Raw genomic sequence first — 56,915 nt, forward strand, 5'->3', positions numbered from 1 at the left:
CAGACCCCCCCGTACGCCGGCCCCCCCACCCCCGACGGGCCCTCACCGCCCGGTGAGGGCCCTTCGGTTGTGCGGGGACTCAGACCACCTGGTGGAGCCACCGCACGGGCGCGCCCTCGCCCGCGTACCGGAACGGCTCCAACTCGTCGTCCCACGGCTTGCCGAGCAGCTTGGCGATCTCGGCCTCCAGGTCGGTCTCGTCGCGCTGGGACCGGGTCAGGGCGGCGCGCAGCCGGTCCTCCGGGATCAGGATGTCGCCGTGGATGCCGGTGACAGCGTGGAAGATGCCCAGCTCTGGGGTGCAGCTGTAGCGCTCGCCCTCGGCGGTGGGGCAGGGCTCGGCCGTGACCTCGAAGCGCAGCAGATGCCAGCCGCGCAGCGCCGACGCCAGTTTGGAGGCGGTACCGACCTCGCCCTTCCAGGAGAACTCCGAGCGCCAGGTGCCCGGCGCGGCCGGCTGCCGGATCCAGTCGAGGTTGACGCGTGTGCCGAGCACCCCGGCCACGGCCCACTCGACGTGCGGGCACAGCGCGCGCGGCGCGGAGTGCACGTACAGAACTCCACGTGTCGTCACCGGGACCTCCGGGCAGAGCGGGACATCTTGCGAACTGGCGGACGGTTGTGGCCGGGGCCACGTTTGATGGCGAGGCTACCGTGCGGCGGCGCAAGGAGTGTGACGTACCGTCGGTCCCGATGCGCCGAAACGCCCGCCATTCACCCGGCAGGACGCTTGTACGGGTGCGAACCGTTGCACGCCGCGGGGTTCGGGAACTCCCGCGCGTTGTCATGAGGGGGAGCTCCCTGTACGTCGACCGAGGGGAACAGCAGCGGATGCGGAAGCCGAGCCACCGTTCACGGGCCGCGCTCGCCGTCACGGCGGCGGCCGTTCTGGGCGTCGCCGGCTGCGACGCCGTCGGTGGCGACACGACCGCACCCACGCACCGCCCGAGGCCGACGCCGTCCTGGGACGTCAGCCCCAGCTCCATCGCGGCCGTCGGCGACTCCATCACCCGTGGTTTCGACGCGTGCACGGTGCTGTCGGACTGCCCCGAGGTGTCCTGGGCGACCGGTACGAACACCGAGGTCGACAGTCTCGCCGTCCGGCTGCTGGGCAGGGCGCGGGCGGCCGAGCGGAGCTGGAACTACGCGGTGACCGGGGCCCGGATGGCGGACCTGCCCGGGCAGATCGCGCAGGCGGTGGTGAAGCGGCCGCAGTTGGTGACGGTGATGGTGGGCGCCAACGACGCCTGCCGCAGCTCGACGTCGGCGATGACCCCGGTGGCCGACTTCCGGGCCGGCTTTCAGGACGCGCTGACCTCGCTGCGCAGGCAACTGCCGAAGACCCAGGTGTACGTGGCGAGCGTGCCGAACCTGAAGCGGCTGTGGTCCGAGGGCCGCACCAACGCGCTGGGCAAGCAGATCTGGAAGCTCGGCATCTGCCCCTCGATGCTGGGTGACGCGGACGCGCTGGACTCGGCGGCGACCCTGCGCCGGGACACCGTGCAGAAGCGCGTGGAGGACTACAACAAGGTGCTGAAGGAGGTGTGCGCCAAGGACCGCCGCTGCCGCTTCGACCAGAACGCGGTGTACGACTACCGGTTCGGCACCGACCAACTGAGCCACTGGGACTGGTTCCACCCCAGTGTGAACGGACAGGCCCGACTGGCGGAGATCGCCTACCGCACGGTCACCGCGAAAGGACGCCTGACAGGCACGTGACTTAGGGTTTCGCTCATGAGCGAACACTTCGGCACACTTCCCGACGGCACCCCGGTCCACCGCTGGACCCTGGAGCGGGCCGGAGTGCGGGTGCGGATCCTGTCGTACGGCGGGATCGTGCAGTCGGTGGAGATCCCGGACCGCACCGGCCACCGGGCGAACGTGGTGCTGGGGTTCGCCGACCTGGACGGCTATCTCGGCTGCCCCGGACCGTACTTCGGCGCCCTGATCGGCCGGTACGCCAACCGGATCGCGGGCGCCCGCTTCCCGCTGGACGGGGTGACCTACGCCCTGGAGCCGAACAACGCGCCCAACTCCCTGCACGGCGGTGAGCACGGCTTCGACAAACGCGTGTGGGACGCCCTGCCGGTGGAGCACGGGGTGCGGCTCACCCGGGTCAGCCCGCACGGCGAGGAGGGCTTCCCGGGCCGGCTGGAGGTCTCAGCGACGTACACGCTGGAGGCGGACGGCTCGCTGCGGATCGGGTACGAGGCGGTGACGGACGCGCCGACCATCGTGAACCTGACGAACCACTCGTACTGGAACCTGGCCGGCTCCGGTAGCGCGTCCGGCCACGAACTGCGCGTCGACGCCTCCCGCTACACCCCGGTCGACGCCGACCTGATCCCGACCGGTGAGCTCGATGACGTCACCGGCACACGGTTCGACTTCCGCCGGCCACGCAAGACGGGCTCCGGCTACGACCACAACTTCGTGCTCGTCGGCGGGGTGACGCAGACTCCGCGCGAGGTCGCCGAGCTGCACGACCCGGCGTCCGGCCGCGTCCTGACCGTGACGACCACCGAACCCGGCCTCCAGCTCTACACCGCCGACCATCTGCCCGAGCCCTTCACCCCGGGTGACGGCATCGCCCTGGAGACCCAGCACTTCCCCGACTCGCCGAACCGCCCGGACTTCCCCAGCACGGTGCTGCGCCCGGGCGGGGTGTTCCGCTCGGAGACGGCGTACGGCTTCGGGGTGCGCTGACCGCACGTGTGAGCCCCGGCCCAGGGGTCAGGTCCCGGGCCGGGGCTGTCTGTGGGGAGACTTGTCCCGGATCAGACGTTAATCGTCGCGGTGAGGCGGCGGTCCGTGATCGAGCGGCTGACCTGGATCTCGTACGAACCCTTCACAAACGACCACGAGCCGCTCGCTTCGTCCCACACCTCGAAGGCGCGGCGAGGCAGCGTGACGACCGCTTCGGCGCTCTCGCCGGGTCCGGCCTCGACGCCCGCGAAGCCGGCCAGATACCGGTCCGGACGCTCGGGGCCGGGTTCGGCCGGCGCCAGGTAGACCTGGACGACCTCCCGTCCCGCACGCCCGCCGGTGTTCCTGATCCGGACCCGCACCACGCTGTCGCCCTCGACCTGCACCGACTCATAGCTCCACTCGGTGTAGCCGAGGCCGTGGCCGAAGGGGTACGAGGGGGTGCGGCCCTCCTTCTCCCAGGCGCGGTAGCCGATGAACACGTCCTCGGTGTACGGCAGTTCGCCGTTCTCGGGGACCACCCGGGTGACCGGGGCGTCGGCCAGGGAGCCCCAGGTGGTGGGCAGCCGGCCGCCGGGCTCGTGGACGCCGGTGAGAACGTCCGCGAGGGCCGCGCCGCCCTCCTGGCCCGGGAACCAGCTCAGCAGCACGGCGGCGACCTCCTCGCGCCAGGGCAGTTCGACCGGGGAGCCGGAGTTGACGACCACGACGGTGTTGGGATTGGCGGCGGCGACGGCGCGGACCAGATCGTCCTGGCGGCCGGGCAGCGCGAGGTCCTTGCGGTCGAAGCCCTCCGACTCCACCCGGTCGGTGGTGGCGACCACCACCACGGCCGTGTCGGCGGCGCGCGCGGCCTCGACGGCCTCGGCGATCAGCTCGTCCGCGTCGCGCTGCGGCTCCTGGTGGGCGAGCGCGAAGGCGACGACCTTGAAGGGGGTCCCCTCGGGGAGCGCGATCACGTGGTGGAGGGAGACCTCGACCGGTTCACCCGCGGTCAGTTCGACCTCGGCGCGGGGCACGGGCGCGCCGAAGAACGCCTCGAAGGGGTCGCTGTCGTCGGCGGGGCGCTGGACGTCGTCGTAGTACGTGGTGCCGGCGACGGTGAGGGTGAAGGCGCCGGTGCCCTTGATCCCGAGGGTCTGCGTCCCGGAGTCGCGGGGGGTGAAGGTGCCGGTCAGCTCCACGGTGTGGAGGTTGTCGTGGGTGACGCCCTCGGGGAGGTCGGTGCCCATCCACTGGATCTGGCCGCTGGGGGTGCCGCGGGTGCCGATGACCTCGCCGGCCGCGTCCCGGCACACCGCGCGCAGCTCGAAGCCCCGGTCGGCGACGGCCAGTTCGGTGTTGGGGTCGGCGCCGACGGCGTAGCTGAGGCTGCCCTCGGGGAGGGCGGCGGTGAGGCCGTCGAGCGGGGAGACGATCCGGTCCGGGAAGACGGTGGCCGAACCGCCGCCCAGGACGCGGGCGTCGCGGGCGGCGGCGCCGATGAGGGCGACGGTGCCGGGCCTGAGCGGAAGGGCGTCGTTCTCGTTGCGGACCAGGACGAAGGAGCGGCGGGCGATCTCGCGGGCCAGCGCCTCGCCGTCCACGGTCGCGGGCGGTTCGGTCACGGCGGGCTCGGCGGACTCCAGGGCACCGACGCGGGCGGCGAGCCGCAGGACGTTGCGGACGGCCGCGTCGACCGTGGCCTCCTCGACCTCGCCGTCCCGCACGGCCTGGGCGAGCGCGGGGCCGTAGACGGTCTGCGGGCCGGGCATGGCCACGTCCAGGCCGCCCTCGATGGCGGCGGCCGTCGAGCGGGCGGCCATCCAGTCGGAGACGTTGTAGCCGTCGAAGCCCCACTCGCCGCGCAGCACGCCGTTCACCAGACGGGCGTGCTCGGTCATCGTCGTGCCGTTGACCGTGTTGTAGGCGGTCATGACGCCCCAGGGGCGGGCCTCGGCGACGATGATCTCGAAGGGCGCCAGGTACAGCTCGCGCAGCGCCCGCTCGCTCACCAGGTTGTTCACGGTGAAGCGGTCGGTCTCGGCGTCGTTGGCGACGAAGTGCTTGACGGTGGTGCCGACGCCGCCGGACTGGACGCCGGCGACATAGCCGGCGCCGATGCGTCCCGTCAGGTACGGGTCCTCGCTGTAGGCCTCGAAGTGCCGTCCGCCGAGCGGGGACCGGTGGAGGTTGACGGTCGGCGCGAGCAGCACGTGCACGCCCTTGCGCCGGGCCTCCTGGGCGAGCAGCGTGCCGGCGCGGCGGGCGAGAGCCGGGTCCCAGGTGGCGGCGAGGGCGGTCGGGGAGGGCAGGGCGATGGAGGGGTCGTCGGCGGTCCAGCGCACGCCCCGCACGCCGATCGGGCCGTCGGACATGACGAGGGACTTCAGCCCGATCTCCGGCAGCGCGGGCAGTGACCACACGTCCTGCCCGGACAGCAGCCGGGCCTTCGCGTCCAGGTCCAGCTTGCCCAGCGCCGCCTCGACGGCGGCCTCGCGCGCCTGGCCGGCCGGAGAGGTGTCTGCGGTTCCCGCCATCGGGGTCTCCTCATCGAGTCAGGTCGTCGTCCTGTGGGCCATCGTGCACCCGTTACCTGTAACACGGTAGGTTTCGTTATGGTGCCGTAACATTGACTGTGGGGCAATGCCGTACGGTGACGCCATGAACGCCAGGGTCAGGAGCGAGGAACGGCGCGCGGAGATCGTGCGGGCGGCGCTGGAGGTGATCGCCGAGCGCGGGTACCGGGGCGCGAGCCTGGCCGCGGTGGCGGAGCGGGTCGGGCTCACCCAGCAGGGGCTGCTGCACTACTTCCCGACGAAGGAGGCGCTGCTGGTCGCCGTGCTGAAGGAACGCGACCAGTGGGACGCCGTACCGGCGACGCAGTGGCGGGTGGACCTGCTGGCCTCGCTGGTCGAGTACAACGCGATGCGGCCCGGCATCATCCAGACCTTCTCGGCGCTGCTGGGCGAGAGCGTGACGGAGGGGCATCCGGCGCGGGCGTACTTCACCGAGCGCTACCGGCAGGTGCGCGAGAGCATGGCGGGGGTCCTGCGCACCGCGTACGGCGACCGCCTCCCGAACGGCCTGACGCCGGAGCGCACGGCCCCGCTCCTGGTCGCGGTGATGGACGGCCTCCAGTACCAGTGGCTCCTGGACCCGGACTCGGTGGACATGCCGGCCGCGTTCCGCGACTTCCTGGCGCTGCTCGGCGAGGAGGTCTGAACTCCGGTGCTACTGCCGCCAGATGACGGCGAGCGCCTTGCTCACCGCGACGACCGCGGCGAAGGCGACCGCCCAGGCCACCGCCCCGGCGGCGAACAGCGCGGCCACACCCGCCCCGAACCAGACCGCCTCGAAACCGACGCGGACCGCGCCGCGCGTCTTGTACGACGCCTTCTGCGAGCCGAACAGGGCCCACAGGACGACGAGTACGGCCGGGCCGCCGAGACCCAGCACCCAGGTGAGCGGGGCCGCCACGTCACGGGTGAAGCCCCAGTACCCGACGGCCGCGAGGGCGCCGAGCTCGATCAGGAACAGCACACCCAGATTCACGGCCTTCACGGTCCTCATGCGCGGCAGTATCCCGGTTCACACGCCATGGCGTAGACCACTTCCGTCACGGGATACTGCGGACGTCCGCACCACGCTCCCCCACGACGGCGACGGAAGGACTGAACTCCCTTGGCTTCCCTACGTGTTCGGATCGGCATTCTCGGACTGGCCATGATGGCCTCAGTGGCCTCCCCGGTGACGGCGAGTGCCGCCGCGACCGCTCCCTCCCCCACCGTCGAGGAACAGCGCCTCGACAAGGCGGTGCCGCAGGAGATACTCCGGCGCTCCGGGTTCGACGACGTGGCACCGGAGTTGGCACGCGAGCTGGGCTCGACGCACTCCTACGCCCAGGCGCGGCGGATCGTCGTGCGCGAGGGATCGGCGCTGTGGCGGCGGGCCGTGGACCGGGTGCAGGGGCGCGGACCGGCCGGCGGGGACCTGAGCCGGGACGACGACCGGCCGCTGTACTGGGCCAGGTTGGGGCTGACCCGGGAACTACGGACCTGGGAGCCTGGGTTCGCGCTGAGCGACGCGCAACGGAACGCGCTGATCGAGCAGTTGGAGCGGACCTCTCGCGGACAGACCGACGTGCGCTATCCGCACGGCAAGGGGCTCAGGCGGATCCTCCTCACCGGCTTCGACCCATTCACCCTCGACCGGGACATCCGGATCTCCAACCCCTCCGGCGCCACCGCGCTCGCCCTCGACGGCACGGTGATCCGGACCGCGAAGGGTCCGGCGCGCATCGAGACGGTCGTCTTCCCGGTGCGCTGGCAGGACTTCGCGCAGGGGACGGTGGAGCGGACGCTGCGGCGGTATCTGCCGAAGGTCGACCTGTTCACCACGGTGAGCCAGGGGCGGGTCGGGCGGTTCGACGTGGAGCGGACCAACGGGGCCTGGCGGGGCGGCTTCCCGGACAACGACAACATCTCGCGCACCGAGACCGTCCCGGTGACCGACCCCGCATCGCAGCCGCAGTGGACGACGACCACGCTGCCGTACCGGCAGATCGTGGCCGCGGACACGGGACGCTTCCCGGTCTACGACCACACCGAGGTGACCGAGATCCCGGCGGGAGGGACGACGGAGGTCGTACGGCCGGACGGTCCCACCCCGGGCTCCACGGCGCGAGCCGGTGGCGGCGGGAACTACCTCTCCAACGAGATCGCCTACCGGGCGACCCTGCTGCGGGACCGGCTGGGGCTGCACGACACCCTGCCGGGCGGGCATGTGCACACGCCGGTGCTGCAGTTCGGGGCGGGCAACACGGATCCGGCGAGCGGGACGGTGACCGATCCGGAGTTCGTGCGCAACCGGCTGGACATCGTGGCGCAGGTGCGGGCGATCCTCACCGTGGCGGCCGACGCGGCCTTCGGGAAGTGAGTGGCTTCAGAGAGTGAGCGGCTTCAGGAAATAGCCGGCTCGTCCTCGGAGTCGCCCTCCCCGGACTCGCCCTCCCCGCTCTCCTCGCCCAGCAGCTCCCGCGCCATCAGCGTCGCGCCCGCGACCGCGCCCGGCATCAGGAACACCGCCACGAACGGCACCACGAAGGCGACGGCCAGCGGGGTGCCGAAGCCCCAGACGAGGGTTCTGCGGGAGCGCAGGAGGGCGAGGCGGGCGCGGAGTTCGACGCCGCGGCGCTGGAGGGCGACGGCGGTGAGCTCCTCGGTGAGGAAGAAACCGGTGACGAAGAAGCCGATCACCGGGACGACCGTCTGTCCGACGAAGGGGATGAAACCGAGGGCGAACAGCAGGACGCCCCAGAGCGCGGCACGGACGACGATCCGCAGACTGTCGCGGGCCGAGATCCACAGCTCGCGCCAGAGCGGCAGGCCGGACTCGGGTGCCGTGCCGTCCGGGGACACGTCCCGGTCGACCTTCTCGGAGAGGTTCTCGTAGAAGGGCTGGCCGATCAGGAGGGTGACGGCGGTGAAGGTGACGACGGCCAGCAGCAGGCCGAGGGCGAACAGCACGGCGGTGAGCAGGCCGCGGAAGGCGCCCCGCCAGGGGCTGGACCAGTCGTCGGCGAAGGGCGTCGACCAGCCCACGAAGTCCTGGCCCCACAGGGCGAGGGAGGTGAGGGCAGCGACGTACAGGACGAGGGTTATCAGGCCCGGGAGCAGGCCGAAGCCGTACTGTCTCCGGTGTCCGGCCACCCAGCGTTGGCCTTTCAGGAGATAGGTGAAGCCCGCCCCAAGATCGCGCATGGGGAAGACTTTACGTTGCCGGCACCGCCACGACGATCCCCCTCTCGGCCGCGGGCGACACGGCCGCCGACACCCGTGTCGCCACCGCCCGGGCCAGCCGCCCCGTCCGCGTGGCCGCCGCGAGGAGCAGGGGCTGGACCTGTTCCAGGGCCGAGACGAACAGGTCCTCGCCGGCGACCAGGACCGGCCCGGCGGCCTTCGTCGCCGTCGCGGCCGCCTCCGTGAGGTCGGCCAGCGGCGGGAGGGTGGCGCGGACGACGCCCGCTCCGGTGGCCGCCGCGCGTTCGGCGAGGGTGACCTGGAGGGGCATCAGGGGGGCCAGGGCGGCGGTCAGGGCGTCGGCGATGCGGCGCAGTTCCGGGGAGGAGTCGCGCAGGACGTCGGCGGCGGCGCGGAGGACCGGCGTGACGGCGAGCAGGGCGCCCGCGGCCACGCCGGCCGTCGCGGGAATCAGGGGTGACGTCGCCTCGAGAAGGTCGCCGAGGGCGTTCGCGAACTCCTCGACGGCCGGCTCCAGCGCGTCCAGCACGGGCAGCAGGCTGTCGCCGAGGGCGGTCAGCAGGGCCTGCGCCGGTTCGCTGACGGGGTGGACGGCGAGCGGTGCCCCGCTGGTGCCGAGGCGGGTGAGGGTGTCGACGATGCGGTAGAAGGCCTCCTGGGCCTGCGGCGAGGCGCTGGCCTCCGCCAGTTCCGCGGTGGTCTCGCGCAGCACCCGCAGCGCTTCGGCGCCCGAGCCGTCGCGCGGGTCGAAGGTGTTGAGGGCGATCCTGGTGATGTTCCCGGCCGTCTCCAGGAGTTGGCCGGTGATGTCGGTGGTGTTGCGTGCCATGCGCAGCACGTCCTGCCTGCTGGGGAGCGGAGGGATCGTTGCCATGGGCTCTCCTCGCCTCACGGACGTCACCGGTCGGTCGCCCCCTCAGCATGCCCCCTTCGCGTGCCGCGTGCTGGGCCATCCGGGGCATCGGTGACGCGAACTCTCGCCGCGTGCGGTTGAGTCGTACAGGTACATCGCGCCGTATCGATCTCGGGGAGCTCCCACAGAGGCGTGCAGCGGTTCAGGTGAGGAGAGCGGATGACGAAGGAGATCCACGGCGCCGTCGCCGATGGCTTCGAGGCGGTGCGTGAGGAGTTCGCCGCGTTCGTCGCGGGGGAACGGGACGACTACGAGGGGCAGTTGTGCGCCTATGTGCACGGCCGCAGGGTGGTCGACCTGTGGGCGGGGGACGGTGTCGCGGCCGACTCCCTCTACGCCGTGTACTCGTCGACCAAGGGAGCCGCGCATCTCGTGGTGGCCCTGCTGGTGCAGGACGGCACGCTGGAACTGGACCGCAAAGTCACCTACTACTGGCCGGAGTTCGCCGCGGAGGGCAAGGGGGCGCTGACGCTGCGCGAGCTGATCTCGCACCGGGCGGGCGTGGTCGGCACGGACACCGGCTTCACGGCCGAGGAGATGGCCGACGACCGGGCGATCGCGGAGCGGCTCGCCGACCAGAAGCCGTTCTGGCGTCCGGGTTCGGCGTTCGGCTACCACGCGCTGGTGATCGGCGCGCTGACCGGTGAGGTGGTGCGGCGGGCCACCGGCCACACGCTCCAGCAGGTGTACGAGGAGCGGATCCGGGCGCCGTACGGCCTCGACTTCCATCTGGGGCTGCCGGCCGCGCTGGAGTCCCGGTACCGGCCCGTGCAGCCGATGATGCCGACTCCGCAGCAGCAGGCGGCGCTGGACGCGGCCCAGACCGGCCCGCACACGCTGGCCTCGATCGCCTTCAACACGCATGTGCCGAACCCGGGGACGCTGGTCGACTACGCCAACTCCCGTACCGTGCGCGCCAAGGGTCCGGCGTCGGCGGGCGGGGTGGCGGCCGCGCGGGGGCTGGCCGGGATGTACGCGGCGACGATCAGCGAACTCGCCGACCGTCCGCCGCTGCTGAAGCCGGACACGATCGCCGAGGTGGGCCAGATCCACTCCATCGGCTACGACCTGGTGGCCCGCACCCACAAGTCGTACGGCCTCGGCTTCCAGGCCACCGCCGACACCTGGCATCCCTTCCTGGGCGCGGGCGCCTTCGGCCACAGCGGCGCCGGCGGCTCCCAGGCCTTCGCCGACCCCCGCACGGGCCTGTCCTACGGCTACACCCGCCGCCGCCTCGCCTTCCCGGGCGGAGCGGCCCCGGAAAACCAACGCCTGGTCAGAGCCGTACACACGGCGGCACTGACGGTCTGACGGCCCAGCGCCCCCAACCCCGTCCACAGTCCCGACCCCCGGCCCATCACAACCAACGGCACATGCCCACCAACCCCGGCCGTCCCCACGCCACCGACCGCGAAGAGAGCCGGAGGGGGCGCGCCGGTGTCGACAGGCCGAACGCGCGGAGGCGCGAAGCGCTGAGCACGATCGGTCTGTCGACACCGGCACAAAGCGCCCCCGGAGGCGAACGAAGCCAAAAGAGAGGCGGCGCGAAGCGCTGAGCACGATCGGCCTGTCGACACCGGCACAAAGCGCCCCCGGAGGCGAACGAAGCCAAAAGAGAGGCCGCACCCCACGTCCAAGGGTGCGGCCTTCGTCTGGGGAACGAGTGGGTCGGAGTGGCGTCACGGTGATGTCGCCATGACCGTGACGTCTTACAGCTTGACGATCATCTTGCCCGTGTTGTCGCCGCGCAGGACGCCGAGGAACGCCTCCAGGTTGTTCTCGATGCCCTCGACCACGGTCTCCCGGTACTTCAGCCGGCCCGAGGCGACCCACGGGGCCACCTCGCGGACGAACTCCGGCTGCAGGTCGTAGTGGTCGCCGACCAGGAAGCCCTCGATGCGGCCGCGGGTCTGGATCAGCCGGGCGAGGTTGCGCGGGCCCGGCGCGGGCTCGGTGTTGTTGTAGACGGAGATCATCCCGCACACGGCGATCCGGCCGCCCTGGTTGAGCTGCCCGATCGCGGCCTCCAGGTGGTCACCGCCGACGTTGTCGAAGTAGACGTCGATCCCGTCGGGCGCGGCCTCGCGCAGCTGCTCGCTCACCGAGCCGTTCTTGTAGTTGAACGCGGCGTCGAAGCCGTACTCCTCCACGAGCAGCTTGACCTTCTCGTCGGAGCCGGCCGAGCCGATGACCCGCGAGGCGCCCTTCAGCTTGGCGATCTGCCCCACCTGGCTGCCGACCGCGCCGGCCGCGCCGGAGACGAAGACGGAGTCGCCCTCCTTGAAGGAGGCGGTGCGCAGCAGACCGGCGTAGGCGGTGAGGCCGGTCATGCCGAGAACGCCGAGGTACGTCGACAGGGGCGCGGCGTCCGCGTCCACCTTGACGGCGTTCTTCGCGTCCACCACCGCGTACTCGCGCCAGCCGAAGAAGTGCAGCACGTGGTCGCCGACGGCGATGCCCTCGGCGTTGGAGGCGACGACCTCGCCGACCGCGCCGCCCTGCATGACCTTGCCCAGCTCGAAGGGGGCGACGTAGGACTTCGCGGCGCTCATCCGGCCACGCATGTACGGGTCGACGGAGAGGTACTCGTTGCGGACGAGGACCTGGCCCTCGCCCGGCGTCGGGGCCTCCGTCTCGACCAGGGCGAAGTCCTCGGGCTTCGGCCAGCCGACGGGACGGCTGAGCAGGTGCCATTCGCGGTTGATCATGACAGGGCCTTTCCTTGCGTATGAGGTGCCTTGCGGAGCGTGTGCATTGCCTGCGGAGACAGTGCCCGCGGAGGCAAATACTTCAGCATCTGAAACAACCATGCCGCTGAATATTTCAGGTTGTCAAGTAACCGGGTACCCTGGAACCATGTCCACCACACCGAAGACCCGTCGGCCCGACGCGCTGACCCTGGAGGTCGTCGAGCTCATCGGCGACGTCGTGGCCCGTTTCTACGCGGACTACGAGGACGCGGCGGGCGAGCACGCGCTCACCGGCACCCAGGCACGCCTGCTGAGCCTGCTGTCGCTGGAGCCACTGCCGATGCGGAAGCTGGCGCAGAAGCTGAAGTGCGAGCCGTCCAACGTCACCGGGATCGTGGACCGCCTGGAGTCGCGGGGACTGGTGGAGCGCCGCCCGGACCCGGCGGACCGCCGGGTGAAGCTGGCGGCGGCGACGGACGAGGGGCGCCGGGTCGCCCGGGAGCTGCGCGAGGGACTGCGCTTCGCGCGCGAGCCGCTCGCGGGCCTCTCCGAGGAGGAGCGGCTGTCTTTGCGGGATTTGCTACAGCGGATGCTGGCGGCCTGAGCCGAGGGTGGACCCCGGGTCGACGGCGGGCCCCGGGCCGAGGGCGGGCCCCGCGTCGAGGGCGGGCCCCGCGTCGAGGGCGGGCCCGAGCCTCAGCTGCACCACCACAGGAACCGTGTGCAGGTCTGCGACGGGGACGGGTCCGGGCTGGAGGCCGAGGTCGTCGGGGCCGACGCGGTGGGGGTCGCGGCCGGACCGGTCGCGGCAGGGGTGCTCGGACGGGTGGTGACCGTCGCGGACTGGGCACCCTGCGAGGGCTTGTCGTCCTTGGACTTGTCCTTGGGGGACTTCGAGGACGACGGGGAGGCCGAGGGATCGGCCGTGGATGCGGGAGCGCCCGTGCCCGTCCTGTCGGCCACCGGCTTCGCGGTGGTGCCCGCCTCCTTCGAGGCGTCGCCGTCCGCCGAGTCGCCCCCGGCCGCGGCCGGCTTCGGGGTGGAGAAGGGCGCGTCCATGCCCAGCTCCGCCAGGCTGAGCCCGCCGGCCGCCAGCACGACCGCCGTGACGATCAGCAGCGTCCGCCGGCGTCGGCGTCGATGCGCCGCGGCCTTGCGGTCCCGTCGGCTCGCGGCACCCCCGGGACCCGTGGAACCGGCGACCGCGTCGGCCCCCTCCGCGTCCCCGCCACGGCCGCGTCCACGCCCCCGGCTCTGCCCGCGCCGTGCCGCCCGGCCCTCCGCCGGGACACCCACCGGGCCGGCGCCCTCAGCGCCGTCGCCCTCACCACCGGGGCCCGCGGCGCCGACGAAGCTCTCGGCCTCCTCCGCGTCCCCGCCACGGCCGCGTCCACGCCCCCGGCTCTGCGCGCGCCGTGCCGCCCGGCCGCCGGTCGGGGCAGCCGCCTCCCGGTGGTCGTCCTCGGTGCCGCCTTCCTCCGGGCCGCCACCCTCGGTGCCGTCGTCCTCGTCGCCGTACGGGCCCTCATCGCCGTAGCCGTCGTAGGCGGGCACGCGCGCGCGTTCCGTCTGTGCGCGGAGCTCTTCGAGGGACGCGCCGCAGCCCGGGCAGGCGAGGGCGCCGTTGAGGTGCCGTCGGCACGGGTGGCAGTAGTCCATGACGCGGGAAGACTAAGTTCCTGACGGGTCACGTTCCTAGGCACGGCTGTGAAGGTTGTGTAATGAACGGCCCATCGCGGCGTGGCGAGTTGAGGCATCCTTCCCGATCGCACCGAAACCGCCGTCGAAAGCCGCACCGAAAGCAGTGTCGAAACCGTTATGCGTTCGACCCATTGACACTCCCCATACCCCGTCCTTACTGTCACGCCAGCATTTCGAACGTGTGACGAAATATCGAACAGCTGAGGGGCAATCTCCGTGCGCATCACCGGAATCAGCACACACGTGGTCGGGACGCCTTGGCGCAACCTGACCTACGTCCAGGTGCACACCGACGAAGGGATCACGGGAGTCGGCGAGACCCGGATGCTCGGTCACACCGACGCGCTGATCGGCTATCTGCGTGAGGCCGAGGCCAACCACATTCTGGGCTCCGACCCCTTCGCGGTGGAAGACCTCGTGCGCCGGATGAAGTACGGCGACTACGGCCGCGCGGGCGAGATCGTGATGTCCGGCATCGCGGTGATCGAGATGGCCTGCTGGGACATCAAGGGCAAGGCGCTCGGCGTGCCGGTCTGGCAGCTGCTGGGCGGCAAGGTCACCGACAAGGTCAAGGCGTACGCCAACGGCTGGTACACCACGGAGCGGACTCCGGAGGCCTATCACAAGGCCGCGCAGGGCGTCGTGGAACGCGGCTACAAGGCGCTGAAGATCGACCCCTTCGGCACCGGCCACTTCGAGCTGGACCACGAGCAGACCCTGTACGCGGTCTCCCTGATCGAGGCCGTGCGCGACGCGATCGGCCCCGACGCCGAGCTGATGCTGGAGATGCACGGCCGCTTCTCCCCCGCCACCGCCGTCCGTCTCGCGAACGAGCTGGCGCCCTTCAAGCCCGCGTGGCTGGAGGAACCCTGCCCGCCGGAGAACCTGAAGGCGCTGGAGAAGGTCGCCGCCAAGGTCGACATCCCGGTCGCCACCGGTGAGCGCATCCACGACCGGATCGAGTTCCGCGAGCTCTTCGAGAGCCAGGCCGTCGACATCATCCAGCCGGACGTCGGCCACATCGGCGGCATCTGGGAGACCCGCAAGCTCGCCGCCACCGCCGAGACCCACTACGTGCTCGTCGCCCCGCACAACGTGGGCGGCTCGGTGCTCACCGCCGCCTCTCTCCAGGTCGGCTTCACCTCCCCCAACTTCAAGATCCTGGAGCACTTCAACGACTTCGCGGACGCGGAGATCAAGAAGGTGGTCAAGGGGGCGCCGGAGGTCGTGGACGGCTACTTCCACCTCTCCGACAAGCCCGGCCTCGGGGTCGAGCTGGACGTCGACGCCGCCGCCGAGTTCCCGCAGCAGCAGGCCCGTTTCGACCTGTGGGCCGAGGGCTGGGAGCAGCGCAAGCCCAAGGGCAGCAAGTGAGCGGCGCCGTCGTCATCGAGGCGCCCGGCGAGCACCGGCTCACCGAGCACACGCCTCGGCCGCCGGAGGCCGGCGAGGCCCTGGTCCGCGTCCACGCGGTCGGCATCTGCGGCAGCGACCGCGAGGTGTACCAGGGCAACCGGCCCGAGGGGTACGTCCGCTATCCGGTCACCCCGGGCCACGAGTGGTCCGGGACGGTCGAGGCGGTCGGGGCCGGGGTGCCTTCGAGTCTTGTCGGCCGCAAGGTCGTCGGCGAGGGCTTCCGCAACTGCCAGGTCTGCGATCGTTGTCATGCGGGCGAGACCACGCTGTGCACGGCCGGGTACGAGGAGACCGGGTTCACCGAGCCGGGGGCCATGGCCACCACGCTCACCCTGCCGGCCCGGTTGCTGCACGTCCTGCCCGACGACGCCGATCTGACGGCCGCCGCGCTCCTGGAGCCGGCCGCCTGTATCGCGGCCGCCGCGCTCAAGGCGAACGCGCTGCCGGGTGAGCGGGTCGCGGTCGTGGGCACGGGCACGCTCGGGATGTTCGCCGTTCAGTTCCTGAAGGCGGGCTCCCCGGCGGAGCTGCTGGTGGTCGGGACGCGACCCGACCGGGCGGAGCTGTCGAAAGCTTTCGGTGCCACCGACTTCCGTACGAAGGACCAGGAGCTCCCCGACGACTTCGACGTGGTGATCGAAACCGCCGGGTCCGCGTCCGCCGCGCGCACCGCCGCCTCCCTGCTCAGGCGAGGCGGACGCCTGGTCCTGACGGGGATCCCGGCGCCGGGCGCCGAGGGTCTCGACCCGACCGATCTCGTCGTACGGCAGCTGGAGGTGCACACCGTCTTCGGTGCGCCGCCGGACGCCTGGGCGCACACGGTGCGGGTGTTCGGGGCCGGGCTGCTCGATCCCCTGCCCCTGGTCACGCACGAGCTGCCGCTGGAGGAGTTCCCGCAGGCGATCGAGCTGGTCGGGTCCGGCGATCCGAAGGTGGGCAAGGTGCTGCTCCGCCCCTAGACGTACGCCGGTACGGGGGCGACCTGACGGCCCCCGTACCGGCGTACACCAGCCCCCCATGACTTGAGCCGCGAACCTCGTCCGAAATATCGAACACGAAGGACAGCTTGTGACGACCGACGCTTCCGCCTCGGCGGCCCGCCGACCCGGTGAGCAGGCGCTCACCGCCCTCGGTCTGGGCGCGCCCGCCCCCGACCCCGCCGACGCCTCTCCGCACACCTTCCCCGGCGGCGGCAAGTGGCGCACCGAGATCCCCTCGTGCGAGGGGCCCGAAGCGCTGGCCGTCGTACTCAAGGAGTCCTCGCGCCTGGACGTGCCGATCCACCGGATCAGCCAGGGCAGCGGGGTGTGGATGCTGACCGACGCCGAGATCACCGAGATGGTCGAGGCGACGGCCGAACGCGACATCGAGCTCTGCCTGTTCACCGGCCCGCGCGGCACCTGGGACATCGGCGGCTCGGTACGGTCCGACTCACGGGGGGCCGGACTGCGCGCCCGGGGCCACGACGCCGTCGCCGGATGCGTCGAAGACGCCGTGCGGGCAACGGAGTTGGGCGTCAAGTGCCTGCTCGTCGCCGACGAGGGCGTGCTGTGGACGCTGCACCGGGCGCGCGAGGCGGGGATCATCCCGGCGGACACCACGCTGAAGGTCTCGGCGCTGATCGGCCCCGTCAACCCCGCCTCGTACGCGGTGTACGAGCGGCTCGGCGCCGACTCCCTCAACGTGCCCAGCGACCTGACGCTGGATCACCTCACCGAGATCCGGCGGGTGTCGGCCGCCCCCATGGACATGTACATCGAGGCCCCCGACGACCTCGGCGGCTACATCCGGATGTACGAGGTCGCCGAGCTCATCCGCCGCGGCGCGCCGCTGTACCTGAAGTTCGGCCTGTCCAAGAGCCCCGGCATCTACCCGTACGGGCACCATCTGCGGGACCTGACGCTGGCCACCGCGCGAGAGCGGGTGCGACGGGGGCGGCTCGCCCTGGATCTGCTCGCCCGGCACGGAGCCGAGGGCGAGATGGCGCCCCTCGGCTCCCGGCTGCCCGGAACGCTCAACCGGTTCGAAACCACCGCATAACGTTCCGGAAACTCCTCTTCACAAAAGAAGACGTAGTCCCACAGAATCCCACAAACCCTCGGTCTCCCGCACCGCCTCGGAGCGTCTACGCATCGCCAGGCCGAGCCCCGTCCCCACACACACATCAAGGATGATGATCATGCGTACTCGCAGAGCCGCATTCGCCGCCATAGCCGGCGCCGCCTCGCTCGCCCTCACCCTGTCCGCCTGCGGACAGAGCAGCTCGGGCGGCAGCAAGGAGAAGGCCGCCGACACCAAGGGCGGGACCATCGGCATCGCGATGCCGACCAAGTCCTCCGAGCGCTGGATCGCCGACGGCAACAACGTCGTCAAGGACCTGAAGGCCAAGGGCTACAAGACCAAGCTGGTCTACGGCGAGGACGACCCCGACACCCAGGTCTCGCAGATCGAGAACCTGATCACGCAGGGCGTCAAGGGCCTGATCGTCGCGGCCATCGACAACAAGTCCCTGAACAACGTGCTTCAGGAGGCCGCGTCGGCCAACATCCCGGTCATCGCCTACGACCGCCTCATCCTCGGCACCAAGAACGTCGACTACTACGCCTCGTTCGACAACGAGAAGGTCGGCGTGCTCCAGGGCACGTACATCATCCAGAAGCTCGGTCTGGACAAGGGCAAGAAGGGCCCCTTCAACATCGAGCTGTTCGCGGGCTCCAACGACGACAACAACACCAAGTACTTCTTCAACGGCGCGATGAGCGTGCTCCAGCCGTACATCGACAAGAAGCAGCTGGTGGTCAAGTCCAAGCAGACCGCCCTCAACCAGGTCACCACCCTGCGCTGGGACGGCGCCACCGCCCAGAAGCGCATGGAGGACATCCTGACCTCCACGTACTCCAGCGCCAAGGTCGACGCGGTCCTCTCGCCGTACGACGGCATCTCCATCGGCATCCTCGCCGCCCTGAAGTCGGACGGCTACGGCTCCGCCAGCAAGCCGCTGCCGGTCATCACCGGCCAGGACGCCGAACTCGCCTCGGTGAAGTCGATCATCGCGGGCCAGCAGACGCAGACCGTCTACAAGGACACCCGCAAGCTCGCCGACGTGGCCGCGGCCATGGTGGACGACGTCCTCAACAAGAAGACGCCCCAGACCAACGACACCAAGACCTACGACAACGGCACCAAGGTCGTCCCGGCCATGCTGCTGCAGCCGGTGAGCGTGGACAAGACCAACTACGAGGACGTCCTCGTCAAGGGCGGCTACTACACCGACGCCGAACTCAAGTAACCCCGCCCACCTACTGATTGGAAGGCACGACCATGGCGGGACCCGTCCTGGAAATGCGCTCTATCGTCAAGACCTTTCCCGGCGTCAAGGCACTGTCGGACGTCACACTGACCGTCCGTCAGGGCGAGGTCCACGCCATCTGCGGGGAGAACGGCGCCGGCAAGTCCACCCTGATGAAGGTGCTCTCCGGCGTCCATCCGCACGGCTCCTACGAGGGCGAGATCCTCTTCGAGGGAGAGGTCTGCGAGTTCAAGGACATCCGGGCCAGTGAGCACCGGGGCATCGTGATCATCCACCAGGAGCTGGCGCTGTCGCCGTACCTCTCCCTGGCGGAGAACATCTTCCTCGGCAACGAGCACGCCAAGGGCGGGTTCATCGACTGGCGGGAGACCCTGCGGCACGCCACCGAACTGCTGCGCCGGGTCGGTCTGGAGGACCACCCGGAGACCCGCGTCGCCGACATCGGCGTGGGCAAGCAGCAGCTGGTGGAGATCGCGAAGGCGCTGTCGAAGAAGGTCAAGCTGCTCATCCTGGATGAGCCGACCGCGGCCCTGAACGACGAGGACAGCGACAAACTCCTCAATCTCATCCTGGAGTTGAAGAACCAGGGCATCACCTCGATCATCATCTCCCACAAGCTCAACGAGATCCGCAAGGTGGCCGACTCGGTGACCATCCTGCGCGACGGGCGGTCCATCGAGACCCTCGACGTGAAGGCGAAGGAGACCACCGAGGACCGGATCATCTCCGGCATGGTCGGCCGCGACCTCGACCACCGCTTCCCCGAGCGCACCCCGCACGAGGCGGCGGACCCGAAGGCGGCGCCCGCGCTGGAGATCCGCAACTGGACCGTGCACCACCCCATCGACCAGCAGCGCAAGGTGGTCGACGACGTCTCGATCAACGTGCGCCGCGGGGAGATCGTGGGCATCGCGGGCCTGATGGGCGCCGGCCGCACCGAACTGGCGATGAGCGTGTTCGGGCGCACCTACGGCCGGTACACGGGCGGCACGGTCCTCAAGGACGGCACGGAGATCCGTACCAAGACCGTCTCGGAGGCGGTCGACAACGGCATCGCGTACGTCACCGAGGACCGCAAGCACTACGGCCTCAACCTCATCGACACCATCAACCGCAACATCTCGCTGACCGCGCTCACCAAGGTCGCCAAGCGGGGCGTGGTCGACGAGCACGAGGAGCGGCAGGTCGCCGAGGGCTTCCGCAAGTCCATGAACATCAAGGCGCCGACCGTCTTCGAGCCGGTGGGCAAGCTGTCCGGCGGCAACCAGCAGAAGGTCGTCCTCAGCAAGTGGATCTTCGCGGGTCCGGACGTGCTGATCCTGGACGAGCCCACGCGCGGTATCGACGTGGGCGCCAAGTACGAGATCTACACGGTCATCGACCAGCTGGCCGCCCAGGGCAAGGCGGTCGTCTTCATCTCCTCCGAACTGCCCGAGCTGCTCGGCATGTGCGACCGCATCTACACGATGGCCGCCGGGCGGCTGACGGGTGAGGTTCCGCGGGCCGAGGCCACGCAGGAAGTGCTGATGCGCCACATGACAAAGGACAAAGAGGTATCGCGATGAGCACGGACGTCACCGACAAGGTCTCGGCGGCCCCGCCGCCGGGCAAGGGCGGCTCGGGCGACGGCACGGGCCTGGTGCAGCTGGTGCTGGGCGGGCTGCGCCGCAACATGCGCCAGTACGGCATGCTGATCGCGCTGGGCCTGATCGTCGTCCTCTTCCAGGTCTGGACGGGCGGGGACCTGCTGCTGCCGCGCAACGTCTCCAACCTGGTGCTGCAGAACAGCTACATCCTGATCCTGGCGATCGGCATGATGCTGGTCATCATCGCCGGGCACATCGACCTCTCGGTCGGCTCACTGACCGCGTTCGTGGGCGCGTTCGCGGCCGTACTGACGGTCAGTCACGGGGTGCCGTGGCCGGTCGCGTTGGTGCTGTGCCTGCTGATGGGCGCGGTGGCCGGTGCCGTACAGGGCGTGTTGATCGCCTACTTCGGCATACCGTCCTTCATCGTCACACTCGCCGGCATGCTGCTCTTCCGCGGTCTGACCGAGATCCTGCTCAAGGGCCAGACCCTCGGCCCGTTCCCGAACGGTCTGCAGAAGCTCGGCAACGGCTTCCTGCCGGCGGTCGGCCCGAACACCAACTACCACAACATCACGCTGCTGCTCGGCCTGGTGCTGATCGTGGCCGTGGTGTGGCAGGAGGTCCGTGACCGGCGCCGGCAGGCGGAGTTCTCCCTCGAGGTGGTGCCGAGGAACCTCTTCCTGCTCAAGCTGGTCGCCATCGTCGCCGCGATCCTCGCCCTGACCATGCTGCTGGCCAGCTACAACGGCGCCCCGATCATCCTGATCGTGCTCGGTGTGCTGGTGGTCGGCTACGGCTACGTCATGCGCAACGCGGTCTTCGGCCGGCACATCTACGCGATCGGCGGCAATCTGCCGGCCGCGAAGCTGTCCGGCGTCAAGGACAAGAAGGTCACCTTCTACGTCTTCCTGAACATGGGCGTGCTCGCGGCCCTGGCGGGTCTGGTGGTCGCCTCCCGTCTGAACGCGGCCTCGCCGAAGGCGGGCCTGAACTTCGAACTCGAGGCGATCGCCTCGTCGTTCATCGGTGGCGCGTCCATGAGCGGCGGTGTGGGAACCGTCCTCGGCGCGATCATCGGTGGTCTCGTCCTCGGTGTGCTGAACAACGGCATGAACCTTCTCGGCGTCGGCACCGACTGGCAACAGGTCATCAAGGGCCTCGCCCTGCTGGCCGCGGTCGGCTTCGACGTCTGGAACAAGCGCAAGTCCGGTTCATAAGTCAGCTCGGGCCCCGCCGGAAGCGGCGGGGCCCCACCCCTTCAAGGGAGCCGCACATGGAACTGAACAGACGCACGGTCATCGCAGGAGCCGCGGCGGCGGGACTCGCCGCCACCACCCTCGGAGCGGGTACGGCCGAGGCAGCCCCGGGAGGCAGGAAGAAGCCCGTGAAGGAGCTCTTCGGCAAGCTCGCCGACGGCACGAAGGTCTACCGCTGGTCGCTGGAGAACGGCGGGACGCGGCTGAGGGTCCTCAACTGGGGCGGTGTGGTCCAGGGGCTGGAGATCCCGGACCGGCACGGCCACCACGCCAACGTCTCCCTCGGCTTCGACAACATCGAGGACTACGTCGCGAAGACGCCGTACTTCGGTGCCCTGATCGGCCGGTACGGCAACCGCATCGACAAGGGCAAGTTCACCCTGGACGGCAAGAGCTACCAGCTGTCCGTGAACGACGGCGTCAACCACCTGCACGGCGGCACCCAGGGCTTCGACAAGCACATCTGGGACGTCGAGCCGTTCACCAAGGGCTCCGACGTCGGCCTCCACCTGCACTACACCAGCATCGACGGCGAGATGGGCTACCCGGGCACGCTGCGGGCGAAGGTGACGTACACGCTCACCAAGCACGGCGACTGGCGGATCGACTACGAGGCCACCACCGACAAGGCCACCGTCATCAACCTGACCAGCCACGTCTACTGGAACCTGGCCGGCGAGGGCAGCGGCACGATCGAGAACCACGAGCTCACGATCGCGGCCTCCCGCTACACGCCCACCGACTCGGGCCTCATCCCGACCGGCGAGCTGGCGAAGGTGGCCGGCACCCCGTTCGACTTCCGCAAGACCAAGACGATCGGCCGCGACATCCGCGCCGGCCACGTCCAGCAGGTGCAGGCCAAGGGCTTCGACCACAACTGGGTCCTGGACAAGGGGATCACGTCCAGGCCCGAGCACGTGGCGACGCTGCGCGACCCGCACTCCGGCCGCACCCTGAGGATCGCCACCGACCAGCCGGGCCTGCAGTTCTACTCCGGCAACTTCCTCGACGGCACCCTCACCGGCACCGGCGGCCACACCTACCGCCAGGGCGACGCCCTGTGCCTGGAGACGCAGCACTTCCCGGACTCGCCGAACCACCCGAACTTCCCGTCGACGGTGCTGCGCCCGGGACAGACATACCGGACGTCGACGGTCCATTCGTTCGGCGTGTGACGGCGGGCACCAGGCGGGGGACGTACAACAGGAGCGTCCGGTTCCCGAAGTCACACTAGTTTCACATCCGTTGAACGGCGCCACTGGCGACTCCGTATCCATGGGTGGCCCGCGCTCCCCCGCGCGGGCCACCCGAACACGACGGGCCCGGTCGTCCCCACCGGGCCCGCCTCATACGGAGGTTCCATGGCCGACAACGTCACCTCGCTGTTCCGCAGCAACGCGGCACACAGCCCGTCGATGGCGGCGCTGACGCGGGAGGGCGGCGACGGGACCGGCCCGGTGGACTTCTGCATTCCCTGCAACCCCTACTTCCCCACCCCGGCGATGTTCGAGGAGATGGCGGCGCGGCTGCGCGAGATCGTCACCTACTACCCGAGCAGCGCCGACACGATCACGTCCGAACTGTGCGAGCTGCTGCAACTTCCGCCGCAGTGCGTGGCGATGGGCAACGGCTCGACCGAGCTGATCACCTGGATCGACCACCTGCTGGTCCGTGAGTCCCTCGCCATCCCCGTCCCCACCTTCGGCCGCTGGACCGACCAGCCCATGGAGACCGGCAAGCGGGTCGACATGTTCCCGCTGCAGGAATCCAACGGCTTCGCCCTGGATCTCGCCCAGTACGCCGAGTTCATCCGCAAACGCGGCACCCGGGTCGCGGTGATCTGCAACCCGAACAACCCCGACGGCGGCTTTCTGCAGAAGCAGCGGCTGGTGCAGTTCATGGACGCCATGGCCGACCTGGACCTGATCGTCGTCGACGAGTCGTTCCTGGAGTTCGCGGACGCGGAGGCCGAGCCGTCGGTCGTCCAGGAGGCCATGCTCAGGCCCAATGTGATCGTCCTGCGCAGCCTCGGCAAGAACTTCGGTCTGCACGGCATACGCTTCGGCTACCTCGTCGCCAACCCGGCGCTGGCCGGGCGAGTCCGCTCCATGCTGCCGAAGTGGAACCTCAACGCCTTCGCCGAACACGTGGTGTTCATGCTCAGGGAGCACGGCGCGGAGTACGCGCAGAGCCTTCAGCAGATCCGCCGGGACCGTCTGGACATGGCCGGCCAGCTGTCCTCCCTCCCCGGCCTGACCGTCTACCCCTCCCAGGGCAACTTCCTCTTCGTGCGCCTGCCCGTCGGCGCCGAGGGGACCGTGGTCCGGGACCGGATGCTCACCGAGCACCGGATCCTGGTCCGTGAATGCGGCAACAAGATCGGTTCGTCCAGCCGCTTCCTGAGACTCGTGGTGCGCCCCCAGGTGGACGTGCGTCGCCTGGTGTCCGGCCTGGAACAGGTGCTCTACGGGACCAGGAGGGGAGCTGCCGTACCCGAGCTGAGCGCAGGGACCAGCTACAGCTCGGGTACGGCGGCCGTGGACCGCCTGGTCAGCGCGACCAACGGGGCGGGCATGCAGGGACTCGCGGCGATGGCCTCCGGCGGCTCCGGAGGCGGGGGTTCGCTCGGCGGGGCCGGGATGCCGATGCCGGCGGTCGCGGCGGCGGCACCCATGCAGGGCGGGAGTGTCGGGGGCGGGATGCCGATGCCGGCGGCGGCGCCGATGCCGTCGGTCGCTCAGATGCCGGCCGTCGCTCAGATGCCGTCGGTCGCTCAGATGCCTTCCCCCGCCCAGATGCCGGCGGTTGCCCAGATGCCGGCGGCCCAGATGCCGGCTCCGCAGCCCGCGCCGGTGGCGCCGATGCCGACACCGGTTCCCGCGCAGGCTCCGGCCCCCATGCCCGCTCCGGCCCCCATGCTCGCTCCCCTGCCGACGCCGGCTCCGGTAGCGACGCCCGCGCCGATGGCCCCGGCCGCCGCGATGCCCACCGGTCCGACGCCGCCGGGGGTTCCCGCCCGCGGAGGCCTCACGGCGGCGCAGGTACGGGGCATGACCGCGCCGCCCGGACTCACGCCGGCACCGGCCACCGGGTGGCCGAACGCGCAAAGCTGGCCCAACGCGGCGGGGGCGTAACGGTGGTCTAGGGGATCGTCCTCACCGCCGGTGACGGGATGCCCTCGCGGGGCGGCAAAAGCCGCTCCACGACGAGCAGTCGGCTTGGACGTCACCGCCGTCCGGGACGGCCTCGGTGAAGTCCCCGGCGACGAAGGCACACCGGCCGTCCAGGCCCGCCCCGGACAGCTCCAGCCGGGCCGCCTCCAGGGCCTTCGGCCGTTCCAGCCCGGCAAGTTGATGCCGGAACGCATAGGCTCCGCGCCATGACCGAATCCGACAGACCCGTTGGCCCCGCTGGCCCCAAAGCACCTCGCGCACTGGCCCGTTCGGCGCAGGGGGCGATAGTCGTGGCGGCCGGCGTCGAGGTGGTCCGGGCCCTGACGCTCAGAGCGCACCGCCTTCACCCGGCCGACACCACGTCGGGCAGGGCGGGCCTCGTCTCGATGGTGTCCGTCTACGCCAGGACCGTGGCCACGGTCCTGTTCCTGGTGTGGTTCCACCGGTGCCGCCACAACGCCCGGGTCATCACCCCCGGCGCGGACCTCGGCTCCGACGTGTGGGCCGTGGTCGCGTGGCTCATCCCCTTGGTCAACGCCTGGTTCCCGCGTGGACTGCTTCTCGCGACGCTGCGGGCCAGCGGAGGGGAGGCCGGACAGGAACGTGCCGGCGTCCTCGTGAACGCCTGGTGGGTGGCGTGGGCGGGGCATCTCGTGATCGCCGCCCCGCGCGTCGACGTCATGCCGGTGGTCTGATCCGCCCCGAGGGCAGGTCGACCTCGGCCCGCACGGTCTTCCCCAAGGGCTCACGGTCCAGTACCTCCCAGCGATCGGCGAGCGCGTCGACGAGGACGAGGCCACGGCCCTGCTCGTCGAGGGGGTGGGACGGCCGCACATCACAGGGCTTCGGGGGCCGGGGCTCGCTGCGGGTGTCGCTGACCTCGATACGAACGCTGCCCGTGGGAAGGGACAGCCGCAGCTCGAAGTCCCGCCCCGGGACGCGGCCGTGGGTCACCGCGTTGGCGGCCAACTCGGCGACGATCACCGCGACGGCCTCGGAGACGTCACTGCCATGGGGGATGCCCCAGGCGTGCAGCTGATTCAGGGCGAGGTGCCGGGCGAGTCGGGCGCCGCGCGGGGTGGGGCTGAGGCGCTGCGTGAACATACGTACGGTAATCGGGGGTTGGGGAGTGATCGGTGCGGTCATGGGCCCAATCTGACGACCGCAAAGGTGACTTCACCAGGGCATGCGCGCGTACGCTGCCGTAGCGTACGCGGCTACGGACTGGACAGTACATGTGACGGGCCGTGACCATGAGCGCGGGAGGTGACCGACCGTGGTCGATGGTGGCGGTGAGCCGGAGTCGTCGGACAGCATGCGGACCTTCGGGGTCGTGCATCAGGCGTTGCGGGAGCACGCGGGGATCAGCCGGGAGGAGTACGCCGACCTGGTGCGGTTCTCCAAGCACACGGTGGCGTCCGTGGAGTTGGGCCGACGCATGCCGGATCAGGCCTTCGTCGAGCGGGCGGAGGAGTTGCTGGGCAACACGGGCGCGCTGCTGAAGGCGTTGCCTACGTTGGCTCGGCAACCGGGGCTGGCGGCTTGGTTTCGGCGGTGGGCGCGGTTGGAGGCGACCGCGATCACCCTCTACACATACGAATGCCGGTTGATCCCCGGACTGTTGCAGACCGAGGCGTATGGGCGGACGCTGTTCACGAACCAGCTTCCGCCGCTGGACGACGAGCAGATCGAGGCCCAATGGATCGCACGGGCGGAGCGTCAACGCCTGCTTCGGGAAAGGCCGAACACGGCGTTCGGCTTCATCCTGGAGGAGCACCTGTTCCAGCGGCGGACGGGCGGTACGGAGATCACGCGTGAACTCATCGACCACGTACTGGAGATCGCGGATCTGCGGAACGTCGAGATCCAGATCATGCCGACGCTCCAGGAGACGCACGCCGGGCTGGACGGTCCGGTGCAGTTGCTGGAGACGCCGGAGAACCAGTGGTTCGCCTACTGCGAGGGACAGCGAGGTGGCCTGCTCATCTCCGAGCCGAAAGAGGTCAGCGTCCTCCAACGGCGGTATGCCAGGATGCGGTCACAGGCTCTCACTCTCACGGACTCCTTGAGCCTGTTGCAGCGGATGCGAGGAGACCTATGACCACCGGCGAACTCTCCTGGTTCAAGTCGAGCTACAGCAGCGGCGGCGACGGCGACTGCGTCGAGGTCGCCATAACCCCCGCCACCATCCACGTCCGCGACTCCAAGAACCGCCGGGCACCGCACCTCGCCCTGTCCCCCCGGACGTGGGCGGACTTCGTGGCGCACGCGCGTCGGGAGTCCCGTGAGTCGTCTCGGGGGCGTTGAGTACCGTTCTGCCGTGTCCATGCCTTCCGCGCCGCAATCGCCGTACCAGACGCCTGTCTCCCCCTGGGGCACTACGCCCCCTGCCCCGCCGTCGAAGAGCCGGGCCCCCCTCGTGGCCGCGATCATCGGCGGGGTTGTCTTCCTGGTCGTCGAGCTTTTGGTGACGCTGGCGCTGATAGGCAAGGAGCTCGAGAGCGGTTATCCCCGAGGACAGTTCTCCCTGACCGTGCCGCGAACCCTGCTGGACGGCCGCTTCGTGCTGGAAAAGGACGACTCCCTGACCGAGGGCCCGGCGCTGCAAAGGATCTGGAGGCACAGCTGGGATGCCGAGGACGTCCACGGCGTCTCCGCCGTCTACCGGCCCGCGAGCGTCGAACGGGGTGATCTCGTAGTGACCGGCATGTACGGGCGGTTCAAGAACGCCGATGAGGTGCGCTCCCGCGTGCTGGCGGACAACGCCTCCAAGAACAGCCGGGGCACGGTACTCACGCCTCCGGAAGATGACACCCCCTCCGGCTCCCGCATCACCATCAGCTGCGAGGCGCTGACCCGGACCTGGACCGACGGATCGACACTCACCTACCCCGTCTGCGTCTGGGCGGACGGCAATACCTGGGCCCGGGTGGCAGACATGACTCTCATTGCCTCAAGGAACCTCGACCTGAAGGCCACCGCGCGGAGTACCCTCCAGATCCGCTCCGAGATGATGAAGCCGATCACCTGAGCGATCAGAGCGCTGTCGTGACCGGACGGGGGCAGCCCGCAGTCGTACGGGCCGCCCCCTCACGGGTCACGACGTCGGGCACGTCTTCCACGCCATGTGGTAGATCGTGCTGATGTCCCCGTCGGTCGAGTCCATCGTCATGAAGCTGACCTTGCCGGGGTTCGCCGTGCCCGCGTTCACTCTCAGCTCGGTGTTGATGTTGAAGTTGCGCTGGACTCCGCAGGGCGCCCAGACCAGTTGGGCCCAGTCGGTGGAGTCGGTGGCCTGCCAGTCGTCGTTGTACGAGCCGCTGAACGGGTGGGTCTTGGGCACCGTGTTGGAGGAGCCCTGGAAGTAGTACGAGGCCTTCTGCGTCGCGGACGCGCCCGGCTGGAGCGAGAGGAAGCCCCGGTAGTCGGCGCTGGCGATCGCGTAGGTGAAGCCCTGCGGGACGTGGACGATCAGGTTGAGCTGGCAGTTCTTGCGGAAGGCCGTGGGGTCGGAGTTACCGCCGGCCTGGGCGAGGTACTGGCTGTAGGTCACCGTGAAGGCGGTGTTATCCGGGGAGACGGCGACAGCGGCCGTCCCCTGGGGGCAGCCGGAGCCGTTCACGGTCGCCACGTCGATGACGATCTTGTCCGGGGGCGGGTTGTCGAACACGGGGGACGAGTGGTGCGCGGGCAGTGTGGTGGTGAGGAGAGCGGCTACGGCGCCGCTCAGCAGGAGTCCGCCAGGCATGGTCTCTCCGGTTCTGTGAGTGGGGGGTGGCACGCCCCCGCACCTTTGAAGGAACCGTGAGCTTTCTGTGAAGGCCGGAGGCGATCCGCATCGTAGGGACGCGGACATGACATGGACAGGACGAACTCCGGCCATTCACAGCAGGGGATTTCACAGCCGCGACGGCGACGAGGACAGCCGCCGGATCGGCAGGGCCCTACGGGTTCTCCCAGGCCGCCGGCTCCGCCGCCAGCGCGCGCACCGGTTCCGGCAGGGCGTCCGCCGCGATGTCGGCGATGGTGACGCCCTCCAGGATGCGGCGGACATTGGCGCGCAGGGCGATCCACAGCGGGAGCAGGGGCTGGGCCGAACCGGTGTACTCCAGGCCCGTGGGCCGCTCCCCGCGCACGGAGACGATCGGCCCGTCCACCGCCCGGATGACGTCCGCGACCGTGATCTTTCCTGCCTCCCGCGCCAGCCGGTAACCGCCGCCGCCCCCGCGCCGGCTGTCGACGATGCCGGCGCGCCGCAGATCGCCGAGGATCCCCTCCAGGAACTTGTGCGGGATGTCCTGCGTGGCGGCGATGGCCTCCGCCTTCACCGAACCGCCGTCCTGCCGCACGGCCAGTTCAAGAACCGCCCGTACCGCGTAATCCGCCCGCGCCGAGATCCTCATAGGACCATTCTGCCGGTCCGCCCGTACACAATGATCCCGCACGCGCCCGCCGACGTACGGCACGACGGGAGGCTCCGATGGGGCTCAGCAGACGTACCTTCACCGCGCTCGCCGGCACCACGGCGCTCGGCCTGACCCTCGGCGGCAGCGCCGCCGCGACCTGCGCCTACGCCGCACCGACCACGCCCACGGGGCCCGCGCCCGCGCCGCCCGCTGCGGACGGCGAGGACCACACCGTCGGTTTCGACCGCTACTCACTCATCGTCGACGGCCGCCGCCTGGTCGTCTGGTCCGGCGAGATGCACCCCTTCCGGCTGCCGAGTCCCTCCCTGTGGCGGGACGTCCTGCAGAAGATGCGCGCCCACGGCTACAACGCGGTCAGCGTCTACGTGTCGTGGAACTACCACTCCCCCGCCCCGGGCCGGTACGACTTCACCGGCGTCCGCGACCTCGACCTGTTCCTGCGCACGGCCGCCGAGACCGGCCTGTACGTCATCCTCCGCCCCGGCCCCTACATCAACGCCGAGATCGACGCAGGCGGCTTCCCCGGCTGGCTGACCGCCACGGAGGGCACGGCACGCACCGCCGACCCCACCTATCTCTCCCACGTCGACGAATGGCTGACGCACGTCGACACCATCGCCGCCCGGCACCTCTACACCGACGGCGGCGGCACGATCCTGCTCTACCAGATCGAGAACGAGTACGACGCCCACCCTCAGGACGAGACGGGCCGTGCCTACATGGCCCACCTCTACGAGAAGGTGCGCGCGGACGGCATCGACGTCCCGCTCTTCCACAACGACAAGGGGCGCAACGGATACTGGATCCCCGGCTCCTTCGACACCGGCGGCGAGCAGGGGCGTTGGCTGTACGGCTTCGACGGGTACCCGCCCGCCGACCAAGTACCGCCGGACTGGGGGCACTTCGGGACCGGCGGAGTGAAGGGCGGGGCGACGGCGAGTCCGCGGACGCCCGGATTCATGCCGGAGTTCGGCGGCGGCTGGTTCGACCCGTGGGGCGGGGTCTGGTTCGACCGGAAGGGGTACGCGGAGTCGCGGCGGCAGCGGGACGCGGCGTACGAGCGGCGCTTCTACCTCACCAACCTCGCCAACGGCATCACCCTGCACAACGTCTACATGACCTTCGGCGGCACCTCCTGGGGCTGGCTGCCCGCGCCGGTCGTCTACACCTCCTACGACTACGGGGCCGCCTTCGACGAGGGCCGGCAGCCCACCGCCAAGCTCGTCCCCATGCACCAGCTCGGCCATCTGCTGCGCCACGTCCCCGACTTCGCCAAGCTGGACCGCGCGGCGGACGTCACGGCGGCCGGGCTGAAGGCGTACCACCTGGCCAACCCGGACACCGGCGCCGACGTGTACGTCCTGCGCAACGACGGTACGGAGCCGGTCACGTCGACCGTCCCCGGCACCGACGTCCCGGTCACCGTCCCGGCGCGGGACGCGCGGCTGCTTGCCGCCGGGATCGAGCTCGGGCGACGGAAGATGCGGTACTCCAACGCCCAGCCCATGCTCACCCTCACCGCCGGCCGCCAGGAGATCGCCGTGCTCACCGGGCGGCCGGGCGAGGTGACGGTGACCGCGCTGGAGTGCCCGCTACGGCCCACGGTGCGGGTGCTTGCCGGGGGCGCGACCCACACGTACGCCGACGGTCTGCTGCGGATCGAGGCCCGACTCGACGGGCTGACCCGGGTGTCGGTCTCCGGCGGCGGCACCTCCACCCCGCTCCTGCTGCTCCTCGCCGACGACGACACCTCGCTGCGGCTGTTCCCCTACGACACCCCGTCCGGCCCGGTGCTGGTGTACGGCCCCGCGCTGCTGCGGACGGCAAAGGTGAGCGGAAAGGCGGTACGGCTGACCGGGGACACCGTCCGGGCGGCCGAGCTGGAGGTGTGGGGACCGCACGGGATCGGTGAAGTGCGCTGGAACGAGGCGAAGTTGACCGTGCGGTCGACGTCCTCCGGCAGCCTCCGGGGAACGCGGTCGCTGCCCGGCGCCAGGACCGTGGCCCTGCCCGCGCTGAGCGGATGGCGGCGCAGGACGGAGAACCCCGAGTCCGCCGCCGGCTTCGACGACTCCACCTGGCAGGTCGCCCGGAAGACGTCCTCGTACAGCACGACACCCGTCCCGGAGGGGCAGCCCGTCCTGTTCGCCGACGACTACGGCTACCACTACGGCGACGTCTGGTACCGCGGGCACTTCACGGACGCCCGGGGCGCGCGGTCCGTGTCGCTCGCCTACGGCGCCGGCACGCAGGGGCTGCTGATGGCCTGGCTGGACGGGCGGGCGCTGGGCACGCACCGGATGCCGGTTCCGGACAACGCCAGTGTCCGGCAAGGGAGTTGGACGGCCACGGCGGAGTTCGCCGTACCGGAGGCGCTGCGTACGGGCGGCTCGCATGTGCTGTCCGTCCTCGTCCGGCGGATGCAGCACGACCAGGACGGCAAGGCGCGGGACACGCACAAGGCGGCCCGCGGACTGACCTCGGTGGCCTTCGACGGGGCCGCCCCCGCGGTCAGTTGGCGGCTGCAGGGTGAGGGGCCGGTCGATCCGGTGCGCGGGCCGCAGAACAACGGCGGGCTGCACGGGGAGCGGCACGGGTGGCATCTGCCGGGGTTCGGCGACGGCGACTGGGAGGCGGTGACCTTGCCGCGGGCCGATCGCCGACAGGGGGTGACCTGGTACCGGACGGGTTTCAAGCTCGCGGTCGATCCCGGGACGGACGCCTCGATCGGGCTGACGCTTGTCGACGACCCGGTCCTCGCCTACCGGGCCCAGATCTTCCTCAACGGCTGGAACATGGGCCAGTACATCAACGACGTGGGTCCGCAGCACACCTTCGTCCTGCCGAACGGGATTCTGCGCACACGTGGTTCCAACACCATCGCGCTGGCCGTACTGTCCGACGGGACCACGCTGTCCGGCCCGTCCGAGGTACGGCTGACGCTGCTGGGAGCGGCGGCGGGCGGGGTGCCGGTGGCGCCGGTGTGACAGGAATGCCCAGCAGGGCATGACCCGAGAAGGGGGAGCATCGTGCGAAGACGGCGTTTCATCAGTGGATTAGTGGGAGCCGGGGCCGGACTCGGGCCGGCCTCGGCGAGTGCGCGCGCGGCGACCCGGGACGGCGGGGGCTCGACCGGCGCGGGCAGGACGGACGGTACGCGTTCGGCGACCGCCGGGGTGCCCCACGACTGGCAGGCCGTACCGGCCCCCGACTGCACGCCCGCCGCGCAGCTTCTCGGCGTCGCGGCCGCCGGCCCCGACCTCGCCTGGGCGGTCGGCGAGGAAGGCCGCAACGGCAGCACCCAGGGCAGGCCCCTCGCCCTCGTCTGGGACGGCACGAGCTGGACCAGGCTCACCCTCTCCCACCTCGCCTTCGGCGGCGCGCTGCGCTCCGTCGCCGGCACGTCGCGCCAGGCCTGGGCCGTGGGCACCGGCGCGCATCTCCTGCGCTGGGACGGCGGTACCTGGCAGGAGGCCGACTTCCCGGGCCGGTCGGCGTCCGGCACAACCCTCACCGGTGTCGCGGTCGACGCCGACGACGGTGTGTGGGTCTGCGGCCGGAACAGCGGCGGCTCGGTCCTGCTGCACGGCGTCGACGGCACGTGGTCCTGGATCGCGCCCCCGCCGAGCGCGACTACCGCCACCCCGTCCGGTGTCCGCGTCACCGGCTCCGGCGAGGTCTGGGTCTACGACAGCGCCCTCGTCGCCCGCTGGGACGGCACGGCCTGGACCGAACTGACCGCGGCCGGCGGCTTCCGGCCCGCCGTCACCGGCCTGCTCCCGGTCGCCGCCGACGACATCTGGCTCACCGGCTACGACTACGGAGTCGGCGGCCCGCCCGGCAAGCCCCCGAGCGTCACCCTCAAGCACTGGGACGGCACCGCCTGGACGGCCGTCACCGCCCCGTTCACCGTCGGCACGCTCACCGGGATCGTCGACGACGGACAGGGCGGCCCGGACCGTATCGCCGGCTGGGACTTCTGGGACCAGACCCGGGCGCACTACCTGCGCTGGGACGGCGGGAGCTGGGTGAGCGAGCGCGGGCCGACCGCCGCGACACCCGTCCTGCCGGAGGCCATCGCGTCCGTGCCCGGCACGGGCGGGTACTGGTCCGTCGGGACGACGTCCTCGTCCCCGTACCCGCCCGCTCAGGTGCACATCGAGCGGTAGCCAGTCAGGCCAGCCGGATCACGTTCCACGACAGCGGTTCCAGTACGGCGTCGAGGGTGCCGCCCTGCAGCGTGGTGCCCTCGACGCCGTGCGGGAGGACCCGCTCGGGCTCGGCGAGCGTGTTGCGCGCGTCCGGGTCGGCGTCGGACAGGGCGCTGTGCTCGACCACGGACGTCAGGTCCAGGCCGTTGAGGGCGACTTCGAGAGGCAGCGCCTCGGTCCGGCTGCGGTTGACGGCGAAGACGGTGACGGTGCCGTCCTCGGCGCGCACGGCGGTGGCGTGCAGCAGGTCGGCCTCGCCGTACTTCTTCGTCTCGTACGTCGGTGAGTCCACCCGTACGTCGAGGACCTGGCCGCGGCCGTACCGGGCGGCCTGGGCGAAGGGGAAGAAGGTCGTCTGCCGCCAGGCGGGGCCGCCGGGCTCGGTCATGATCGGGGCGATGACGTTGACGAGCTGGGCGAGGCAGGCGACGGTGACGCGGTCGGCGTGCCGCAGCAGCGCGATGAGGAGCGAGCCGAAGACGACGGCGTCCAGGGCGCTGTAGTTGTCCTCCAGCAGGCGGGGGGCCTCCGCCCAGTCCCGCGCGCCGGAGTTCTCGATCTCGTGCCACTCCGACATGTACCAGACGTTCCACTCGTCGAAGGAGAGGTTGATCTTCTTCTTGGACTTGAGCTTGGCACCCACGTGGTCGGCGGTGACGATCACGTTCTCGATGAAGGACTCCATGTCGACGGCGGAGGCCAGGAAGGAGTCGACGTCACCGTCCTCGGGCTGGTAATAGGCGTGCAGGGAGATGTAGTCGACGAGGTCGTAGGTCTCCTCCAGGACCTTCGCCTCCCACGCCGCGAAGGTCGGCATGGACTGGCTGGAGGAGCCGCAGGCGACGAGTTCGACGTCCGGGTCGATCTGGCGCATGGCGCGGGCCGTCTCGGCGGCGACGCGGCCGTACTCCTCGGCGGTCTTGTGGCCGGTCTGCCAGGGGCCGTCCATCTCGTTGCCGAGGCACCAGAGCCTGATGCCGAAGGGGTCCTTGTCGCCGTGGGCGACGCGGAGGTCGGAGAGAGCGGTGCCGCCGGGGTGGTTGGCGTACTCCTGGAGTTCGAGGGCCTCGGCGACGCCCCGGGTACCGAGGTTGAGGGCCATCATGGGCTCGGCGTGGGGGCCGATCTTCTTCAGGAAGGCGATGTACTCGGAGAGGCCGAAGCGGTTGGTCTCCGTGGAGCGCCAGGCGAGATCGAGACGACGGGGGCGGTCCTCGGCGGGGCCGACGGAGTCCTCCCACTTGTAGCCGGAGACGAAGTTGCCGCCGGGGTAACGGACGGCGGTGACGCCGAGTTCGCGGACCAGGTCGAGGACGTCCTGGCGGATGCCGTCCTGGTCGGCGGTGGGGTGGCCGGGTTCGAAGACGCCGGTGTAGACGCAGCGGCCGAGGTGTTCGACGAAGGAGCCGAAGAGACGGGGGTCGACCTTGCCCACGGTGAAGGCGGGGTCGAGGGTGAAGCGGGCGGTGCTCTTGCTCATGGAAACCTTTCGAAACGGGGTCACTTGACCACAGGCCAGTCATGCACCCAACCAAGCCGGTTCAGGCCCAGCTTCGGGGTGCCGTTGTCGTCCGCGTCGTAGTAGTGGTACGCCAGCCAGTCCTGGCCCTTGTCGCGGAAGACCGACTCCCCTCCCGTGCCGATGTACCTGCCGTGGCCGGCCAGGAGCAGGTCGCCGCCTCCCTCCAGCAGGGGCTTGCCCGTGCTGTCCGCGTAGGGGCCTGTCACCTTTGTCGAGCGGCCCGCTCTGATCTTGTACGTGGAGTTCACCCCCGCACAACAGGCGTCGTAGGAGGCGAAGAGGTAGTAGTAGCGGCCGTGCTTGACGATGTACGGCCCTTCGACCGCGTACGGGGCGTCCGGGCGGGTGGCGAGGTGGGCGACCGTCGCTCCGGGGACCGCCTTGCCGGTCTTCCGGTCGAGCTCGACCATGCGGATGCCCGTCCAGTACGAGCCGAAGGCCATCCAGAGGCGGCCGTCCGCCTGGATGATCGCGGGGTCGATGGCGTTCCAGACGTCCGTCGTCTCCGAGGTGAACGCCTTGCCGTGGTCGGTCCAGGTGCCGGGCAGGCCGGTCGGGGAGGTGGCGACGCCGATCGCCGAGTGGTTGGTGCCCCAGGAGGAGACCGCGTAGTGGAGCCAGTAGCGGCCGTCGCGGTAGGTGACGTCCGGGGCCCAGGGGTCGCCGGTGTCGTTGTACTCGTACCACCAACTCGGGGGCGCGGCGAAGGCGTTGCCCGCGTCGTCCCACTGGCGCAGGTTCTTCGAGAGGCGGGCGCCGATGACACCGCCCGTCGAATAGGCCACGTAGCCGCCGGACTTGAGGTGGATGACGGTCGGATCATGGATGATCTGCTGTCCCGTGAGAGACAGCGGGTCGGGGTAGGTCACCTCGGCCCGTGCCGTGGTCGGCAGCAGGGCCAGGAGCGCCGCGGTCAGCAGCGTGAGGTGTCTGAGAGGCTTCAACTCGGCTCCCTTTACTGGCCTGCGCGGCCGGTGTCCCAGGGGTCCAGCAGGCGGCCCGGCGCGAAGCCGGGGGCGGGCGGTGGAGGCGAGCGCGTCGGCGCTGGTGCCCAACGCGGCGAAGCCGAAGCAGCCGGCGACGAGCAGTCCGCACAGAAGCTGCCTGCGGCTCAGGCCAGGTCGTGCCATGCCCCGCCCCTCCGTCGACTCGAATCGCCCTCTGTTCGATATACCGCCTCCCGCTCGTAACTTCGAACGAGACGGTAGATAGGAAGCGCTTCCCGGTCAATGCTTCGCACGGGACTTTCCAGCCACGGGAGTCGTTCCGGGTTGAACGACGGCGTGGTGTCGGGCAGCCTGCTGTGCGGCGGCGAGAGGGGGGAGCCATGGACATCGCGGGCGCGCGGAGGAAGGCGGCCCGGCTCGCCGCCGGGCTGCGACGCTCGCGGCGGGCCTCCGGGATGCGGGAGCTGACCGCGGAGCTCCGTGCGGCGGTGCGGGCCCGGCCGCGTCCGCCCGCCGACGCGGCGGAGCTGTGCCGGGCGCTGTGCGAGGCGATGAGCCTGCGACGCGGAGGGCGGCCGCTGGAGCTGCGCTTCGAGCGGTTCCCCGACGAGCTCGAGGTCACCGGGCTGTGGGTGGAGTTCCAGGACTTCGACCTGGTGATCGTCGAGGAACGGGCCGAGGCGCTGCAGCGACTGGTCGTACTGGGCCACGAGCTCTGGCATCTGCACGCCGGGCACAGCCATCACCACGTCGCCGGGACGGCCCTGGCGGGGCGGCGCGACTGGTCCGACACGGCGCTGTCGGTGGCGGCGCGCGACGGCTCCCGGGCGGCCGACGAGGCGGAGGCCGACGACTTCGGGCACCGGCTCGCGGCGGCGTTCCGGCCCTTCTTGTCCGGGCCGGTCGCCGACGCCCCGCTGGACCCCGTGCACCGGTCGCTGGGCTACCGGGGGCGCGGGAGGACGACGCGGTGAGCGCCGCCCTCCCCCAACTGGCCTTCTCCCCGGCGGGTTTCGTCAACGAGTTCTACCCGTCCTTCTGGTGGATCCCGGCGGGCGTGCTGATGGCCGCGCTGGCGATCAAGCTGCCCACGATCGTCCGGCTGTGGGGCGACCCGCTGCTCCGCGCGGTCGGCGGTGTACTGCTGCTGGCCTGCGCGGTGTTCGTGTTCGTGGCGCCGTCGACGATCGCCCGCGTCAATCGGGTCACGGGCGTGCCGAACATCTCGGCGCCCTGGGTGTACTCGCTGCTGACCGCGTTCTGCGGTTCCTGTCTGCTGCTGATCATCGCCTGGCGCAACGGGCTGGCGGACCGCTCCGCGGCGACGGTACGGGCGGTGCGCTGGGTGATCGCGGGCACGTTCACGGTGATCGCCGCGCTGTGGGCGCTGTTCGCGCTCGCGGACGCGCCGGTGGAGAGGCTGCGGGACCTCGACACGTACTACGCCGACACGCCGTACATGCGCGAGATGATCCTGCTCTACCTCTCCGCGCAGGCGCTGGCCACCGTCATCACCTCGGCGCTGATCTGGAACTGGGTGCGCACGGACGGTCTGGACGCGTGGCTGCGTTGGGGGCTGCAGTTCCTCGGCGCCGGATACGCGACCCAACTCTCCTTCTACGCCGTCAAGTTGCCTGCGGTGATCGCCCGTTTGAGCGGACATCGCCTGGACTGGCTGAGTACGGCCGTGGCACCGCCGCTCGCCTGTCTGTCCGCGCTCCTCATAGCGGTCGGCTTCATCCTCCCGCACGCGGGCCAGTACCTCCACGACCGCTGGCGCGTCCGCCTCGCCCACCACCGTCTGCGCCCGCTGTACCTGCTGATGCGCACGGTCAACGGCACCGGAGTCACCTTCCTCCTCCGCGCGACACCGGAGCTGCGGCTGATCCGCCGCGAGACGTTCATCCGCGACGTCCTGCTCCCGCTGGCCCGTCACATCGACGAGGACCGCCGGCAACGGACGTACGAGGCGGCACTCGCCCTGGGCCACGATCCGGACCGGGCGAGGGCGCTCGCCGCAGCCCTGGCCATCCAGGACGCGATCGCCGGCCGGGACCACCCGAGGCCCCCTTCCCGCACCACCGCCTCCGACACGACGGTCCTCCTGCGCGAGATCGGTTCCGTGTCCCGCGCCCTCCGCCCCCCGGAGGAGCTGCTGGCGGTACGGGCGGGGGTGGGGGCGCGGGAGGCGGCACGGAGGTGAGGGCGACTGTCGGTCAGCCCGCGAAGGGCGGCTGGGGGAGGCCCTTGCCCGCACCCGGTACCACCAGCAGGGAGCCGGAGAGCGGGAGCGGGGCGGTCAGGCCGGTGCGGGCCGTGGTGATGTAGAGGTCGGTCAGGTCGGGGCCGCCGAAGGCGCAGGCCGTGGCGCGTGGGGTCGGCAGCTCGATGACGCGGTCCAGATCACCGGCGGGCGTGTAGCGCCGTACCGCTCCTCCGTCCCACAGCGCGACCCACACGCAGCCGTCCGCGTCCACCGTCAGCCCGTCCGGAAAGCCGGCGCCGTCCTCGATCCCGGCGAGCGGGCGCCGGTTGCCGACCCGGCCCTCAGCGTCGTGGTCGAAGACGTCGATACGACGGGTCGGCGAGTCGATGTAGTACATGAGCCGCCCGTCGGGGCTCCACCCGGTGCCGTTGCTGACGGCGACGTCGTCGAGGACGGTCCCCGCGGCCCCCTCGCCGGTGAAACGGGCCAGCGTGCCGCCTCCCGGCGCCTCGTCGTAGCGCATGGTCCCGGCCCACAGCGAGCCGTCGGGCGCGACGGCGGCGTCGTTGCCGCGGCGCCCCTGGACGGGTTCGTGGTGCAGCCAGCGGAAGGTGCCGTCCGGGTCGACCAGCCCCACCCCGTCCCGAAGGTTCAGCACGAGCCCACCGCCGGCGCGCGGCTTGGCGGCGCCGACGTGCTGCTCGGTGACACGGACCGTGCGCCGCCCGGACCCGGGTTCATAGGTGTGCACGCGACTGCCGAGAATGTCGACCCAGATCAGCCGCCCGCCCTGCGTGTCCCAGGTGGGCCCCTCCCCCAGCTCAGCCTCGGCCCGGACGGCGACCTCGTACCCGTACGTCATACGACACTCCGGTGTCCGAGCCGCTCCGACAGTTCGGCGGCACCCTTGGCTGCCAGCTGCTCCAGCTCGGCGCGACGCTCGTCGCTCCAGCGGATCATGGGGACGGAGATGGACAGCGCGGCGACGACCTGCCCCGCACGGTCCTTCACAGGTGCCGCCACGCAGCTGACGTCCGGGTTGGACTCCCGGTTCTCCACCGCGAGGCCGCGCTGCCGGATCTGGGCGAGGGTCTCGCGCAGGGCGGCCGGGTCGGTGATGCTGTTGGGAGTCATCGCGACAAGCGCGGCGTCGTCCGGGATGCGCGCGGAGAGTTCCTGCTCCGGAAGGGAGGCCAGCAGCATCTTCCCGACGGACGTGCAGTGGGCGGGCAGCCGGCGGCCGGCGGCGGACACCATGCGCACCGCGTGCGTGGAGTCCACCTTGGCGATGTAGATGACGTCGGTGCCCTCGAGGATCGCCACGTGCACGGTCTCGTCGCAGGTCTCGGCGACGGACCGGGCGACCTGCTGCCCCTCGGCGGCGAGGTCAAGCTGCTCGGCGTAACGGCTGCCGAGCTGGTACGGCCGTACGCCGAGCCGGTAGCGTCCGGGCTGACCCGGGACCTGGACAATGTACGACCGGGCGGCGAGCGTGGTGACCAGCTCGTGCACGGTGGTGCGCGGCAGCTGCAGCTTGCGCACGATGTCGGGGGCGGAGAGCGTCCCGTCCCCGTCGAGGAAGAGCTCGAGAATGTCGAGAGCTCGGGTCACGGCAGGTACCAGGCGTCCCACAACCGGCCCCCTCCCTTGATTATCTGGGCGTCTGCGTTCGAAATTTCAACAGACGATCGGCATGACGAACACAGGCTAACGATGCGCGTTTGCCCGGGCAATGGTTCTGCGCTTCCGTTTGGCCGGTCCATGCCCGAACCTGTACCGGTGAGCGAGCCGAGTGAGGGGTCGATGGACGAACCCGTGCTGGTGACTGGTGGCAGTGGGTTTGTCGGGAGTCATCTGGTGCGGCGGCTGCTGGAGCGTGGGTATCGCGTCCGGGCCACCGTTCGCAGCGTCGGCAGCGCCGCCAAGGTCGCGCCGCTGCGGGCCATGCAGGACGATCATCCCGGGCGGCTCGAGCTGTTCGAGGCCGATCTGCTGGTCGAGGGGGACTTCGACGAGGCCATGAAGGGGTGCGAGGTCGTGTTCCATGTGGCCTCGCCCTTCTTCATGCCGGAGAAGATCAAGGACGGGCAGCGGGACATGGTCGAGCCCGCGCTGAGCGGCACGCGGAACGTCGTCGGGAGTGTGGAGCGGACGCCGAGTGTGCGGCGGCTGGTGTTCACCTCCACCGTCGGTGCGATCTTCGGGGACTACGCGGACGTGCTGGCGATGGAGGGGCGGGTGTTGAGGGAAAGCTGCTTCAACACCACCAGCACCCTGGAGAACAACCCCTACCACTACGCCAAGACCGTTGCGGAACAGGCCGCTTGGGAGGCCGAGAAGCGGCAGGACCGGTGGCGCATGGTCGCCGTCAACCCGGGGCTGGTGCTCGGGCCCTCGCTCACCCCCGCCTCCGAGTCCGGCAGCCTCTTCCTCCTGGAGGAGCTGTTCAAGGGGTACTTCTTCTACGGTGCCCCCGACTTCAGCTTCACCACGGCCGACGTACGGGACGTGGCGGACGCGCACATCGCCGCGGCCGAGGTGGCAGAGGCGCACGGCCGGTACATCGTCGCCGCCGAGGAGATGACCTCCTTCCACGACATGGCCCGGATCATCCGGGGGCGGTATCCGAAGGACCTGCGGCTGCCCCGAACCCGCCTGCCCCACTGGCCCGTTCGCGTCCTCGGTCCCGCCTTCGGGCTGACCCAGGACTACATCCGCAAGCACCTCGGCATCAGATTCCGGGTCGACAACGGCCGCAGCGTCGGGGAGCTGGGGATCAGCTACCGGCCGATCGAGGAGACCGTGCTGGACCACTACGAGGCGTGGCGCGGGCAGCGGTAGGGGCGGCGGCTACCGCCGTCCCGTCTCTCCCAGCACCCCCCTCAGCCTCTGCGCCCTCAGCACCAGTTCCAGTTCGAAGCGGCGGTCCGGGTCGTCGATCTCGTCGCCCCACAACTCGCGGATCTGCCGCAGGCGATAGCGCACCGTCTGCGGATGGACACCGAGGCGGGCCGCCACCTCCGGCGCCCCGCCCCGCGTCTCCAGCCACGCCAGTAACGTCTCCGCCAGCCGGCGGCCGTGCGTGGGACCGCAGTGGGCCAGGGGGGCCAGACAGCGCAGCGCCAGGTCGTCGATCAGCTCCTCGGGCTGCAGAAGCACCAGGGCCTCGGTGTGTTCCGTGCAGTAAAGGACGTCCCCGGCCGGCAGCAGCCGCCGTTCCATCAGCCGTACGGCCGCCTCGGCCCACCGCAGTGACTTCGCGGCGTCGGCCAGGGGGACGGGCGGGCCGATCGCCCCGGACCAGCCGGTCAGCGCGCGGTGCAGGAGCTCGGAGCGGCCGGCCGCGTCCGGTTCGGGCACGACCATACGGGGCTGCTCGTACTCCATGTCGAGCAGCACCCCCTGCCCGACGGCGGGCGCGACCGCCTCCCGGGCCGGGCGGAGCAGGACACCGACGGCGACCTTGCGGGGCAGGGGCCAGCCGACGCGAGCGGCGCGCTCGGTCAGCGCGTCGGCCGTGTCACCCCGGTGGTGCTCGGCCAACAGCAGTTCCATCAGGCGGCGTTGGAGACGCAGCCGTTCCCCGGCCTGTCTGGCCGCCGCTTCCGCGTAGCCCCGCACCGACTGGTCGACCAGGCCGTCGAGATACTCGTAGCCCGCGTCGACCAGTTCGTACATCGCGGGCGGCGGGATCTCGACGCGCTGGCCGATCTCGGCGAAACGGCGCCAGGCGAGGCGTACGCCCATGCGGTAGATCGCCTGCAGCGAGTCGAGGCTGCGCCCGTGCAGGCCCTCGCCCCTGCCGAACTCCTGGAAGACGCCAGGCGGGACCGTCGGGCGGCCCTCCGAGGTCTCCAGGTGCTGGACGAAGACCTCGATGGCGCGGCGGATACCGACCAGGGCCATCGGTTCGCCCGACTCGTCGAGGACGACGGGCAGATGCGGGTACTCGCGGCGGATCTCGCGCAGGATCTCCTCGGCGAGTGCGGGTGCCTCCGCCATGGCGATGGCGGCGAACCGGCGGACCTGGAGGCGGGGGACGTCGTGCCAGGCCGAGCGGGTGGTGGTGGCGGGTGAGCGGGCCGGCCCCACCGGTCAACTCCCTTGCCCGGCTTGCTCGTAGGTGATCAAGGGGGTGTTGGGCTGGTCGGGCGTGGCGTCGAGCAGGGCGACGATGCCGAGGGCGGCGCCCACGGCGAGGGCCGCGGCGGCCACGACGGTCAGCGCGGCGGCGAGCAGTCTGGACATCGCAGGGTCAGCCTCTCTGTCCGAAAGGTCGTCCCCACCCGGTGGTCCCACCCCAGCCTGTCGGCCCAGTCTCGACAAGCATTGACACCCCGTCAAGAGGCGCCTACGGTCTGCGGCCCATAGAGCGGCCCGAACTCCGTCAACCTTTCGCCCCTGGAGTATCCGGATGCGCCGTACAGCCTCACCCCTCTCTCTGATTCTGCTGGGAATCGGCACGTTTCTGCTGGTCCTGGCGCCGATGCTGGTCTGGTACGTCGAGCCGCGGGCCGCCGTGAACCCGATCGACATCGACACGACCGCCGTGTACCGCGGCACCGGCAGCTACTTCGACACGGACGAGATCAAGACCGTGCACGACCAGCGGATCACCGTCACCCAGCAGGTACGCGGCAACGTCGCGGACAGCGAGAAGAGCGGCGACGCGGTGTGGGACGTGACGACGACCGTCGACACCGACAAGTCGCTGCCGGCCGCCGATCCGCACGACGCGCTGGAGTTCTTCCTCAACCGGTGGGTGACCGACCGGCGGACGAACCGGCCCGTGCACTGCTGCAAGGAGAATCCCTACTTCGAGGGCGACGCCTATCTCAAATTCCCCTTCGACGTGCACAAACGGTCCTACACCTGGTGGGACAACTCGCTCGGCGACACCGTGGTGCTGCGCTACCGGGGTACGAAGAAGGTCCAGGGGTACACGGGTTACCGGTTCACCGGGACCGTCGCGCCCACGAAGATCGGGACACGGCTGGTGCCGGGCACGATCGTCGGCCAGAAGAACAAACCGCAGGTCCTGGCCGAGGAGTGGTACTCCAACCACGGCATCGAGCTGGTCGCTGACCAGCGCACCGGCCGGGTGCTCTACGCCCAGGTCGGCCCGCGCCGGACCCTGCGCGCGCCCGGCTCGCGGAAGGACGCCGTCGTACTGCTCGACAGCCGGAAACTGGGGTTCACCACGGAGACGCAGAAGTCCCAGGTGAAACTGGCGAAGAAGGAGAGCGGTCAACTGCGCATGGTGGGTGAGACGTTGCCGATCGGTGCGGCTGTGGCCGGATTCGTACTGGTGGCGATCGGTGGTGCTCTGGTGGTACGAGGACGCAAGCGCCCCGAGGCGCCCGGTTCATCCGCGCCTCAGCTCACGATGTGACATGACGTCAGTTCTAATAAAGCCGGAAATTGTCACGTCGGTGAGTAGCCCTGGCGAACGGCACGGCGAAAACTGTCCAACCCCACCCGAGCACAACCCGTCCACATCCCCCGCCCAGGAAGAGCTCAGTCCCCCCACAGCGAGTCCGGAAAGCCACCACTGAGTTCCGCACCCAGAGACGAGTTGGAGCACCCATGCCCCAGCACGTGCCCTCCCAGCTGCGCGCCGCACATCCCTGGGCGCCGCAGCACCTCTCGGCGCTCCCCCCACAACCGCGCCGAATCGTTTTCCTCGCCCACCGGGACCTGGACAACCCGGCGGCCGGCGGCTCCGAGCTGCTGGTCGACCGGCTCGCCGAGGGGCTCACCGCCCTCGGCCACCAGGTGACCCTGATCTGCGGCGGACCCGCGACCTACCGCGACTACCGGGTCGTCTCCGCCGGCGGCGAGTTCGCCCACTATCTGCGCGCCCGCGGCGCCTTCGCCCGGCAGGTCGGGGAGACCGATCTGCTGGTCGAGGTCTGCAACGGCATGCCCTACCTGGCGCCCTACTGGCACCACGGGCCCACGGTGTGCCTGGTCAACCATGTGCACACCGATCTGTGGAAGATGCGGTTCGGCGGGCCCCTCACGCCGGCCGCCCGGCTCGGCCGAAGACTTGAGCAGTGGGCGCTGACCGGTGCCCAGCACCGGAGTCTGCTGGTCGCGGTCTCTCCGTCCACCGCGCACGCGCTACGGGCGATCGGCGTCGAACGGGACCGCATCCGTGTCGTCCACAACGGCGTGGAGGAGCCGGGCCCCCGCGCCGACCGTTCGCCGGAGCCGCTGTTCGTGGCGGTGGGGCGGCTGGTCGAGTACAAGCGGATCGATCTGCTGCTCAGACTCTGGGAGCGGGTGCGGCCCGTCACCGGTGGCCGGCTGGTCATCGTCGGCGACGGACCCGAACGGGAGCGGCTTCAGCAACTCGCCGGTCCCGGCGTGGAGTTCGTCGGCCATGTCCCCGATGCCGAGAAGCACCGGCTGCTGTGCGCCGCCTGGCTGCTGCTGCATCCCTCGGCCGTGGAGGGCTGGGGGCTGGTCGTCACGGAGGCGGCGGCGCGGGAGACGCCGACGGTCGCCTTCGACGTGCCGGGGCTGCGGGACTCCGTCGTGGACGGGGAGACCGGTGTCCTCGCGCAGGGCGAGTCCTCGTTCGCCGCGGCCTGGTGCACGCTCGCCCTGTCGGGCCGTCGCCGCGAGGCGATGGGCAAGGCGGCACGTGACCGCGCGGCGCGTTTCCGCTGGCACCGCACCGTCAGACAGTTCCGCGCGGTGGCCGCAGAGGCGGTGAGGAGCTGGTCCCCGTGACCGGCCTCAAGGACCCCTCGATACGCCGCTCGGTCGCTCTCTTCCGTGCCTTCCGCCACGAACAGGACGACCCCGAGGGCTGTTACGGGCTGCTCGCCCGGGACGCCGCCGACCAGGTCGAGGCCTACGACGGGCCCGTCGCCGGGCGTACTGTCGTGGACGTCGGTGGTGGTGGCGGTTGGTTCACCGAGGAGTTCCGGCGGCGGGGCGCGCACGCGTACCTCTTCGAACCGGATCTACGGGAGCTCGGTGAGAAGCCCCCCGACGGCGCCGTGATCGCGGACGGCTATCTGCTGCCGCTGGCCGACGGCGTCGCGGACGTCACCTTCTCCTCGAACGTGCTGGAGCATGTCGCCGACCCGCAGACCTTCCTCAGCGAACTCGCACGCGTGACCCGGCCCGGCGGCCTGATCTACGTGTCGTTCACCAACTGGCTGTCGCCCTGGGGCGGCCACGAGTGGGCGCCCTGGCACTACTTCGGCGCCGAGCGGGCCCGCGCCCGCTACCGGCGCCGTACCGGCAGGCCCGCCAAGCACACCCTCGGCGAGAACCTGTTCGCCGTCCACATCGGCACCACCCTGCGGCAGGTGCGCGCCCGCGACGACGTCACGGTCGTCTCGGCGCGCTCCCGCTACTGGCCGTTCCTCGCCGAGACCGTCGTGAAGGCACCCGGCATCAGGGAGCTGGCCACCTGGAACCTCCTTCTCATCCTCCGGCGGTGTCCACCATGACGACGACCACGGTCCAGGCTCCTCCTCCGGCAGCCGTCCCCACCACCGCGGCCACCGCGGGTCCGCCCGAGGGACCGCGGTCGCGGCGCTGGCTGGCGGGGTTCTGGGCCGTGGTGTTCGTGCTGTTCCTGGTGGTGCACCCGGGGCGGCAGACCTTCGACACCAAGCTGGGTGTGACGGTCGACCCGGGAGCGTTCCTCTCCGACCTGGGGCAGTTGTGGCACGACCAGGGGTCCTTCGGCGGGATCCAGGACCAGTACGCCGGCTATCTCTGGCCGATGCTGCCGTTCTACTGGCTGGCGCACGTGCTCCATCTGCCGGTGTGGCTGGCCGAGCGGCTGTGGCTGTCGCTGATCGTGTCGGTGGCCTTCTGGGGCGCCCTGCGGCTGGCCGAGCGGCTGCGGATCGGCAGCGGCGGATCACGGCTGCTCGCGGGGGTCGCGTACGCGCTGTGGCCGATGTTCACGATCGTCGTCGGCTCCACGTCGGCCGCCGCGCTGCCCGGTGCCTTTCTGCCGTGGGTGCTGCTGCCGCTGACCGACGAGCGCTACAGCGCGCGGATCGCCGCCCTGCGCTCGGCGCTCGTCGTGCCGTTCATGGGCGGCGTCAACGGCGCCTCCACGCTGGCCTCGCTGTTGCCGGTGGGGCTGTATCTGCTCTCCCGCCCGCCCGGTCCACGGCAGCGCAAGCTGATCGCGTGGTGGGTGCCGGGTGTGGTCGTGGCGACGGCATGGTGGTGGATCCCGCTGCTGATGCTCGGCGTCTACGGCGAGAACTTCCTTCCGTACGTGGAGACTTCGCAGACGACGACGGCCACCATGTCGGCGACGGAGGCACTGCGCGGGGCCGGCAACTGGGTCGCCTATCTGCACTTCGGGCAGGCGTGGCTGCCGGCCGGCTGGACGGTCGCCGCGTCCGTGATCGTCATCGTCTGCTCGGCGCTGGCGGCCGGACTCGGCCTCGCGGGGCTGGCCAGACGGGACATGCCGGAGCGGCGCTGGCTGGTGCTGACCGTGGTGTCGACCGTGCTGGTGCTGCTCGCCGGGTACGGCGGCGCGTTCGGCGCGCCCTTCCACGGGGTGGTGCAGGACTGGCTGAACGGCTGGCTGGTCCCCTTCCGCAACATCTACAAGTTCCAGACGGGCCTCGCCCTGGCGCTGGTGCTGGGCCTCGCCCATCTGGTGGGCGTGGCCGCCGAGCCGCGCGGTGCCCGGCCCGTGCGGGGCCGCCGGTTCGCGCCACTGATCGCGGCGGTGCTGATCCTCCCGGGTCTGCTGTGGCCGTATCTGAACGGGTCGATCCTCAACCCGGGTTCCTTCCAGGAGTTGCCCACGTACTGGAAGGCCACGGCGAGTTGGCTGGAGAAGTACTCCCCCGACTCGCGTGCCCTGGTGGTCCCGGCCACCGCGCACGGCATCTACAGCTGGGGCTCCCCCATCGACCAGCCCTTCGACGTCCTCGCCAAGTCCCGCTGGGCGCAACGGGATTACGTCCCCTTCGGCACCCCCGGCAACCGGCGCGCGATGGACGCGGCCGAGGACGCGCTGGCCTCCGGAAGCGATGTCCCGGGGCTGGCCGACTATCTCAGCCGGGCCGGCATCTACTACGTCGTCGTGCGCAACGACCTCGACCCGAACCAGATCGGTGCGGTGCCGACCACGACCGTCAAACGGACGCTGGAGCAGTCCGGGTATGTCCGGGTGACGGGCTTCGGGCCGGTGATGACGGGCGGCGTGATCGCCCATGACGCCCCGATTCAGGTGGAGGGGCTCTACCCGCGTCAGCGCGCGGTGGAGATCTACGAACCCATCGACAAGAACGTCCCGCGCCCCGGCCAGGCACATCTGCTGTCCGTGACCGACACGGCCGTCGTCTCCGGCGGCCCCGAGGCGCTGCTGCCGCTCGCCTCCCAACTGCGCGACCGGGCGACCGTACTGACCGGCGACAACACCCCCGGCCTCGGCACCCCGTCCCTGCAGATCGTCGGCGACGGACTGCGCCGCCAGGACACCCGGTTCGGGCTCGTCAGCGCCAACACGTCCTACACGTACACGAGTTCCGAGCGGAACTCACCGGACGCCACGCAGGACGCCGGCAGGAAGCCGCACCAGATCCTCCCCACCACGGGCCTCGGCCACCAGACGGTGGCCCGGCTGCGCGGCGCCCGCACGGTGACGGCGTCCTCCAGCGGCAACTGGCTGTTCCACCTGCCCCAGTACGACCCCGTGAACGCCTTCGACGGCAACCCGGACACCGCGTGGACGGAGGGCGCGCCGGACACGGCGGACGGGCAGTGGCTGCGGATCGGCTTCAGCGGCACGTACGACATGCCGTCGTCGTTCAAGGTCACCCCGCTGCCTCAGGAGAGCGTGCGGTCGGCGGCGACGAAGGTGAAGGTGGAGACGGAGAAGGGATCGAGGACCAGCTTCCTGCAGCCGAACGGCCAGCCGCAGACCATCAAGGCGCCTGCGGGCGGGACCAGTTGGATGAAGCTCACGATCGTCGACTCGGTGGCGCGCCACACCGGCCTCACCGGGGCCGGCTTCTCCGAGATCGCCCTGCCGCACGTCCAGGTGACGCGAGTGCTGCGGCTGCCGACGGACGCCGACGACGCCGACGCCTCGGCCACGGAGATCTCCCTGCACCGCACCGCCGACCCCACCGGCCTCTCCGCGACCGGCACGGAGAACGGGCTGCACCGCTCCTTCACCACGCCCACGGCGGGGACGTACACGATGAAGGCCGGCGCGGTGCCGGTGACCGGTGAGGAGCTGGACACGCTGCTCTACCGGGTCGCCCCCGCCCAGCAGAACCGCATCGTCGCGACCGCCGACTCCACGGCGGCCCTCGGCGCGGGGCTGACCGCGCGCAACCTCACCGACGGGGACCTGACCACCGCCTGGATCGCGGGCGACCGGCCCACCATCCACCTCAGCTGGAGCGGCAAACAGCCCATCGGGGAGGTCGTGCTGGCGCCCGCCGGCGGGCTGTCGACCCGGGCCACCCAGGTCGACATCAGCTCCCCGGACGGCGCGACGATCGCCGGCGTCGACGAGAACGGCGTGGTCCGCTTCGACCCGATCACCACCGACCGGCTGGACATCACGGTCACCCGGACGGCGCCGCTGACCCTGCACAACCCGGTCGCCGACGAGAACCTGCAGCTCCCCGTGGGCTTCTCCGAGGCGTACGTCCCGGCGCTGGACCAGTACCGCACCCCGCAGCCGAGCGCGAGCCGCACCTTCTCCCTGCCGTGCGGGCAGGGGCCGGACGTGGCGGTGGACGGGAAGCTGTACCAGACCGCCGTGAAGGGGACCGTACGGAATCTGACGCAGCGCCGACGGGCTGATGTGACGCTCTGTCAGCAAGGCCGGGAAGACGCCGACTTGGAGCTGACGTCCGGCACCCACCGGCTGGAGGCGGGGGACGCGGGGCCGCTCGCGCTCACGGACGTCACCCTGACCCGGGGCACGGTCGCGACGCAGACCACGGCCGCGTCCCGCCAACTGACCGTACGGGACTGGCTGGGCGACCGCCGCGAGGTGACCGTCGGCTCGGGCGCGGCGACGTACCTGACGACGTACGAGAACTACAACGACGGCTGGAAGGCCACGCTGAACGGCAAGGAACTCACGCCGGTCCGCCTCGACGGCTGGCAGCAGGGCTGGCGGGTCCCGGCCGGGTCGGGTGGCACGGTCAAGCTGTCGTACGAGCCCGCGACGACGTACAAGGCCGGGCTGATCGGCGGTGCGGTGGGGCTGGCGGTGCTGATCGGCCTGGTCGTCCGGCGCCGCCGCGAACCCAACCCCGACCAGCCGCAGCGGGTCGCCCCCCTGCCGGGTCTGTGGCTCGGCACGGTGGCCCTGACGGTGGTGGCCGTGCTGATCGCCGGCTGGTTCGCCCTGCTCGTCCCGGCCCTGGCACTGCTCGCGCACCGCCGGCACACCCTGCTCGTGCCGATCGCCTTCGTCGCCCTCGCGGGCGCCGGCATCGCGGCGGCGACGGGCGCCGGCGAGCCCCCGGGCGCGGGCCACGGGGCGTTCGGTCATCCGGCCCAACTCCTGGCCCTCATCGGCCTGTTCGCCGGCGTGGTCGCCGTACGCGAGCCGGACGAGGGCCCGGGCTCCACCGCGATCCTGCCCCCGGCGACAGCGGGCAGCGCGGCCGGTCTCACCGCCGGGACGGCACCGGGCTCGGAGGCACCGACCCAGACTCTCCCGAGAAGACGGCACCGGGAACTCGGAGAACGCGCCCCGGACGCGGAGCCGCACCGGGAGAGCGAGCTACGGGCTCCGGGCGAGCGGATACCGCAGCCCGGACCGGGTGGCGAACCATGGACCGGAGGCGGCGGCGCGCATCCGGCGGGCGACGAGGGCGCGGCGCGAGCGGAAGCCGGGGTACGTGGCGAACCGTGGGCCCGAAGCGGAGGTGCGCATCCGGCCGACGACGGCGCGACGCGGACGCGGACCGTCCATGAGTCGCCGGGCACTCCCGAACGCGGCACGCAGGGCGGACGGGAGAGCGCCGGTGAGCCGAGGCCGGTTGACGCGGAAGGGGCCGAATCCTCCAGCTCCGCCCAGCGTCCCGACCTCGCCGGCGAGCCGAGGCCGGTCAGCGCGGAAGGGGCCGAGTCATTCGGCGCCGACCCGCACCCCGGCCCCGGACTGCCCCCACCGCCCGCCTCCGGCCACGCCGTCCCCGCCCGCGGTCCCGGAGCCGCCGAACCCGCCTCCGGCCACACCGTCTCCGCCCGCGGTCCCGGAGGTGTCGAGCCCGATCCGCCGGCCACGCGGTTCACGGTGCGCAAGTCGGGGCCGCAGGAGCCGGAGGACGGCAGGGGGAGGGCATCGTCATGACCGCGCTGGAGCATCCCGCACGCGCCGACGGACCGGTGCGGCCGCCGGTCCGCATACCGTTCCCGGTCGTGGACGAGGTCGCCCGGCACTGCCTCCAGGAGGAGGAACCGGAGACCGTCCACATCGAGGTCCATCTCCCGGGCCGGCTCGACCGCGACCGTCTGCGGGCGTCCTTCGCCGAGGCCCTGCGCCGCCACCCGCGCATCCTGATGCGCGAGGCGCCGGGTCACTGGTACCGGCGCCGCTACGAGTGGGAGCTGACGCCGGAACCGGACGTGGAGGTGGTCACCTTCCCGCCGGGCGGACGCGGCGCGCTGCGGGACGCCCGCACCCGCGCCCTGACGACGGCGCCGCCCCTGACCCTGTCCCCACCGATCCGCCTGGAGGTGGTGGAGGGCCCGGGACCGGTGGAGGGCAGCGAGGCCACGGACGCGGTCGGCGAACCCCCCGCGACCGCGCACCGTCGGCCCGAAGCGGCCGCGGGCAAGGGCACCGTCCTCTTCCTCACCATCAACCACACCGCCCTGGACGGCCCCGCCTGCCTCCGCGTCCTCGCCACCGCCGCCGAGCTCTACGGCGGCCAGGACAACTCCCCCGCCGCACCCCCCGTCCGTGCCCCCGAATCCCCGCCGCCCACCGCCGAGACCCCCTCCAACTGGTCCCCGCCCGCCCGCGTGGCCCCCGGCACCCCCGAGCCGTCCCCCGGCAACGGCATGCTCGTCACCGACCTCCCCCTCCCCCACCGCCCCAAGGGCTCCCCCTACACGGTGAACGACCAGCTGATGGTCACCACCGCCCTCACCATCGCCCACTGGAACAGGGAACACGGCGTCGAGCCCCGCCCCCTCCGCATCACCATGCCCGTGGACGACCGCCCCAGGGACGCCACCATGCCCATCGGCAACGGCACCCGGCTGGTCGAAGTGCCGTTCTCGACACATGAGTTGGGCGCGCACAGCGCCTCCGACATGCCCGGCCTCCTGCAGCGCACAGCGACCCGCACCCGCGCCCTCAAATCCCTCCCCCGCCCGCAACTCGGCCACGGGGCAGCCCTGCTGACCGCCCCGGTCACCCCGGTGGCCTGGCGCGCGGCCCTCACCCGCGGGCTGCGCCGGGCCGCCGCCCCCTGGACCTCGACCACCCTGCTCAGCAACATCGGCCGCATCCCCTACCCCCTGGACTTCGGCGAGGAGGCCGGCCGCGCGCACGCCGTCTGGTTCTCGGCCCCCGCCCGGATGCCCCGGGGCCTCACCGTCACCACCGCCTCCACCGCGGGCCGGCTGCACCTGGCCCTGCGCTGGTCGCGCGCCCTGCTCAGCCACGGCGACGGCGCCCACCTCAGGGACCTGTTCGAGCACTACCTGCACTCGACGGAGGTCACCCCATGACGACCACCGCCCCCCGCCCCAAGGACCTCCGCGACTTCTACGAGGACCCGTCCGTCCCCGTAGCCTCCGGCACCCCCCGCAGCCTCCGCCAGGCCCGCATGCTCGCCGGCGCCCTCGGCCCGGCGACGGGCGGGGGCACCCCGCGCACCGTCCTCGACATCGGCTGCGGCGACGGCACGGCGGCCGCCACCGCGGCCCCTCTGCTCCCCGGCCACCGCATCGTCGGCGTCGACTGGTCCCAGGACGCCCTCCGACGGGCCCGCGCCCACCTGTCGTACACCGTTCGCGGCGAACTCACCGGCGGCGGACTGCCGTTCCGGACCGGCTCCGCGGACGCCGTGCTGTTCAGCGAGGTGATCGAGCACCTCGTCGACCCCGATGCGGCCCTCGACGAGATCCGCCGCGTCCTGCGCCCCGGGGGCCATCTCATGCTCTCCACGCCCAACTTGGCGGCCTGGTACAACCGCGCCCTGCTGGCGGCGGGCGTGCAGCCGGTGTTCTCCGAGGTGAGCCTGAGAGGGATCCACGGGCGGCCCGGGAGGGAGGTCGTGGGTCATCTGCGGCTGTACACCGCCCGCGCGCTGCGGGAGTTCGTCACCGCTTCCGGTTTCGAGGTCGTACGACTGGAAGGGGCCCCCTTCCACGGCGTACCGCGTCCACTGCGCGCCCTCGACCGGCTGGCCTGCTCGAGACCGTCGCTCGCCTCGATCCTTCTTCTGCACGCGCGGAAGACCTAGGGGGCGCGCCATGTGGTGGGGAGTGATCGCGGCCCTGATGGCGAACACCCTGTACAGCCTCGGTTTCGTCCTGGAGAAGCGGGCCCTGAGCTCGCTGCCCGAGGTGTCGATCCGACAGCCCGCCCGGCTGCTGCGGCTGGTGCTGGGCAGTCCGCTGTGGATCGGCGGTTCCCTGGCCCTCGCCTCCGGCTTCGGCGCACAGCTCGTCGTCTACCGGACGCTCCCGATCGCCGCAGCCCAGGGCATCTTCGTCTCCGGCCTGGTGCTCCTGGTGCTGCTCTCCGCCCGGCTGCTGGGCGAGGAGACCACGGGCCGGGAACGGTACGCCCTCGGCGCGATCCTCGCGGCCCTGCTGATGGTCGTGCTCTCGCTCAAGGAGGGCTCGGACACGGTCAGCCGCAGCGCCCCGTACCAGCTGATCCTGTTGGTGTGCGTGCCGTCGCTGGCGGGTGGCGTGTGGCTGTACGGCGCCGCGGAGCGCCGCTCCCGGCACCGGCACCGCGCGCCGACGACCGGCGTGGAGTACGGCGTGGCGGTGGGCCTGCTGTACGGCGTCAGCTCGCTGGCGATCAAGGGCGTGTCGAGCTACCTGACCACAAGTGGGCTGGGGGGCGCTGTCGTTGACGTACTGCGCTCTCCGTACCCGTACATCCTCATGTTCACCGGCGCGTTCGGCCTCGTCATGTCGCAGGCCGCGCTGCAGCGGTGCCGGGCCTCGCTGATCGTGCCGGTGTGCACGACGGTGACCTGTCTCTACACCGCCGTGATCGGCACGTTGTCGTTCGGCGAGGCGCTCCCCCACGACCCGCTGCGCCTCGCCCTGCGCCTCGCGGGTACCGCGCTCGCCGTCTCCGTCCTGCTGGCCATGCCCAAGCACGACACCGCACCACAACAACCCCCCATCGGTGCCAAGGAGTTGACACCATGAACCCCGACGACCCGCTGCTGCGGATCCTGGCCTGCCCACTGGACAAGGGCCCGCTGCACCTGCTCGTACCGGACGGGCCGGCGGCCGAGGAAGCCCTCTACAACCCGCGCCTGCACCGCCGTTACCCCGTCGTCGACGGCATCCCGCAGCTGCTGCCCTCCTCGGGTGAGCAGGTGTCGGACGACGAGCACGAAGCTCTGTTGCTGCGTCTTTCGGAGGGCAGAGACATCGACGGCGTCCGCCGCGGGCCCCAGACCCCCGGGATGGCCCAGTGACCCGGAACCCCACGGTGGCCGCCCGGCTGGCCCCCCTCCTCCCCGTCCGGCTGGTCGCCGCCGCCGCCCGGGCCGTCTACCCGCGCTTCGAGCCCGAGCTGGCCCGTCTCGGCGAGCTGTGTCCGGCCGACTGCCGGACGGCCGTGGACGTCGGCGGCTGGTACGGCCCCTGGACCCGCCGTCTGGCGAGACGGGCCCGCCGGGTGGTGACCGTCGAGCCGGTCCCGCACCTGGCCCGGCTGCTGACCTCCGCCGCCCCGCCGAACGTCCGGGTCGTCCAGGCCGCCGCCTCCGACCGTCCCGGCATCGCCCGGCTGTGGCTGCCGCCGGACGACGCGGGCGACCGGGGTGTGTCCTCCCTGGTCCGCCGGGACATCCACGCCCGCGCCCTGGACGTCCCGTGCGTCACCCTCGACGAACTCGGCCTGCGGGACGTCGGTTTTATCAAGATCGACGTGGACGGCAACGAACTGGCCGTCCTGCGCGGGGCGACCGGTGTGCTGTCCCGCGACCGTCCGGCGCTGTTCGTGGAGTTGGAGTACCGCATCCAGCCGATCGCCCCGGTGGTGACGTACCTGTCCCTGCTCGGCTACGACGGCTGGGTGCTGCCCGGCACCAGCTGGGTCCCCCTGGCCCGCTTCCCCCTGGAGGCCCACCAGGCGTCCGTCCAGCACGTCGTCGCCCAGGGCCTGCTGGGCCGCGTCCTGCCCTTCCGCAGCCACCCGCGCTACGTCAACTCGGTCCTGTTCCTCCCGGACGGCCGCCGCCCCGGTGTCAGTGGCCTGAGCGACCATGGAGGACATGCCGTCCGCGAAGCGCCCCGCTAGTCCCTTCACGCCCCTCGACTTCCAGCTGGTCCTGCTGCGCCGCATGGCCGACCACAACCCGGACCTGGTGGAGGACGCCCGGCACACGCTGGGCGTCTCCATCGCGGACATGCGGGAGGCCAACAAGCGCTGGCAGGCGATGCTGCACTCCCCCCGGTCCCGTGCGGCGGCCTCCCGCTACCGCTCCGTCCTGGGCGCACCCGAGTCGGTGGTGCAGCGCCGGATCGGCGACCTGGACTGCGAGGCCCTGCTGTGGCCGGTCCCTCTCTGGCCCGACCTGCGTTTCGAGGTCCTGCTCGCCCCCAACGGCGCGGTCTGGAACGAGTGGCTGGTCCGCGCGCCGCACGCCCGCGGACCGCTGCTCAGGACGATCGCCGACCTGACCCCCTGGTCCTGCACGGTCGACGAGACCGCCCGCGCCTTCGCCCCCGCCCGCCCCCTGGAGGGCACGGCCCCCACCCGCTGGGGCCTGGCGTTCACGGCCCCGGACGAGGAGGGGACACGGCGGGAGGTGGTCGCGGAGTTCACGTGGGGCCTGCTGCAGCGGGTGGCCGTGAACGGCTGAGCCGCCGCTCACCTGCCGGCCGCCTCCAGTACCGCCGCCACGACCTTCTCCACCGACCCCGGATGCAGGAACAGGAACAGGTTCGGCTCCACCAGCTCCAGCTCCATCACCCGCGGCTGTCCGTCGTCCCCGTCCACGAGGTCCACGCGCGCGTACAGCAGCTCCGGCGCGTCCGGTACGGCGGCCAGAGCGTGTTCGGCGACGGCGAGTTCGGCCGGGGTCGGCGTCCAGGGCTCCAGGTCCGGGTGGGGCACCTTGTCGGCGTCGTAGGCGGCACCGGGTTCGAGGACGGCCCGCTTGCGGCTGGCGTGCAGCAGACGGCCGCCGAAGAACTGCAGCGCGCGCTCGCCTCCGGTGTCGATGGCCCGCATGTACGGCTGCACCATCGCCGTGAACCCCTCCTCGTGCATGCGCTGGAGATGCCGTACGGCCTCCTCTCGCTGCCCGGGCGCGTAACGCGCCGCATAGCGGGCCCCCGCGCCGGAGGTGGGCTTGACGACGTACTCGTGGTCCTCGGGGAGGTCCGGGCCGTCGCCGGGGGCGAGGTAGCGGGTGGGGACGACGGGCACGCCGGCCGCGGCGAGGTCGCCGACGTACCGCTTGTCGGTGTTCCAGCGCACCACCTCCGCCGGGTTGGCGAGCCGGGTGGCCGTGCCGCACTTGTGCGCCCAGGCCACGAACTCGGCCGCGCGCCAGCTGTAGTCCCAGGTCGAGCGGATGACGACCAGGTCGTACGCGGCCCAGTCGGCCTCGGTGTCGTCCCAGCACACGGCGTCCGCCTCGGCCCCCGCCTCGCGCAGCGCGGCCAGCAGCACGGGCAGGTCGCGGTCGCGGTTGGGCTGGGGCCGGGAATCGTAGGTGGCGAGGGCGATGCGGGGCACGGGGACTCCGTTCGGGTGCGGGGCGGACCATCGCAGGCTAACCAGGACGGCCACGACCACGGCAACCGGTTTGACCTTCCCCCTCGGGGAAGCCCCAGCATCGGGCGAGGAACGAAAGGGCCGAGGAACGGATGGGGCGGGGAAGGAAGTGCCATGGACATGCTGACGATCGGCGCCTTCGCCAGGGCCTCCCGGCTGTCCCCGAAGGCGCTGCGCCTGTACGACGAGCTGGACCTGCTGCGTCCGGCCCGCGTCGACCCGGACACCGGTTACCGCTACTACGCGGCCGACCAGCTGGAACAGGCCCGGCTGGTGGCCTGGCTGCGACGGCTGGGGATGCCGCTGGCCGGTATCCGCGAGGTGTGCGCGCTGCGGCCGGCGGAGGCGGCCCGGGAGATCCGCGCGTACTGGTCGCGGGTGGAGGCGGAGACGGCGGTACGGCGGGACCTCGCCGCGTTCCTCGTCGAGGAGCTCCTGCGGGAGCCGGGAAAGGACACCGACATGCTTGAACTGCGCTACTTCGCCCACTCCCACCCCGGCCGGGTGCGCCCCGCCAACCAGGACACGGTGTACGCGGGGGCGCGGCTGCTCGCGGTGGCCGACGGTTACGGGCCGGCCGGGGCACCCGCGAGCAGCGCGGCCGTGGAGGCCCTGCGCTTCCTGGACACGGACGAGCTGCCGGCGGGGGACGTCCTGAACGTGCTGGAGGGGGCGGTACGGGGCGCGACCGAGGCGGTCCGTGACGTGTCCGACGGCGCCGTCGAGAACGGCACGACCCTGACCGCCCTCCTCTGGACGGGCTCGCGGCTCGCCCTGGTCCACATCGGCGACTGCCGCGCCTATCTGCTGCGCGAGGGCGGACTGTTCCGGATCACGCACGACCACACGATGGTCCAGTCGCTGATCGACGAGGGCCGTCTCACCCCGGAGGAGGCGACGGCCCATCCGCAGCGCGCCCTGCTCCTCAAGGCCCTCACCACCGGCACCCCGGACCTGGGGCTGCACGAGGCGAGGCCGGGCGACCGCTACCTGCTGTGCTCCGACGGCCTCCCCACGGTCGTCCCCGACGCCCGCGTGCGCACCCTCCTCGCAGGCGCGCGGACGCCCGCCGAGGCGGTCCACGGCCTGGTCACGGAGGCCAACGCGGCGGGCGGCCCGGACAACGTCAGCTGTGTGGTGGC

At 71.3% G+C, this 56,915-nt stretch carries 52 protein-coding genes (1 of these 52 running past the window's edge); 34 read left to right on the forward strand and 18 right to left on the reverse strand.

The features are described from left to right. Positions 1–79 precede the first annotated feature (79 nt). On the reverse strand, positions 80–574 hold the full coding sequence (locus tag ABZ453_RS12920; protein ID WP_208779624.1) for a DUF3145 domain-containing protein: 495 nt from the start codon (positions 572–574) through the stop codon (positions 80–82). 257 nt (positions 575–831) lie between these two features. Here ABZ453_RS12920 and ABZ453_RS12925 point away from each other — a divergent pair, with 257 nt between their 5' ends. Continuing rightward, positions 832–1,719 (forward strand): SGNH/GDSL hydrolase family protein, encoded by an 888-nt coding sequence (locus ABZ453_RS12925; protein ID WP_359014466.1) that lies wholly within the window; start codon positions 832–834, stop codon positions 1,717–1,719. Positions 1,720–1,734: 15 nt separating this feature from the next. Further along, on the forward strand, positions 1,735–2,706 hold the full coding sequence (locus ABZ453_RS12930; protein ID WP_359014468.1) for an aldose epimerase family protein: 972 nt from the start codon (positions 1,735–1,737) through the stop codon (positions 2,704–2,706). A gap of 71 nt (positions 2,707–2,777) precedes the next feature. On the opposite strand, the gene ABZ453_RS12935 is transcribed toward ABZ453_RS12930, so the two are convergent. Next, positions 2,778–5,225: a glycoside hydrolase family 3 C-terminal domain-containing protein gene (locus ABZ453_RS12935; protein WP_359014469.1), complete on the reverse strand. Its 2,448-nt coding sequence runs from the start codon at positions 5,223–5,225 to the stop codon at positions 2,778–2,780. Positions 5,226–5,331: 106 nt separating this feature from the next. On the opposite strand from ABZ453_RS12935, the gene ABZ453_RS12940 reads away from it, so the two are divergent. After that, on the forward strand, positions 5,332–5,910 hold the full coding sequence (locus ABZ453_RS12940) for a TetR/AcrR family transcriptional regulator (RefSeq protein WP_359014471.1): 579 nt from the start codon (positions 5,332–5,334) through the stop codon (positions 5,908–5,910). A 9-nt stretch (positions 5,911–5,919) separates the two neighbouring features. On the opposite strand, the gene ABZ453_RS12945 is transcribed toward ABZ453_RS12940, so the two are convergent. After that, positions 5,920–6,258 carry a YrdB family protein gene (locus ABZ453_RS12945; RefSeq protein ID WP_359014473.1) on the reverse strand — a complete coding sequence of 113 codons (339 nt, stop codon included), beginning with the start codon at positions 6,256–6,258 and terminating at the stop codon, positions 5,920–5,922. Between the two features lie 111 nt (positions 6,259–6,369). On the opposite strand from ABZ453_RS12945, the gene ABZ453_RS12950 reads away from it, so the two are divergent. Next, positions 6,370–7,623: a pyroglutamyl peptidase gene (locus ABZ453_RS12950; RefSeq protein ID WP_359014475.1), complete on the forward strand. Its 1,254-nt coding sequence runs from the start codon at positions 6,370–6,372 to the stop codon at positions 7,621–7,623. Positions 7,624–7,646: 23 nt separating this feature from the next. On the opposite strand, the gene ABZ453_RS12955 is transcribed toward ABZ453_RS12950, so the two are convergent. Both ABZ453_RS12955 and ABZ453_RS12960 read right to left on the reverse strand, forming a co-directional pair. Further along, positions 7,647–8,447 carry an EI24 domain-containing protein gene (locus ABZ453_RS12955; protein ID WP_359014477.1) on the reverse strand — a complete coding sequence of 267 codons (801 nt, stop codon included), beginning with the start codon at positions 8,445–8,447 and terminating at the stop codon, positions 7,647–7,649. Between the two features lie 10 nt (positions 8,448–8,457). Continuing rightward, positions 8,458–9,321 carry a hypothetical protein gene (locus tag ABZ453_RS12960; RefSeq protein WP_359014478.1) on the reverse strand — a complete coding sequence of 288 codons (864 nt, stop codon included), beginning with the start codon at positions 9,319–9,321 and terminating at the stop codon, positions 8,458–8,460. A 198-nt stretch (positions 9,322–9,519) separates the two neighbouring features. Between ABZ453_RS12960 and ABZ453_RS12965 the strand changes: the two genes are divergently transcribed. Continuing rightward, positions 9,520–10,671 carry a serine hydrolase domain-containing protein gene (locus ABZ453_RS12965; RefSeq protein WP_359014480.1) on the forward strand — a complete coding sequence of 384 codons (1,152 nt, stop codon included), beginning with the start codon at positions 9,520–9,522 and terminating at the stop codon, positions 10,669–10,671. Positions 10,672–11,069: 398 nt separating this feature from the next. On the opposite strand, the gene ABZ453_RS12970 is transcribed toward ABZ453_RS12965, so the two are convergent. Then, a complete protein-coding gene (locus ABZ453_RS12970) occupies positions 11,070–12,068 on the reverse strand; it encodes an NADP-dependent oxidoreductase (RefSeq protein WP_359014482.1) in 999 nt (332 codons plus the stop codon). A 148-nt stretch (positions 12,069–12,216) separates the two neighbouring features. Between ABZ453_RS12970 and ABZ453_RS12975 the strand changes: the two genes are divergently transcribed. After that, a complete protein-coding gene (locus ABZ453_RS12975) occupies positions 12,217–12,654 on the forward strand; it encodes a MarR family transcriptional regulator (RefSeq protein ID WP_359014484.1) in 438 nt (145 codons plus the stop codon). Here the strand turns inward: ABZ453_RS12975 and ABZ453_RS12980 are convergent. Together ABZ453_RS12980 and ABZ453_RS12985 are read right to left on the reverse strand one after the other, a co-directional pair. After that, positions 12,631–12,759 (reverse strand): hypothetical protein, encoded by a 129-nt coding sequence (locus ABZ453_RS12980; protein WP_359014486.1) that lies wholly within the window; start codon positions 12,757–12,759, stop codon positions 12,631–12,633. The genes ABZ453_RS12975 and ABZ453_RS12980 overlap by 24 nt on opposite strands. Then, positions 12,747–13,709, reverse strand: coding sequence for a hypothetical protein (locus ABZ453_RS12985; protein WP_359014488.1), 963 nt, complete (start codon positions 13,707–13,709; stop codon positions 12,747–12,749). Before ABZ453_RS12985 ends, ABZ453_RS12980 begins: the two co-directional genes overlap by 13 nt. A gap of 258 nt (positions 13,710–13,967) precedes the next feature. Between ABZ453_RS12985 and ABZ453_RS12990 the strand changes: the two genes are divergently transcribed. From ABZ453_RS12990 to ABZ453_RS13030, 9 genes are all read left to right on the forward strand, one after another. Beyond that, on the forward strand, positions 13,968–15,125 hold the full coding sequence (locus ABZ453_RS12990) for a mandelate racemase/muconate lactonizing enzyme family protein (RefSeq protein WP_359014490.1): 1,158 nt from the start codon (positions 13,968–13,970) through the stop codon (positions 15,123–15,125). After that, entirely contained in the window at positions 15,122–16,126 is a 1,005-nt protein-coding gene (locus ABZ453_RS12995) for an alcohol dehydrogenase catalytic domain-containing protein (RefSeq protein ID WP_359014492.1), read from the forward strand. The genes ABZ453_RS12990 and ABZ453_RS12995 overlap by 4 nt, the downstream gene beginning before the upstream one ends. Before the next feature lie 109 nt (positions 16,127–16,235). Continuing rightward, positions 16,236–17,207: a hypothetical protein gene (locus ABZ453_RS13000; RefSeq protein WP_359014494.1), complete on the forward strand. Its 972-nt coding sequence runs from the start codon at positions 16,236–16,238 to the stop codon at positions 17,205–17,207. A 139-nt stretch (positions 17,208–17,346) separates the two neighbouring features. Then, a complete protein-coding gene (gene chvE, locus ABZ453_RS13005) occupies positions 17,347–18,456 on the forward strand; it encodes a multiple monosaccharide ABC transporter substrate-binding protein (protein ID WP_359014496.1) in 1,110 nt (369 codons plus the stop codon). A gap of 32 nt (positions 18,457–18,488) precedes the next feature. After that, positions 18,489–20,042 carry a multiple monosaccharide ABC transporter ATP-binding protein gene (gene mmsA, locus ABZ453_RS13010; RefSeq protein ID WP_359014498.1) on the forward strand — a complete coding sequence of 518 codons (1,554 nt, stop codon included), beginning with the start codon at positions 18,489–18,491 and terminating at the stop codon, positions 20,040–20,042. Then, positions 20,039–21,283 carry a multiple monosaccharide ABC transporter permease gene (gene mmsB / locus ABZ453_RS13015; protein WP_359014500.1) on the forward strand — a complete coding sequence of 415 codons (1,245 nt, stop codon included), beginning with the start codon at positions 20,039–20,041 and terminating at the stop codon, positions 21,281–21,283. The genes mmsA and mmsB overlap by 4 nt, the downstream gene beginning before the upstream one ends. Positions 21,284–21,339: 56 nt before the next feature. Next, on the forward strand, positions 21,340–22,497 hold the full coding sequence (locus ABZ453_RS13020) for an aldose epimerase family protein (protein WP_359014502.1): 1,158 nt from the start codon (positions 21,340–21,342) through the stop codon (positions 22,495–22,497). A gap of 186 nt (positions 22,498–22,683) precedes the next feature. Beyond that, entirely contained in the window at positions 22,684–24,456 is a 1,773-nt protein-coding gene (locus ABZ453_RS13025) for a histidinol-phosphate transaminase (RefSeq protein WP_359014504.1), read from the forward strand. 245 nt (positions 24,457–24,701) lie between these two features. Further along, positions 24,702–25,190: a DUF4328 domain-containing protein gene (locus tag ABZ453_RS13030; protein ID WP_359014506.1), complete on the forward strand. Its 489-nt coding sequence runs from the start codon at positions 24,702–24,704 to the stop codon at positions 25,188–25,190. Here ABZ453_RS13030 and ABZ453_RS13035 read toward each other — a convergent pair. Further along, positions 25,174–25,641 carry an ATP-binding protein gene (locus tag ABZ453_RS13035; protein WP_359014508.1) on the reverse strand — a complete coding sequence of 156 codons (468 nt, stop codon included), beginning with the start codon at positions 25,639–25,641 and terminating at the stop codon, positions 25,174–25,176. The two genes, ABZ453_RS13030 and ABZ453_RS13035, sit on opposite strands and share 17 nt — an antisense overlap. Before the next feature lie 169 nt (positions 25,642–25,810). Here ABZ453_RS13035 and ABZ453_RS13040 point away from each other — a divergent pair, with 169 nt between their 5' ends. From ABZ453_RS13040 to ABZ453_RS13050, 3 genes are read left to right on the forward strand one after another with little or no spacing between them, the layout of a single operon-like run. Next, positions 25,811–26,596 (forward strand): helix-turn-helix transcriptional regulator, encoded by a 786-nt coding sequence (locus ABZ453_RS13040; RefSeq protein ID WP_359014762.1) that lies wholly within the window; start codon positions 25,811–25,813, stop codon positions 26,594–26,596. After that, the gene (locus tag ABZ453_RS13045) at positions 26,593–26,802 is read left to right on the forward strand and encodes a DUF397 domain-containing protein (RefSeq protein ID WP_359014510.1); all 210 of its coding nucleotides are present in this window, start codon (positions 26,593–26,595) and stop codon (positions 26,800–26,802) included. The genes ABZ453_RS13040 and ABZ453_RS13045 overlap by 4 nt, the downstream gene beginning before the upstream one ends. Before the next feature lie 13 nt (positions 26,803–26,815). Next, a complete protein-coding gene (locus ABZ453_RS13050) occupies positions 26,816–27,526 on the forward strand; it encodes a hypothetical protein (RefSeq protein WP_359014511.1) in 711 nt (236 codons plus the stop codon). A 66-nt stretch (positions 27,527–27,592) separates the two neighbouring features. Here the strand turns inward: ABZ453_RS13050 and ABZ453_RS13055 are convergent, their stop codons facing one another. Further along, the gene (locus ABZ453_RS13055; RefSeq protein ID WP_359014513.1) at positions 27,593–28,243 is read right to left on the reverse strand and encodes a DUF4360 domain-containing protein; all 651 of its coding nucleotides are present in this window, start codon (positions 28,241–28,243) and stop codon (positions 27,593–27,595) included. Positions 28,244–28,439: 196 nt separating this feature from the next. Next, positions 28,440–28,898, reverse strand: coding sequence for an Rrf2 family transcriptional regulator (locus ABZ453_RS13060; RefSeq protein ID WP_356763571.1), 459 nt, complete (start codon positions 28,896–28,898; stop codon positions 28,440–28,442). Positions 28,899–28,975: 77 nt separating this feature from the next. Between ABZ453_RS13060 and ABZ453_RS13065 the strand changes: the two genes are divergently transcribed. Beyond that, on the forward strand, positions 28,976–31,909 hold the full coding sequence (locus ABZ453_RS13065; RefSeq protein WP_359014516.1) for a beta-galactosidase: 2,934 nt from the start codon (positions 28,976–28,978) through the stop codon (positions 31,907–31,909). 42 nt (positions 31,910–31,951) lie between these two features. Next, on the forward strand, positions 31,952–33,091 hold the full coding sequence (locus ABZ453_RS13070; protein WP_359014518.1) for a hypothetical protein: 1,140 nt from the start codon (positions 31,952–31,954) through the stop codon (positions 33,089–33,091). Positions 33,092–33,095: 4 nt separating this feature from the next. Here the strand turns inward: ABZ453_RS13070 and ABZ453_RS13075 are convergent, their stop codons facing one another. Both ABZ453_RS13075 and ABZ453_RS13080 read right to left on the reverse strand, forming a co-directional pair. Then, on the reverse strand, positions 33,096–34,613 hold the full coding sequence (locus tag ABZ453_RS13075) for an alpha-N-arabinofuranosidase (RefSeq protein WP_359014520.1): 1,518 nt from the start codon (positions 34,611–34,613) through the stop codon (positions 33,096–33,098). Positions 34,614–34,633: 20 nt separating this feature from the next. Then, positions 34,634–35,599: an arabinan endo-1,5-alpha-L-arabinosidase gene (locus tag ABZ453_RS13080; protein ID WP_359014764.1), complete on the reverse strand. Its 966-nt coding sequence runs from the start codon at positions 35,597–35,599 to the stop codon at positions 34,634–34,636. 383 nt (positions 35,600–35,982) lie between these two features. On the opposite strand from ABZ453_RS13080, the gene ABZ453_RS13085 reads away from it, so the two are divergent. Further along, positions 35,983–36,576, forward strand: a complete 594-nt coding sequence (locus tag ABZ453_RS13085) for a toxin-antitoxin system, toxin component family protein (protein WP_359014522.1) — start codon at positions 35,983–35,985, stop codon at positions 36,574–36,576. Beyond that, positions 36,573–37,805, forward strand: a complete 1,233-nt coding sequence (locus tag ABZ453_RS13090; RefSeq protein ID WP_359014524.1) for a DUF6545 domain-containing protein — start codon at positions 36,573–36,575, stop codon at positions 37,803–37,805. The genes ABZ453_RS13085 and ABZ453_RS13090 overlap by 4 nt, the downstream gene beginning before the upstream one ends. A 13-nt stretch (positions 37,806–37,818) precedes the next feature. Here ABZ453_RS13090 and ABZ453_RS13095 read toward each other — a convergent pair whose 3' ends face one another. Both ABZ453_RS13095 and ABZ453_RS13100 read right to left on the reverse strand, forming a co-directional pair. Beyond that, a complete protein-coding gene (locus ABZ453_RS13095) occupies positions 37,819–38,670 on the reverse strand; it encodes an SMP-30/gluconolactonase/LRE family protein (protein WP_359014526.1) in 852 nt (283 codons plus the stop codon). Then, complete coding sequence (locus ABZ453_RS13100) at positions 38,667–39,440, reverse strand: IclR family transcriptional regulator (protein WP_359014528.1); 774 nt, start codon at positions 39,438–39,440, stop codon at positions 38,667–38,669. The genes ABZ453_RS13095 and ABZ453_RS13100 overlap by 4 nt, the downstream gene beginning before the upstream one ends. A 171-nt stretch (positions 39,441–39,611) precedes the next feature. Between ABZ453_RS13100 and ABZ453_RS13105 the strand changes: the two genes are divergently transcribed. After that, the gene (locus tag ABZ453_RS13105) at positions 39,612–40,649 is read left to right on the forward strand and encodes an NAD-dependent epimerase/dehydratase family protein (RefSeq protein ID WP_359014766.1); all 1,038 of its coding nucleotides are present in this window, start codon (positions 39,612–39,614) and stop codon (positions 40,647–40,649) included. 9 nt (positions 40,650–40,658) lie between these two features. Here the strand turns inward: ABZ453_RS13105 and ABZ453_RS13110 are convergent, their stop codons facing one another. After that, positions 40,659–41,900, reverse strand: a complete 1,242-nt coding sequence (locus ABZ453_RS13110) for a helix-turn-helix domain-containing protein (protein WP_356763587.1) — start codon at positions 41,898–41,900, stop codon at positions 40,659–40,661. Between the two features lie 3 nt (positions 41,901–41,903). After that, positions 41,904–42,056 carry a hypothetical protein gene (locus ABZ453_RS13115; RefSeq protein WP_174267325.1) on the reverse strand — a complete coding sequence of 51 codons (153 nt, stop codon included), beginning with the start codon at positions 42,054–42,056 and terminating at the stop codon, positions 41,904–41,906. A gap of 166 nt (positions 42,057–42,222) precedes the next feature. On the opposite strand from ABZ453_RS13115, the gene ABZ453_RS13120 reads away from it, so the two are divergent. The 10 genes from ABZ453_RS13120 to ABZ453_RS13165 all read left to right on the forward strand — a co-directional run bounded on the left by ABZ453_RS13120 (position 42,223) and on the right by ABZ453_RS13165 (position 54,853). Continuing rightward, positions 42,223–43,200 (forward strand): DUF3068 domain-containing protein, encoded by a 978-nt coding sequence (locus tag ABZ453_RS13120; protein WP_359014529.1) that lies wholly within the window; start codon positions 42,223–42,225, stop codon positions 43,198–43,200. Between the two features lie 194 nt (positions 43,201–43,394). Continuing rightward, complete coding sequence (locus tag ABZ453_RS13125; protein WP_359014531.1) at positions 43,395–44,546, forward strand: glycosyltransferase family 4 protein; 1,152 nt, start codon at positions 43,395–43,397, stop codon at positions 44,544–44,546. After that, positions 44,543–45,277 carry a class I SAM-dependent methyltransferase gene (locus tag ABZ453_RS13130; protein ID WP_359014533.1) on the forward strand — a complete coding sequence of 245 codons (735 nt, stop codon included), beginning with the start codon at positions 44,543–44,545 and terminating at the stop codon, positions 45,275–45,277. Before ABZ453_RS13125 ends, ABZ453_RS13130 begins: the two co-directional genes overlap by 4 nt. Next, positions 45,274–50,133, forward strand: coding sequence for an alpha-(1->3)-arabinofuranosyltransferase family protein (locus ABZ453_RS13135; protein WP_359014535.1), 4,860 nt, complete (start codon positions 45,274–45,276; stop codon positions 50,131–50,133). Before ABZ453_RS13130 ends, ABZ453_RS13135 begins: the two co-directional genes overlap by 4 nt. Continuing rightward, the gene (locus tag ABZ453_RS13140) at positions 50,130–51,521 is read left to right on the forward strand and encodes a condensation protein (RefSeq protein WP_359014537.1); all 1,392 of its coding nucleotides are present in this window, start codon (positions 50,130–50,132) and stop codon (positions 51,519–51,521) included. Before ABZ453_RS13135 ends, ABZ453_RS13140 begins: the two co-directional genes overlap by 4 nt. Then, positions 51,518–52,258, forward strand: coding sequence for a class I SAM-dependent methyltransferase (locus ABZ453_RS13145; RefSeq protein ID WP_240869628.1), 741 nt, complete (start codon positions 51,518–51,520; stop codon positions 52,256–52,258). The genes ABZ453_RS13140 and ABZ453_RS13145 overlap by 4 nt, the downstream gene beginning before the upstream one ends. Positions 52,259–52,280: 22 nt before the next feature. Beyond that, on the forward strand, positions 52,281–53,186 hold the full coding sequence (locus tag ABZ453_RS13150) for a hypothetical protein (RefSeq protein ID WP_359014768.1): 906 nt from the start codon (positions 52,281–52,283) through the stop codon (positions 53,184–53,186). After that, positions 53,183–53,461 (forward strand): Trm112 family protein, encoded by a 279-nt coding sequence (locus ABZ453_RS13155; protein WP_359014539.1) that lies wholly within the window; start codon positions 53,183–53,185, stop codon positions 53,459–53,461. The genes ABZ453_RS13150 and ABZ453_RS13155 overlap by 4 nt, the downstream gene beginning before the upstream one ends. Beyond that, complete coding sequence (locus ABZ453_RS13160; protein WP_359014541.1) at positions 53,458–54,288, forward strand: FkbM family methyltransferase; 831 nt, start codon at positions 53,458–53,460, stop codon at positions 54,286–54,288. The genes ABZ453_RS13155 and ABZ453_RS13160 overlap by 4 nt, the downstream gene beginning before the upstream one ends. Continuing rightward, positions 54,263–54,853 carry a hypothetical protein gene (locus ABZ453_RS13165; RefSeq protein ID WP_359014543.1) on the forward strand — a complete coding sequence of 197 codons (591 nt, stop codon included), beginning with the start codon at positions 54,263–54,265 and terminating at the stop codon, positions 54,851–54,853. Before ABZ453_RS13160 ends, ABZ453_RS13165 begins: the two co-directional genes overlap by 26 nt. 8 nt (positions 54,854–54,861) lie before the next feature. Here ABZ453_RS13165 and ABZ453_RS13170 read toward each other — a convergent pair whose 3' ends face one another. Next, positions 54,862–55,734, reverse strand: a complete 873-nt coding sequence (locus ABZ453_RS13170) for a hypothetical protein (RefSeq protein ID WP_359014545.1) — start codon at positions 55,732–55,734, stop codon at positions 54,862–54,864. A 153-nt stretch (positions 55,735–55,887) separates the two neighbouring features. Here ABZ453_RS13170 and ABZ453_RS13175 point away from each other — a divergent pair, with 153 nt between their 5' ends. Then, a protein-coding gene (locus ABZ453_RS13175) for a MerR family transcriptional regulator (RefSeq protein ID WP_359014547.1) crosses the window boundary here: on the forward strand, positions 55,888–56,915 show its 5' portion. Its footprint extends 19 nt past the window's final position; the window shows 1,028 of its 1,047 coding nt (coding positions 1–1,028); its start codon is at positions 55,888–55,890; its stop codon lies off the right edge, out of view.

Origin of the sequence: Streptomyces sp. NPDC005799 (genome assembly GCF_040630525.1) — a bacterium.
Lineage (GTDB): Bacteria > Actinomycetota > Actinomycetes > Streptomycetales > Streptomycetaceae > Streptomyces > Streptomyces griseorubiginosus_B.

Coding starts and splice junctions, on each gene's coding strand:
- ABZ453_RS12925 (WP_359014466.1), top strand. CDS start 832: ATGCGGAAGCCGAGCCACCGTTCACGGGCCGCGCTCGCCGTCACGGCG.
- ABZ453_RS12930 (WP_359014468.1), top strand. CDS start 1,735: ATGAGCGAACACTTCGGCACACTTCCCGACGGCACCCCGGTCCACCGC.
- ABZ453_RS12935 (WP_359014469.1), bottom strand. CDS start 5,225: ATGGCGGGAACCGCAGACACCTCTCCGGCCGGCCAGGCGCGCGAGGCC.
- ABZ453_RS12940 (WP_359014471.1), top strand. CDS start 5,332: ATGCCGTACGGTGACGCCATGAACGCCAGGGTCAGGAGCGAGGAACGG.
- ABZ453_RS12945 (WP_359014473.1), bottom strand. CDS start 6,258: ATGAGGACCGTGAAGGCCGTGAATCTGGGTGTGCTGTTCCTGATCGAG.
- ABZ453_RS12955 (WP_359014477.1), bottom strand. CDS start 8,447: ATGCGCGATCTTGGGGCGGGCTTCACCTATCTCCTGAAAGGCCAACGC.
- ABZ453_RS12960 (WP_359014478.1), bottom strand. CDS start 9,321: ATGGCAACGATCCCTCCGCTCCCCAGCAGGCAGGACGTGCTGCGCATG.
- ABZ453_RS12965 (WP_359014480.1), top strand. CDS start 9,520: ATGACGAAGGAGATCCACGGCGCCGTCGCCGATGGCTTCGAGGCGGTG.
- ABZ453_RS12970 (WP_359014482.1), bottom strand. CDS start 12,068: ATGATCAACCGCGAATGGCACCTGCTCAGCCGTCCCGTCGGCTGGCCG.
- ABZ453_RS12975 (WP_359014484.1), top strand. CDS start 12,217: ATGTCCACCACACCGAAGACCCGTCGGCCCGACGCGCTGACCCTGGAG.
- ABZ453_RS12985 (WP_359014488.1), bottom strand. CDS start 13,709: ATGGACTACTGCCACCCGTGCCGACGGCACCTCAACGGCGCCCTCGCC.
- chvE (WP_359014496.1), top strand. CDS start 17,347: ATGCGTACTCGCAGAGCCGCATTCGCCGCCATAGCCGGCGCCGCCTCG.
- mmsA (WP_359014498.1), top strand. CDS start 18,489: ATGGCGGGACCCGTCCTGGAAATGCGCTCTATCGTCAAGACCTTTCCC.
- mmsB (WP_359014500.1), top strand. CDS start 20,039: ATGAGCACGGACGTCACCGACAAGGTCTCGGCGGCCCCGCCGCCGGGC.
- ABZ453_RS13020 (WP_359014502.1), top strand. CDS start 21,340: ATGGAACTGAACAGACGCACGGTCATCGCAGGAGCCGCGGCGGCGGGA.
- ABZ453_RS13025 (WP_359014504.1), top strand. CDS start 22,684: ATGGCCGACAACGTCACCTCGCTGTTCCGCAGCAACGCGGCACACAGC.
- ABZ453_RS13030 (WP_359014506.1), top strand. CDS start 24,702: ATGACCGAATCCGACAGACCCGTTGGCCCCGCTGGCCCCAAAGCACCT.
- ABZ453_RS13035 (WP_359014508.1), bottom strand. CDS start 25,641: ATGACCGCACCGATCACTCCCCAACCCCCGATTACCGTACGTATGTTC.
- ABZ453_RS13040 (WP_359014762.1), top strand. CDS start 25,811: ATGCGGACCTTCGGGGTCGTGCATCAGGCGTTGCGGGAGCACGCGGGG.
- ABZ453_RS13045 (WP_359014510.1), top strand. CDS start 26,593: ATGACCACCGGCGAACTCTCCTGGTTCAAGTCGAGCTACAGCAGCGGC.
- ABZ453_RS13055 (WP_359014513.1), bottom strand. CDS start 28,243: ATGCCTGGCGGACTCCTGCTGAGCGGCGCCGTAGCCGCTCTCCTCACC.
- ABZ453_RS13060 (WP_356763571.1), bottom strand. CDS start 28,898: ATGAGGATCTCGGCGCGGGCGGATTACGCGGTACGGGCGGTTCTTGAA.
- ABZ453_RS13065 (WP_359014516.1), top strand. CDS start 28,976: ATGGGGCTCAGCAGACGTACCTTCACCGCGCTCGCCGGCACCACGGCG.
- ABZ453_RS13075 (WP_359014520.1), bottom strand. CDS start 34,613: ATGAGCAAGAGCACCGCCCGCTTCACCCTCGACCCCGCCTTCACCGTG.
- ABZ453_RS13085 (WP_359014522.1), top strand. CDS start 35,983: ATGGACATCGCGGGCGCGCGGAGGAAGGCGGCCCGGCTCGCCGCCGGG.
- ABZ453_RS13095 (WP_359014526.1), bottom strand. CDS start 38,670: ATGACGTACGGGTACGAGGTCGCCGTCCGGGCCGAGGCTGAGCTGGGG.
- ABZ453_RS13105 (WP_359014766.1), top strand. CDS start 39,612: ATGGACGAACCCGTGCTGGTGACTGGTGGCAGTGGGTTTGTCGGGAGT.
- ABZ453_RS13115 (WP_174267325.1), bottom strand. CDS start 42,056: ATGTCCAGACTGCTCGCCGCCGCGCTGACCGTCGTGGCCGCCGCGGCC.
- ABZ453_RS13120 (WP_359014529.1), top strand. CDS start 42,223: ATGCGCCGTACAGCCTCACCCCTCTCTCTGATTCTGCTGGGAATCGGC.
- ABZ453_RS13125 (WP_359014531.1), top strand. CDS start 43,395: ATGCCCCAGCACGTGCCCTCCCAGCTGCGCGCCGCACATCCCTGGGCG.
- ABZ453_RS13135 (WP_359014535.1), top strand. CDS start 45,274: ATGACGACGACCACGGTCCAGGCTCCTCCTCCGGCAGCCGTCCCCACC.
- ABZ453_RS13140 (WP_359014537.1), top strand. CDS start 50,130: ATGACCGCGCTGGAGCATCCCGCACGCGCCGACGGACCGGTGCGGCCG.
- ABZ453_RS13145 (WP_240869628.1), top strand. CDS start 51,518: ATGACGACCACCGCCCCCCGCCCCAAGGACCTCCGCGACTTCTACGAG.
- ABZ453_RS13155 (WP_359014539.1), top strand. CDS start 53,183: ATGAACCCCGACGACCCGCTGCTGCGGATCCTGGCCTGCCCACTGGAC.
- ABZ453_RS13165 (WP_359014543.1), top strand. CDS start 54,263: ATGCCGTCCGCGAAGCGCCCCGCTAGTCCCTTCACGCCCCTCGACTTC.